Genomic DNA, 53,408 nt, shown 5'->3' on the forward strand with positions numbered 1-53,408 from the left:
ATAGAATTGGGGCGGGATTTTAACAAATCCCACCCCAACTATTGACAAAGAGCCCCAAAATGGTACCCCGGTTGCCGCTTATCAGTGCCGCAGTAGAAAAGGCAGGATTATTCTTCAGTATGAGCAGCTGTGTCCACTCCTGGACCGGGATTTTCACCGTTTATGACAGCAGAGGCGGGCTGGCCATCCCATACACCGCTGGCATCCACATAATAGCCGTCAGGAGTAGTGGTATCCGCCAGCATGACAGCCGCCATGTCAAAATAGTACCACTTTCCATCCGTGTCCTGAATCCATTGATTGGCTGCATAATATCCGTTTTTCCTCACATATTTCCAGCTTGCGCCGTCCTGGAGCCAGCCGGGTATGTAACCTGTTTTCTCGCCCTTTGCATTTACATAATAGCCGTCGGGGGTAATGGTGTCGGCCAGCATGATGCCCTGTTCGTTCATGTAGTATTGTTTGTCATCCAGTTTAAGCCATGTGTTTGAGACATAGGTATTATCTGATTTCCGGTAGCGCCATAAACCGTTTTCCTCTTCCCATCCGGCTGTGGTGGTGCCGTCATAGGCACCGGCGTCAGAACCGTCCACATTGATTAAATATTTCCGTACTTCGGCCGGCAGGTCCCTGGAATTAATATTCCGCGGCAGGCTGACTACATCAATGTATCGTTCCTTGGTGGGGAGTATGTTATTATTTGTAACAAGCGTGATGCGAAGTGTGGGCTGGCTTCCTTCCGGAAGGATGGCCCAGTTTTCAGGGATACCCCAGATACCATCTATATTAACTAACTGGGGAACCTCGCCCCATGGACGCGGAACCGTATAGTCAAAGGTATAAGGGTAATCATATCCTCTGTTTAAGATGACATCACTTTCACTTATAGTATTTCCGCCTACTAATATGGCAAAATAATGACCGTCGCCGCAGTCCACGGGCCTCCATTCAAAAAGAAAAGCCCCGCAGTTCTCCATAGTTGTGGTTGATGTCTCTGTCTGGTCTGCAAAGGCAGCAGTGGAAGAAGAGAGGCCTAACATCAGGGCCATTCCCAATATTGCAATTTTTTTAAACAAAATAGAGTCCTCCTGTTGTCATTATGAATTTGGATAATAAAAGAAAGCGTTATGACAATCAACTAAATCAGTCATAACGCTTCCCCCTTATATTACTAATTAATCTGCAGCATCAGCTTACCGCAGTTTGGATTAATCCTCTACATAGATACCGGCGATCTTACCGCTGCCGGTCAGAGCGTAGTAGTAATCGCTGCCGTCTTTATGTCTGCCCTTGCTGTCAAGTACCTTACCGGATGTATTTACCAGGAAGTAATCCTTGGTATTCAGCTCAGATGCCTTAAAGTTGCCATTTTCGTCCTTGGTACCGAAGATGTAAACCTCTCTCAGGTCTTCCAAATCCTTGTTAATGTTTGCTGCCTTCAGAATAGAATCAGCCTTACCTGAGTAAGCAGATGAATTAAGGTCGTCAATGGTTAAGATTTCAATACCTGCATCTTTAGTTACGGACAATAATTCATCAACATCATCCAGCATATTGTAAACTTCAGTGGTAGTGCTGTCTTTAGTGGTAACTACCTCAAGTTCGCTGTTTATGGTTCCATCTGTTTTCTTCACTAACTGTCTCTGGACAACAGAGTACTTATCATCACTGTCAGCCTTCAGCAGCTTGCCTGACTGATAGAATTTATCATCCTTCTCGCCTGTTAAGCCGGCACCCTTCTTGCCGCCGGATTTCTCAAAGTAGAAGTTGAAGTTTTCTCCATCAATCTCAACTGTGCTCTTATTAGTCCTCATGGCACCGTCATCGCCGTCGCCGAAGTAGTAGCAGTAGTATCCGGCAGCCTCATAGAGAGGAGCATTATCATCAAAGTCGTCCTCGGAGTCAAATCTGTAAGGATCATCGTCATCAGCCCATACAGTCAGGCTCTGGGCATCCTTGTCTTCATAGATGAACTTCAGTCCGTCAATCATACGGCCGTCATTGCGGAACGCATACTTCTTGCCTTTGATGGTCTTGAACTCACCGGCGTACAGATTGCCGCTGCCGTCTGCGTAGTACCAGTAGTCCTCATCATCATTGTATTTCTCGTCGTTCAGATATTCAGCAGGAACTACCTTGAACCAGCCCTTGCTTACGCGGGCGCCGTCGTCAACGCTGTTGAAGTATTTCCATGCCTCGCTGTACTTGGCATTAAAGGCCTTACCGGTTATGATATTGGAAGCGCTGGCTGTTCCGGCATTAACGTCGCCGGATTCTACAGCATCAGAGTAGGAGGCAAGGCTCTTGCCTGGCAGATCTTCCTCGTCCAGAGACCACTCAGCTACCATTGCGCCGTATTCGTCAAAGGCATATTTCTTGCCGTTGATGGTCTTATCCTTTGTGCGGTCTCCGTCTTCAGCATAAATTTTCTTACCATTGGACTTGAAGTAGAACCAACGTGTCTGGTCCTCATCATCATTAAACACAGGAGCGGTATACTTATAATCGTCGTTGGTGGCCTCATCATAGGTAACATCGAGCTGTAACCAGCCAACGGTCATTGCGCCGTCATCTTCGCCGCCGAAATAGTAGGTGCCTTCTTTAAAGCCGTCGCCGTCCGTATCGTCAACGCGCTCAGCGCTGTCTTCATCTACCCAGCCGAACAGCATCCTGCCTTCATCGTCAAAAGCATACTTTTTGCCGTTGACTGTTTTCAGGGAAACCTTGTCATTATCGCCCTGAGTCAATGCCTTGCCGTTGGCCTGGAAATAATACCAGTAATGATCCGGCTCATCGTCCTGTCCTGCATCCTCGTTGTCGATAGCTACCCACTGGTTAGCTGCCATAACACCGTTGATGTCTACATAATAATAGTTGTCGCCGTCTTCAATCAGCTGATCAATAGCCATTTCGCCGTCGCTATCTAACCAGTACCAGTTGTTACCGGATTTCTTCCACTGATCGGTTGCTCTCTCGCCGTCTCTGTTGTAATATACCCAAGTACCGTCTTCCTCAGCCCATCCTGTAGCTGCGAAAGAAGTCATGGATGCACCAATAGCGAGCAGTGCTGCTGTTGATAATACAGCAACTAACTTTGTCTGCTTTCTCATAATTAATGCACTCTCCTTTTTCTTTTTGAAATACTTTTTGAAATTCCTTTTTTGCATTACGAGTTGATTATACTTCGGATAAGGAAAATTATCAATAGTTTTTTTGCATTTTTTGCAAATTCTACTAAAATTATGTAATATCGACAATTCCGTTAAAAGCTAACCAGCTCCATCACACGCACTTAGTATATTATAAATTCCGGAAAAATACCATAACTTTTACCTGTGCATTTTCTTACATAATTATTACAAAGATGTTATGTCTCCTGAATATTGTATTTATATCTATGCATGATGCAGGTTTTCACGATACATGCAAAATCTACCTTCTGTAATTTGCTCATCTCTGCGGCTTAAATCAAGAACGGGCACCACCTCCATGAACTAGTCTGGATGTGATGCCCGCTTATATAACTCTAAATTATTTATTCAATCAATCCATATCTGCAATTGATTTTAATTTACATTCCTAATATAACGCCATAAGCTTCGGCCATTCCCTTACTCTGAATCAATTCATAGTATTCCTTCACCATGGGAATCATCTCACAGAGATCAGCGTGCCAATAATCCTCCCTCTTCATGATTTCTTCCACAGAAGCAGTTTTCATAAACTGCATTATTTCATCCCCATCGTTTGCTTTATCCGTACGGTAGAAGGAGATTAGTGCTGCCATAGAAAATGTAAGGGCCTTTGGATAATTCCCGAACTTTTCTTTGTACTCTAAAATAGTAGGAAGAACTCTTACCTGGAACTTGCTTACGGAATTTAATGCAATGCTTAACAGCTGGTGCTTGATAAATGGATTAGAGAATCGTTCCAGAACAGCCGCTCCAAATTTACGGTTATCTTCTGTATCTCCAATTGTAGGAATGATTTCTTCAAATATACACTTTTTAAGGAATGCGGAAACCTTCTCATCCTTCATACATTCGCCAACTGTTTCAAGTCCATACAGATACGCACCCAATACCATGGAAGTATGTCCTCCATTGAGAATACGTACCTTTCTCTTTTTATATGGATGAACGTCATCGGTCCAGACAATATTGTAGCCGGCTTTCTGGAATGGAAGTTCATCTTCATGGTGACCGCCGATAACCCACAGGTGAAAAATTTCTGCTGTGTCTATAAGCTTATCCTCATAGCCAATCTGCTTAGTCAGTTCCTCGACCTCATCCCTTGGGTAACCAGTTACAATGCGGTCTACCAGTGTGCTGCAGAAATCATTTTCATCTTCCAGCCAGGTTGTAAATCCATCCTCCAGCTCCCATAATTTTGCATACTGAAGAACACACTTTTTAAGATTGTCCCCGTTATCATCAATCAATTCGCAGGGCAGCAGAATAAGTCCCCTTAAACCAGCTTTATAGCGTTTATATAAGAACTGAGTAAGTTTAGCCGGATATGACTTGGGCGGCATATCAGTCAGATTTTCTGTTCCCAGATATTCAATTCCTGCCTCGGTAGTATTAGATACAAGAACTCTTAAGTCTGGATTCTCCGCCAATACTATATATTCTTCATACTGAGTGTATGGATTCAAAGCTCTGGATATGGAAGTTACATGTGTATGCTCATTTACCACCTGTCCATTATCAATTCCCCGGAGAAACAGATTATATTCACAGTTCTGGTCGGAGAGCATTTGACACATGCCTTTTTCAATCGGCTGAACCACTACAATCTTACCATCATATAAACCTTTTTCCTGGAGTTTGTGAAAGAAATAGTCTACAAATCCACGCAAAAATCCTCCTTCTCCAAACTGAATCACAGTTTCTTTTACACCTGTACTCATTTTTTACCTCCATAGCTATATTTTTTGTAAGTGCTTACATTTTCAGTTACAACTATTCTCTTTTATTTCTGAGACTAATATACAACATAAATTCTTAATTTGCAATAGTGTAATGACTTTTTTGTAAGTATTTACATTTAAGGTAATCTATTTTTTATTACTGCATATACTTTGGCCTCTTCTGCAATCTTATCGCATTTTTCATTTTCAAATTCTGTGTTCTGATTTATATTGCAATTTTCCCTTATATAAAACTAGTTCTTGTAATTTGTTTTGTAAATATCTTCCTAATAACATTGACTTTCTTACAAAAACATACTATTATATTAAATATAAAGTATATTTTTTCTTACAAAATTATGAACCAAAAGGAGAAATACGTATGAGAAAGCACACAAAAGCACTTGCAACAATTATGGCAGCAGCTACATTAGCAATGGCATCCGCAGTCACCAGTTTAGCTAATACCGGATGGCTTAATGTACAGAACAAATGGTATTATTATGATGAAGCCGGCAATTCAGTACGTAACCAGTGGGTAGAGAATGACAATAATCTGTTCTGGCTTAAGGATAATGGCGAAATGGCCATTCAGTCATGGGTTAAATATGACAACAGCTGGTACTGGGTTAACGCTCAGGGCGCAATGGTAACCAACAGCTGGGTTCCGATTACAAATAACTGGTATTATGTTGGACAGGACGGCAAGATGATGGCTGATACCTGGTTTGAGTATAATCATCGTACATACTATCTCACCGAGAGCGGCGCAGCAGCAAAAGGCTGGGTAGAGCTGGATGGTAAGTGGTACTATTTTGACAGAAATAACGGAGACATGAAGAGGGGCACCACAATTGACGGTTATACTCTCAATGATGAAGGGGTTTATGTTAAATAGTCTCACCAATTGAATGTATTTTTAAATACAAATAGGATATATGTTGGTTTCTGTGCCAATAGGATTTAGGGAAAAGGACAAAGAGCTATGTGTTGATTAGGAGGCACATAGCTCTTTTAACATATACGGTAAATCTTCTCCATCAAAAAACCGCCCCGCCTCAACATGTCTCACACGTCTCAGCGCAGCGGTCTTTCCATCTAAGTCATCCTCAGCTTTATCAACTGAATTCCGATGAATTCCGATTATACGATTCTATCAGCCCTGGTCTAAAATTACTTCAATGTAACCTTAGCGCCCTCAGCCTCTAATTTAGCCTTAACATCCTCAGCCTCTTCCTTGGAAGCGCCCTGCTTAACTACCTTAGGAGCTCCGTCAACTACGTCCTTAGCTTCCTTCAGGCCTAAGCCGGTAACTTCACGTACAACCTTGATAACCTTAACCTTGTTAGGACCAACCTCGGTCAGCTCTACATCAAATTCGGTCTTCTCTTCAGCTGCTGCTGCGCCAGCGCCTGCTGCTGCAACTACAACACCTGCTGCTGCGGATACGCCAAACTCTTCCTCACATGCTTTTACTAATTCGTTCAGTTCTAATACGGATAATTCCTTGATAGCTTCGATAAACTCAGCGGTTGTTAACTTTGCCATTTTATGTTCCTCCTGTTTAATATTTAATAATTGTGTTTTTCAATATTGTCCGGCCCCTGTTTGCTGCCGGGCAGATAAGCCTTTTTCTGTCAACAAAATTATGCCTCTGCGGCTCCACCCTGCTGCTCTGCGATCTGATTGAGTACGCGTGCCAGGTTGGTGATTGGTGACTGGATGCTTCCAAGCAGCTTGCCAAGAAGTTCCTCTCTGGAAGGAATGGTTGCGATAACCTGGGTTCCTGCCTGGTCATAGTAGGTTCCTTCAACTACAGATGCCTTCAGTTCCAGCTTTGGAGCTGTCTTAGCGAAATTAGCTAAGATACGTGCCGGAGCAGTAGCGTCTTCTTTGGAAACTGCTAATGCGGTAGGTCCTTCCAGCTGTGGTGCAAGTGCTGCAAAATCTGTTCCTTCTGCTGCACGCTTAATCAAAGTATTCTTGTATACCTTGTAAGCAACCCCAGCTTCCCTTAACTGCTTACGCAGCTGAGTGTCCTGCTCTACTGTCAGACCGCGGTAGTCAACAATGACTGCACCGGCAGCGCCTTCCAGCATAGCCTTGATCTCATCTACGACTGGCTGTTTTAATTCAACTTTTGCCATGAATGGTTTACCTCCTTATATATTTTCGCATTGAAAACCGTCATAGCACGGGAACGATTCATAATCCGGGACCGTAGACTACTGTATCGGGCAGGCGACGCATGTTGGGCGCACCGGACATACCGGACGTGCCGGGTATGCGGATATGCCAACAGCGGCAGATATACCAGGTACAACAGCTGCAAAGACCGGACAAAAAACCTCTCCGCCGTAAAGACAGAGAGGTTCGCAAAATCTCATCATAAATAATCAGAGTTTTGTATGTTCCTCGGCAGGCGTTTTCGCCTTACACCTTACGGTACCTGCTGTCTCAGGGCATTCAATACTGTGGTATCATATCATATTGTATGAATGATGTCAAGCCCCACTCAGAATTAAAACCTCAAGAATAAAACATTCGATTTAAAACTTCAAATCAAGGCTCTAAACCTTCTGATGAATGGGGTTTTGTGCTTATAGCACTATATTATAGCAATCAATTAGTTTACAAGCTTTGCAACGTTCAGCTTAACGCCAGGACCCATGGTAGAGGTCAGGGCAACGCTCTTAAGGTATGCGCCCTTAACGGTGCTTGGCTTAGCCTTCATGATCGCATCAATAAGCGTCTGGAAGTTGTCCGCTAACTGCTCCTCTGTAAAAGAAGCTTTTCCTACTGGCACGTGAATAATGTTTGTCTTGTCGAGTCTGTATTCAATCTTACCAGCTTTGATGTCGTTGATAGCCTTGGTAACATCCATGGTTACGGTTCCGGCCTTTGGGTTTGGCATTAAGCCCTTGGGTCCCAGTACACGGCCCAGACGGCCTACAACGCCCATCATATCAGGGGTAGCTACCACAACGTCGAAATCCAGCCAGCCGTCGTTCTGAATCCTCGGGATCAGTTCCTCTGCTCCTACGTAATCAGCACCTGCTGCCTGAGCCTCGTCGGCCTTTGGTCCCTTTGCAAATACTAAGATACGTACAGTCTTGCCTGTTCCGTGAGGAAGAACAACAGCGCCACGAATCTGCTGGTCAGCATGACGTCCGTCACATCCTGTTCTGATATGAAGCTCTACAGTCTCATCAAATTTTGCGGATGCATTCTTCTTCACTAATGTGATAGCATCAGCAATGTCATAAAGTGCAGCACGGTCTACGTTTTTCATAGCCTCTGCATATCTTTTTCCTGATTTCATTCTAAATAACCTCCTAGTGGTATTGACGGGGAATCTCCCTCCCACGTTCATATAACGGGTAAATGCCTTAGCAACCCGGAAACCTTGCTCGGGTGTCTCCGGATTCATGCACCAATTGTATTATTCCTTGGTATAATTCCCAGATATGATTCTTTGGAATTATTCCTCGATGGTAACGCCCATGCTTCTTGCAGTGCCGGCAACCATGCTCATGGCAGCCTCTAAGCTGGCAGCATTTAAGTCTGGCATCTTAGTCTCTGCAATCTTCTGAAGATCAGCCTTCTTAAGAACAGCTACCTTTGTCTTGTTAGGAACACCGGAACCGCTCTTGATGTTGCAGGCCTTCTTAATCAGAACAGCTGCAGGCGGGGTCTTGGTGATGAAGCTGAAGCTTCTGTCCGCATATACGGTAATGACAACAGGGATGATCATGTCGCCCTGATCTGCTGTCCTTGCGTTGAATTCCTTGGTAAACTGAACGATGTTGACACCGTGCTGACCAAGTGCTGGTCCAACTGGTGGTGCTGGTGTTGCTTTGCCAGCTGGAATCTGTAATTTAATATATCCTGTTACTTTCTTTGCCATCTTAGGCACCTCCTAAAATTATGTGGTATTGTCGGGAATGTCCCTCCCACCAGCCCCTGCCCTACAGAAGCTGATTCCTTGTGTTACAAACGGACGCCTACATCTTCTTGACTTCGGCAAATCCAAGTTCAACCGGTGTTTCACGGCCGAACATCTCAACGTGCATGGTAATGGTCTTTTTACTGTCGTTGATGGCCTTGATGGCCCCCACAGTATCCTTCCATGCACCGGAGATAACAACTACCATATCTCCTACTTCAAAGTCGACTAAGACATCTTCTTCTCTATGGAATCCCAGGCTGGCCATCTCTTCTTCTGTCAGAGGAACCGGTTTGGAGCCCGGACCTACAAAGCCCGTGACACCGCGGGTATTACGCACTACATACCATGTATCATCGTTCATGACCATGTTGATGAGTACATACCCCGGGAACATCTTCTTGTCCGCCTTTTTCTCCACGCCGTTTTTAAGTTCAACCACAGGGAGCATAGGAACGGACACCTCTAAGATCTGGTCCTGAAGGTTCCTGTTTTCAATTGTTTTCTCAATGTCGACCTTGACTTTGTTCTCATATCCTGAGTAGGTATGGACTACATACCAATGTGCTTCTGACATACAATCACCCTCGCCTTTGTTTCAATCCGTTTTCGTTTGCTTTTTGTCTGCTTAAATTAAAGAATAAAGCTCAAACCAAACTTCATAACGAAGTCCAGGACAGCAATCATCACGCCAATCGCAATCGACATGAAAAGCACTGCCACAGTCTGTTTTGCCACGGTTTCCTTGTCAGCAAAGACGATTTTCTTGTACTCTTTCTTCAGCCCGTGAAAAAAGCTAGGCTTTTTGTCCTTCTTAGCTGCCTTCTTCTCAACCTTGTCAGCCTTGGCCGTTTTCTCTGTGGTTTCTACAGCGTTAACTGTATTCTCTTCCATAATTTCACGTCCTTTACTGAGCAGGATTACTTTGTTTCCTTATGCATGGTATGCTTCTTGCAGAATCTGCAGTACTTCTTTGTTTCCATACGGTCCGGATGAGTTTTCTTGTCCTTAGTCATGTTGTAATTGCGTTGTTTGCATTCTGTACATGCCAGTGTAATCTTTGTGCGCACGACTTCCACCTCCACTTATATTATCGTAGTTAACATTTGCCGCTCAGGTACTTAATTTTGAGCATAAAAAAAAGACCTAAGCTCTTCCATTCGCCCGTTTACTATACCATAGAAATGTCCGTACGTCAAGGGATATATCATAAAATCATCATTGTCCATGGCCAATGAATATGGTTACAAAATATACATGCTCTGCCCCGGCCTTTCTGAGAGCCCGTGTACACGCTTCAATGGTACTGCCCGTGGTATAGATATCGTCCACCAATATAATATTTTTTATACCGGAGGGCAGGACAGATGCCGTGAAAGCCTGCTCCAGGTTCTTTAACCGGCCGCCGGAGTCCAGGGATTTCTGGGGAGCTGTCTTTCGTGTTCGTTTCAGAATAGAAGTATTTACGGGAATTCCCAGGGGACCGGAAAGGCGCCGGGCTAATTCCTCTGCCTGGTTAAATCCTCTTTCCCGGCGCCGGGACGGATGGACCGGCACAGGGATAAGGGCATCTCCGTCCATGAAGCGGATGCGTTTTCCCATTTTCCTGACCATGGCCTCGCTGTAGAAATCCAGATATTCCCTTCTATTATTATACTTAATCCGGGCCATGGAACGGCTGGCTGTGTCATCATAATTGATAAGGCTCAGTCCATAATCAAAGCTGCGCTTATGTCTGGTACAGTCATAGCAGTATTCGATAGTCTCATCCAGAACTTCCTTTCCGCACTTCTTGCAGACAGGGCGGCGTACCCATGACAGCTTTGTCATGCAGCCCGGACATATGAGGTCTCCTTTGGGCAGGACAATACCGCCGCATACAGGACAGCGGCGCGGAAACAGAATATCTGTCATAAAATCAATGCCTTGTGGAATTATCTTCATCAGCTTTTTCTCCTGTACCTTCTCAGCCAATGGAATCCGGCTGCGCATATATCTCCCCGATTCTGCTTTTAAGCCCGGAATACCGTTTCTGCTCCACACAGTTTGACGCCATGGTGTAAAATGCGTCCGGCTGTCCCACCAGACACACGCATGAGCGGGCGCGGGTCACGGCCGTGTATATGAGATTGCGTGTCATAAGCATGCGGGGACCATTGTACATGGGGATGATGACTGCCGGGTATTCGCTTCCCTGGGACTTGTGGATGGTGATGGCATAGGCCAATTCCAGCTCCTCCAGCTGCTTGAAGCTGTACTCTATCATCTTGCCCTCATCGAATTCAACGGTGAGCAGTTCCGCAAAATCATTGATCTCCCGGATGATTCCAACGTCGCCGTTAAAGATTCCTGCTCCCTTGTCCACAGGTATGCCGTACTTGTTGCGGACCTCCCACTCCATCTGGTAGTTGTTCTTTATCTGCATGACTTTATCACCTACCCGGTAAATGGTTCCGCCTGACTCTTTTTCCTTCTTGGACTTATCCGGCGGATTCAGGTAGTTCTGCATGATCTGGTTCAAACGCTCCACGCCCAGGGCGCCTTTTCGCATGGGCGTCATGACCTGGATATCAAAGGCATTGGCGTGTACATAGTCTGGCAGCTTCTTCTGGATCAGGGTGATGACCGCGCTTATGACCGCATCCGGATTGTCCCTTCGGATAAAGAGGAAATCCTGGCTGCGTTTTGCCAGGTCAACCGGCTCTCCGGCATTGATTTTGTGGGCATTGACTACTATATCGCTTTGGGCGGCCTGGCGGAAGATGTGGGTCAGCTTTACCACATTAAAGCTGCCGGACTCGATAATATCCCGCAGTACATTCCCCGGACCCACGCTGGGGAGCTGGTCCACATCCCCCACCAGGATAAGCCGGGTGCCCACGTTTACTGCCCGCAGCAGGGAATGCATAAGGCTGATGTCCACCATGGACATTTCATCTATAATGATGACATCGGCATCCAGAGGATTTTCTTCATTTCTGTCAAAATGCATTCCCATGCTCTGGGCTCCCTTTCCAGACCTTGGCGCGCCGGGGATCACAGGGGCGTCATTGCCGGGCATTCCCACCGGGACCAGTTCCAGCATGCGGTGGATGGTCCTGGCCTCATATCCTGTTGCCTCCGTCATCCGCTTGGCCGCCCGGCCCGTGGGCGCTGCCAGAAGTATTTCCATCCCCTCCATCTCAAAGTACCGGATGATTGTATTGATGGTGGTTGTCTTACCGGTACCGGGGCCTCCGGTGATAACTAACAGTCCGCTGTTTACGGCTTCGTATACTGCCTTTTCCTGCAGTTCATCCAGGTGTATGGACTCCTGCTGCTGTATCTTTAGGAGATTGGCCTTGATTTCGGCCTGTGGAATGTCTCCCTTAATGTTCAGGTCATGCAGCATACGGGCTGCATTGAGCTCCAGATAATAGTAATGGGAGGAGTAGACCAGTGGGCCCTGGGCAGACGGCTTTACCACCACCTTGCGGTCTATCTGCATATCCATCAGATGCTTCTCCATGGCAGACGGCTCTACCTTTAAAAGCTCAGATGCCTGGGCAAACAGTTCGGTCTGGGGAAGATAGGTATGGCCGTTGGCAGTAGCCTGGAGAAGGGTGTACAGAATACCGGCCTTAATGCGGTAATCGGAATCCGTAAAGATTCCCACCCGCTCGGCTATCTCGTCAGCCATCTTAAAGCCCACCCCCGGAATATCATCTGCCAGACGGTAGGGATTTTCCCGGATAATCCCGTATAACGTGGGACCGTACTCCTGGTATATCTTGGCCGCCAGGTTCATGGTAATGCCGTAATTCTGAAGGAACATCATGGCCTGGCGCATATCCTTTTTGTCCTCCACCTGCTCAGCTATGGCCATGGCCATTTTCTCACTGACACCCTTTACCTCGGACAGGCGCTCCGGCTCCTCCTCCATGATCCGGAAGGTGTCTGCCTTGAAATGGCGCACGATTCGGGCAGCCAAAGCGGCCCCGATGCCTTTGATGGCACCGGAGCCAAGATAGCGTTCCATGGACAGTTCATCCTGGGGTGTTTTCATCTCATAGCTTTCTATCTGAAGCTGCTCTCCATACACCGGGTGCTGGGTCATATGGCCGCTGGCTTCTATCATGTCGCCTTCTGCCGCATAAGCCAGATTGCCTACCATGATGACTTCTTCCCCGTCGCTCTGATCCGTGACGCTCATTACTGTATAGCCGTTTTCTTCGTTGCGGAACTTAATCCGCTCTATAAATCCTGTTATTGTCGCCATCGTTTCATCAAAAGGTTAAAAGAACCCGGTGCCAGGGCATGTCCGGAATACTCCAGTCCATCACGCTGTGCCGGGTTCTGATTTTTAGTAATCTTCTCTTCCGCCGCCTACTCCCATGGATGCCTCCATAGCCATGTTCATGCCATGGGCAAACTCTATAAACTTGCCGGTACCGATGGCCACTGCAGTCAGCGGGTCCTCTGCAATCATGGTCGTAATGCCCGTCTTTTCCTCAATCAGGGCATCCAGGCCGCTGAGCAGGGAACCTCCTCCTGTCATCACGATGCCTCTGTCAAAAATATCGGCTGCCAGCTCCGGCGGGGTGCGCTCCAATACATTGTGGACAGCATCCACAATCTGCAGAGCAGGCTCCCTGAGTGCCTCCAGCGTCTCGTCTGAGGTAACCACGATGGTCTTTGGAAGACCGGTCACCAGGTTGCGTCCTCTGACTTCCATGGTCAGGACTTCCGGCCTGCGGTATGCTGCTCCGATGTTAATCTTTATCTCCTCAGCCGTGCGCTCGCCAATCAGAAGGTTGTGCTTCTTCCTCATATAGCGCACCAGTGCCTCGTCAAAGTCATCGCCTGCAATCTTGATGGATGTGCTGACAACCGGGCCCCCCAGGGAAATGACCGCAATGTCGGCTGTACCGCCTCCGATATCCACAATCATATTACCGCAGGCCTTTCCGATATCAATACCGGCGCCGATGGCCGCAGCAACCGGCTCCTCGATAATAGCCACTTCTCTGGCGCCTGCCTGGTAGGTGGCGTCCTCCACTGCCTTTTTCTCAACCTCTGTGGCTCCGCTGGGGATACATACGCTGATTCTGGGCTTGCGCAGTGTTTTCTTGCCCACTGCCTTGCTGATGAAGTATTTAAGCATCTTCTCTGTAATGGTATAATCTGAAATAACGCCCTGGCGCAGAGGACGGACAGCAACAATATTGCCCGGGGTACGTCCAATCATAAGACGTGCTTCCTCACCGATGGCCATGATTTTGTTGGTATCGCGGTCAATGGCCACAACGGACGGTTCTTTTAACACAACGCCTTTACCCTTGATATATACAAGGATGCTGGCAGTTCCTAAGTCAATTCCAATATCATTGGACATCATCGAAAACATATAGATAGTTCCTCCTCGCTAACTGAGCCGGACCGGAAGCACACACTGGTGGCCTCCATGCTTGTCCCCTGTGGGGACCAAACGCCGGAACAGACCGCATCAATCGCTTAAAATATAAATGGTTGCATTGCATTACTTCTATGCATTGCTTCTATTATATACAATATTGTAAAGTTTTCAAAGGGTTTTTTTCTTTTTTATTTTCTTTATGTTTTTTTCATGCCAAGGACATATTTTCGTCACAATTATTGCTTATTATAATAACAAGTTCACCGAGAGGTGGACGAGGCCTTTGTTTCAAGTGATTACTTGAAATCACAAAGCTTTTTCATACTCATACCGGACGGAGTAATCCGTCCGGCCCCCCTATAACATTTTCTTTTTTTATATACCTACCATTCCCACGCAGGCGATAAGCCATGCAGAAAAAAGCAGAAAAAGAACCGGCACCGTATTTGCGGATGCCGGTTCTTTTTTGCCGTATAGGTCCATGGCCAAAGACCGTCTATACTTTTCCTTATCCGAAGTATAATCAACTCGTAATGCAAAAAAGGAATTTCAAAAAGTATTTCAAAAAGAAAAAGGAGAGTGCATTAATTATGAGAAAGCAGACAAAGTTAGTTGCTGTATTATCAACAGCAGCACTGCTCGCTATTGGTGCATCCATGACTTCTTTCGCAGCTACAGGATGGGCTGAGGAAGACGGTACTTGGGTATATTACAACAGAGACGGCGAGAGAGCAACCGATCAGTGGAAGAAATCCGGTAACAACTGGTACTGGTTAGATAGCGACGGCGAAATGGCTATTGATCAGCTGATTGAAGACGGCGACAACTATTATTATGTAGACATCAATGGTGTTATGGCAGCTAACCAGTGGGTAGCTATTGACAATGAGGATTCAGGAGAAGATGGTGAACCAGACCATTACTGGTACTATTTCCAGGCTAATGGTAAAGCTTTAACCAATGGCGACAATGATAAGGTCTCTTTAAAGACCATCAATGGCAAAAAGTATGCTTTCGATGACGAGGGCAAGATGCTATTTGGATGGGTAGATGATGACAGCGCTGAGCGTGTTGATGATGCTGATGGAGACGGCTTCAAAGAAGGCATGTATTACTTTGGTGGCGAAGATGATGGTGCTATGACCGTCGGATGGTTACAGCTTGATATCACTTATGACGAAGCAACAAACGATGACTATAAGTATACTGCAGCTGCTTTCAATGACGACGAGGATCAGACGCGTTGGTTTTATTTCAAATCTAATGGTAAGAAAATTTATGCTGAGAATGGCGACCGCACAAAAGATAAGACCATTAATGGAAAGAAGTATGCATTTGATGAGTATGGTGCAATGGTAGCTGAGTGGTCTATTGATGAAGACGATCTTCCAGGCGGAAGTGTTGCATCTTTTAGTTCTGCAATTGCTACTTCTAGCGATGTCATTGTTGGTAAAGCAGCTGACTCCAAGTACAGCCAGGCATGGAAATACTTCAATAATGTTGAGGATGGTTCCCGTGTAAGCAAGGGTTGGTTCAAGGTAGTTTCTGCTGAATACTTGAATGAAGAGAAATACAATGATGATGAGGATGCTTGGTATTATGCAGATGGCAGTGGTAACCTGTATGCAGGTGAATTCAAGACCATCAAGGGTAAAAAGTATGCTTTCCGTGATGATGGCCGTATGATTGATGGCTTGAAGTTCATCTTAGATGATGGAAATGGGCATCTCACTGTAAAGGCTGATGATGACGGAACCTATCCATTCGATAATGAGGATGATTTCCTTCAGAGTGCAGCTACTTACTATGAGCCAAACGGTTATAAGTGTTACTACTTTGGTGGTGGTGATGATGGTGCTATGAGAACCAATAAGACAACCGTCGAGATTGATGGTGATAACCATAACTTCTACTTCGAAAAATCTGGTGGCAAAAAGGGTGCAGGTGTAACCGGAGAGAAGGATGACAAGCTGTATCAGTCCGGTATGTTGCTGAAAGCTGATTCCGATGATAAGTACATTGTTGTTGAAAAAGTTACTCAGACAAATACTTCTGGTAAGACTTATACAACTTATACTAAGCTGGATGACGCTAAAGACTTCCTGTCTGCTGATGGTATTACATTTAATGATGAATTAGCTGGCAAGGCTGATAAGGATCCTGTATCTATTGGTAACAACAATACCAAGAAGGCAGAGGATTTATCTGAGGCCTACTCAATCAACTATAAGGGTGCTGTGAATGGTGTTACTTATGAATACCTTCTTGTAAATACTTCTGGTAAAGTAATTGATGGAAAGAGCAAGAGTAAGGATGGTAATGATTACTACTACGTTACCGAAAAGAAGTCTAATGGCACAAATTGCATCGTAGCTGTATATGTTGAGGACTAATAACTTTGTAAAGTTATAAATTGTTAATATGATTTAAGGGGGAAGCGTTGTGACTGATTGAATTACAGTTAGCCACAATGCTTCTCTTTTTGTCATCCTTCACAATGGCATAAGATTATTATATATTAAAGAAAGGAATCCAGTCTTATGAGTAAAAAATCAATCTTTGTTATATTGAGTCTGGCAGCATCCCTTGTAATTTCTTCCCCTTTATCTGCATTGGCAGATACCACTGAGAATACAATCACTATGGAAAATTGCGGTGCCTATCTTTTTGAGTGGCGTCCGGTTGACTGTGGAAACGGAAGAGCCTTTGCAATATTGGTAGGGGGGAATACCATTGCAGAACACAATGTGATATTGAATCGAGGCTATGACTATGCATATACATTCAACTCTTTAACCTATCCAAGGCCTTGGGGTACAGTGCCGGACTTAGTAAATATTAACGGTATATGGGGAATTCCGGAAAATGAGTCAATTCTACCAGAGGGGATTCAGCCAGCCACACGAATAACCCTTGTGACAAACAATAAAAATATGCCTACTAATGAACGTTATATTGATGTAGTTCATCTTCCTGAGGGAGTAGACAAATCCGCTCTGCCTGATGACGTGCGTAAATATCTTATCAACGTAGATGGATCAGATGCGGGTGCTTACGATGGCACCAACGTGGCTGGCTGGGTCCAGGAAGGAGACAAGTGGAAATATCAGACACCCAATGGAGCATTTGTAACAAATAGCTGGATAAGAGTGGACGAGAAATCATATTATATGAATAGTGACGGTATTATGCTTGCTGACACAATTACACCCGATGGAATTTATGTGAATCCGCACGGGGAGAAAGTCAGTTATTACCCTGGCTGGGTTCAAGATGGTAGTAAATGGCGTTATGTAATGAAGAACGGATATTATGCGGCATCTACTTGGGTCCAAGACACTGATGGAAAATGGTATTATTTTGATATTGCTGCATATATGGATACAGATTCTGTTACACCAGATGGTTTTTATGTGGATGCAAATGGTGTATGGGATGGAAATGCCTCAAGCATTGAAAATCAGGCAAACCCGGGACCAGGAGAAATATTAGATACACCTGCGGAAGGATGGGAAGCTTCTGGGGATACTTGGAGATATCGTCAAAAGGACGGGAGTTATATCACTAACGCCTGGGTCCAGGATACTGATGGAAAATGGTATTATTTTGACGAATCTTCTCTGATGGTTAGAAATCAAACTACATCAGATGGATACTATGTTGGTGAAGATGGTGTATGGACTGAAACTGAATAAAATATAATTACATACGTACCAACTACATTTTGTAGAGTAATCTAATTTGTGTTATCAAAAAAATGACTCTTAGTCAATGGTTGGCGTGAGATTTATAAAAATCTCAGTAACAGTTCAGCCTACCAGCTGAACGAAACACTCTAAATGTTATTCCATTAAACACTTAGAACAAAAAAAGTCAGTGCAAATATGATGAATTTTTTAGATTCTTGCTAATTACTTATCCACCACCACAGGCAAGCCATGAACGTTTCGGGAGATAGAATTTCCTTCCAGACAGCGGCCGGGGATAACCACTGCCCCGGCGTCTGCTTCTCAGATTTTTCCGCTCATTCATTCCCCGGATACGCCCAATCGCTCAAAGTTATCCACCGTCATTTTGACGAACACCACTCATCCCGGAATTCGCTTTTTCCCTTGTTTTCTGTTATACTTTCTATCATAGGAAGCAAGAGAAGGAGGCGCTGGTATGGGTGGTAATTATGAAAAAGGCATGTATAACCAACTCATGGAAGTGATGGCACGGCTGGATGTGGTAGAACGCGACCTCCACACCGAAAAAGACGAGCATAGAGAAGATGTAGAACACCTGAATCAAAAAATCGATGGCCTTACACAGGAAAACCAGTTGCTGCGTGATGATAACGCACGCCTTAAAAGTATTCTGAATCACGACAGTTCCATTACCTCCCTGCCACCTTCCAGCGTTCCGAAGGGAAGCCGCCCCGTCAACACCTATAACGGGCGTGAGAAAACCGGGCGTAAATCCGGCGGATAAAAGGGTCATAAAGGAACCACACTCACCAAGGCGGAGGCGGAAGAAAAGATAAAGTCAGGAAACTGCCGTCATGTGATAAAAGAAATCAGAATTCCCTCGCCGAAGGTTTTCTTACTAAATATGTTATCGATCTGGATGTGGCTCCGCTCATCACGGAACTCCATATCTACGCAAATGAAGCCAGGTGATTCCACGTTCCGCCTGAATACCGCAGTGATGTCACCTATGGCCCGAACGTAAAAGCGCTGTCGGTAGAACTGTACAGTGAAGGGGTGATGCCCAATGACCAGATCGCTGCCTTCCTGAATGCGGCCGGTCATGGGCAGCTTGGCCTTTCTGACGGAAGCGTCTACCGCTTCTGTAATGGCTTTTCGAAACGGGCGCAGGAGAGCCTTGTCCATCTGGAAGAAAGGCTGCTGAACCAGAAGGTTGTATTAACCGATGCGACGGTTGTAAGCGTAAACGGGAAGCAGAACTACATCCAGAATTTCAGTGTGGGGAACACGATCGTCTATCATGCAATGAAAGAACAATACAGTCGATGAAAAACCTGCCATTTCTCAGAGAATTCACGGGAGTCCTGGTCCATGACCGAAACGGCCCTCTACCATTTCGGGACGGGGCATACGGAGTGTAATGTCCACCTCCTCCGCTATCTAAAGAAGAACACGGAGGACACCAACCATTCATGGTCCGGGGAGATGGTAAGCCTGCTATGCAGTGCGAACCGGGAACGGAACCATCAGATTGCTCAGGGACTGGAAGCATTTTCGGCTAAAGAGAGAGCCGGATTCGAGGAGAGGTATCAGGAGTTAATCCGCAAGGGGAGAAAGCAAAACGTGGAGACGAAGCACAGTTACGCCAAAAAGGAGGAACAGACGCTTCTGAACCGAATGGAAAAGTATCGTCAAAACCATCTGATGTTTCTAAATGATTTTGGGGTACCGTTTGACAACAATACGAGCGAACGGGATCTGCGCAAAGCGAAGAACCGCCAAAAGATGGAAGGAGGATTCCGCAAATCCAGTGGGAATGAAATGTACTGCTCGATTCTAAGTATCATAGAAACGTTGAAAAGAAGAGAGATGGCGATGCTGGAAAATATAAAATATCTATTCATGGGCACACCAGCTATTTTTTAGCCGGTGCTAAACCCATCTGTTCAGCCGATAGGCTGAACTGTTACAAATCTCGCCCTGATTCTAGTATGACGGGTATGCATGTGCTCAGTGGTAAAAGTCTACATAGGTGTAGCTACCACCGAGAGAGGATAAATCGGAATCAGCAGGCGGGACTGCAACTCCTCCTCCCGTGGAAGAATCTTATCTGTAATTTTGCTGACCATCTCTGCCGATATCTCAATTCTGAAAATGTCACTCTAATATTGGGGAATCAGTTTTGTCTTAAACTCCCCATACTAGCTCTTGAGATTCTTTGGGGAATATCTGTTGCGTTTATTATCTATAATGAGATTCTCTTTCTGATTCCTTGCATATCCAAGAAAACATTCAGTTCTGCTTCTATGGGTTTCTGACGGATGCCTATAACTACCTTTGAGAAGGAAATAGACATCTGCAACATTGGAAAGTAATCGCCAAGTATTAGGGTGGCTGGCGCTTTGCTACCAAATGCTCCATAATAGTAGACAGCCAGATGCAAGCATTTTACTCTGGAATACAATATATCCCATTGTCAGATGCGAGCACTTCACTACATATTTATGGAGGCGTTGAAAAATGTCCAGTTACAATGTCAGAGTACCAGCTGACATGCAATACCAGCTGATCATGGAATGCAGGAGCAGCGGTCTCACCGATTTTCAGTGGTGTAAGGAACATGGGATTCATCCTGGAACCTTTTACAACTGGGTCAGCAGACTCAGAAAGGAAGCCTGCTGTGAGATTCCTGAATCCATTTCCAAAGTAGAACCAGCACCATCTCCGGCGCAGAATGTGGTTCGTTTCAATTTCAATCCAAAGGCAGAAAGGCCGGAATCCATGTTTCCAGTTCAGCCAGCGTTAGGCAATCCATCCAGAATCTCAGAACTATCTGCAAGGATAGAAATATCGCTTGGCGGTGCGACATTCCGTATTGCCAATGGTGCGGATCCTGCCATACTGGAACATATCCTCAGCCTTATGGGAGGCTAGGTATGCTAGGTGATATCTCCGTGGCGGACAACATTTATATCGTGTGCGGCACAACCGATATGCGTAAATCCATCGATGGTCTCTGCAGCATGATCCGGGACAAGCTTCCCATGAATCCAGACCAGTCATCCCTGTTCCTGTTCTGTGGGAAACGATGTGACCGGATCAAGGTCCTGCTCCATGAAACAGATGGATGTGTTCTCCTTTATAAAAGGCTGAGCGTTACACAGGGCCGGTACCGCTGGCCACGGAAAAGTTCCGAAGCCCAGGCAATTACCCGGCGTCAGCTGGATTGGCTGCTCAGTGGACTGGATATTGAACAGCCCAAAGCAATCCAGACCAATTAAAAAATCCATCGTGAAATTGCCGGAATTTTCCGTCGGCATTTCGGCTGAACGTGTGGATAACCGCTTTGCTTTTTCAACAGAGAGGGATAACTTCGGCGTGATAACTGTTTCATCGAATCTCATGGTATTTTGAGGTGTCTGTGGCAGTAAATATCGTGGTTTATCCTGCTTTTACCTAATATCCGGATCGTTTATCCACCGTCATTATGACGAAAGCGCAGCCAGGACTGATTCGCTTTTTTCTCCGTTTTCTGGTAAAATACCAGTAATAAAACAAAGGAGCGGACACTCATGGCATCTGGTACAAAGGATATCCAGTTCAGGGAGCTGAAGGATACGATCTCACAATTAAATATAACGATCCGTACCCAGAATGACCGGATTACATCTTTGCAGAAGCTGCTCGAAGACCGCAATGCAAAGGACGATGAAAAGGACCGGATTATTTCAAACCTGCAGGCGCAGCTTGAATACTTCAAGCAGAAGTTATTTGGCAGTTCCAGTGAACGGCGCAGTGAGCTGCCGGGCCAGCTAAGCCTTTTCTCCCAATCCGGTTTCGAGGAGGAACCATTGCCGGAGCTCATTGAAATAAAGACCAGCCAACGGGAACGTAAGCCGAAAGCGAACTATGATGAGATGTTTGCAAATCTTTCAATCCACTATGAAGAAGTAAATACGTTATCCGAAGAAGGAAAGCAGTGCCCTGAGTGTGGGGCCGGCATGGTCCCGAACGGTCATGAAGAGATACGGACAGAACTCCGTTATACCAGAGCAAAGCTGGAGCGTATTGTGTACATTGCCACCACCTATGGGTGTCCGGCATGTAAAGACACGGAGGACCCGCAGTTCATAAAAGACGAAGGGAGCCCAGCACTTATCCCTGGCGGATACGCTTCTGCCTCCCTCGTATCACATATCATGTATGAAAAATATGCAGACGCGCTTCCTCTGTACCGGCAGGAGAAGGGATTTGAACTTCTTGGAGTCAGTATCAGCAGAACGACCATGGCGAATTGGATCATCACCTGCGCCCAGAACCATCTGAAGCCCGTATATGATTACTTTCATCGGGAACTGTTAAAAAGACACTTCCTGATGGCTGACGAAACACCGATCCAGGTCCTGAAAGAACCTGACCGGCGGCCACAGAGCAAGTCTTATGTCTGGCTGATGCGTACCGGAGAGGACCGGCTCCCTCCCATCATCTTATATCATTATACAGAAACCAGAGCCGGGAGAAATGCAGCGGACTTTCTGGATGGGATCGATGAAGGTTCCTATGTTATGGTGGATGCTTACAGTGGTTATAACCGGTTGAAGAAGATACGCCGCTGCTGCTGTTACGCCCACATACGGAGATACCTGATGGAAGCCATCCCGAAGGGCCATGAGAAAGACTACAGCCATCCGGCAGTACAGGGAGTCCTTTACTGCAACAAGCTGTTTGAATACGAACGAAGCTATAAGGAAAAAGGGCTGTCCTATGCCCAAGTATACAAACGCCGCCAGAAGGATGCAAAGCCGGTTGTGGAAGGCTTCATGCGCTGGCTCGATGGCCAGTATCCAGAAAAGGGGAGCCGCATGGATCGGGCAGTAACATATATCCGAAATCGAAAGGACACTTTGATGACTTACCTCGAAGACGGACGCTGCAGCTTGAGTAACAACCCATCGGAGAATTCCCTCCGCCTGGTGACATTGGGCCGAAAGAACTGGCTGTTCAGTGACAGCCCGGAAGATGCCAACGCGAGTATGGTAGTTTATACCATGGTAGAGATGGCAAAAGCCTACGGCCTTCACCCATACAACTACCTAAAATACCTGCTCGACAGCCGCCCAGGAACGGACACCACCGATGCAGAACTCAAAGATCTTGTGCCGTGGAATGAGAAGGCGAGGATAGAATGTAACAAAAAATTAGAGTAAAACGCTCGCTACCCTGGCATCATTACGTGATGTCAGGGTGGTCGTGTTGGGATATCCTAACACTTGGCGCTTACATTGGAAATATTAGTTCCTGAAATAATCTGTCGAATTTGTTTCTTTGCCACTTTCATAAAAACGGTAAATACCTATGGATTGTTTACAAAAAATGCTCCTTTTCGATAAGAATTATCATATCTGAGTTCTTACCAAAAAGGAGCCATTTTCTTCCAAAAACACAAACTATTTTACACTACTGCTTTTCCTTAAAATGTTTTCATGTCATTGTACGACACTTCTTTCGACATTTAGCATATGACCTTTAAAATGAGGATATTCTATGTTAAGCTTAATAATGCTTCTGTGTTTTAAGTCTCATTAGATGCGTTATTGTTAACATTAGAATCATTTTCTTCATCTTTTACCTGTGCGCCAGGACCAAGCTTCATAGTATCAACAACTTGGGTAGTGGCATTTCCATCCCATACACCATCAGGTCCTACATGATATCCATCAGGCGTATCATAATCTGTTTTCATATATCCACCCATATCAAAATAATACCATTTTCCGTCTGTATCCTGAATCCATGTAGAGGCAGCAAAATAACCATTCTTCAAAACATATTTCCAACCTCTTTCATTTTGAAACCAGCCCGGCATATATTTCTGCTTTGCGCCGCTGGCATTAACATATGAGCCATCTGGAGTTATTGTATCAAATAACATATAGCCTTCACTATCCATATAATATAATTCATCTTCTACATTAAGCCAACTATTACTAACATAACTACCGTCAGGCTTTCTGTATTGATATCTTCCGTCTTCCCTTAAGACCCAGCCGGAGGTCTCTGTCCCCTCATATGCTCCAGCGTCTGTACCATCTACATTAATAAGATATTTCTTTACTTCTGGAGGTAATGTAGATTTATCTACATTGCTAGGGAGATAAACAACATCAATATAACGTTCTCTATCAGGAAGTTTTTTATTATTTGTTACTAGCACAATTTGTAGTGTTGGTTGAGTTCCCTCCGGTAAGGAAGACCAATTTTCCGGGATTGCCCAAACTCCATCAACATTGACCAAAGCAGGCGCTTCACCCCAAGACCTTGGATAAGTCATCGGATCAAAAGTATACGCAAAGTCATATCCTCGATTAAGAATGACATTCCTTTCGGCAATGGTGTTTCCTCCTACCAATATAGCAAAATAGTGACCATTACCACAGTCTACTGGGCGCCATTCAAATAAATAGGCCCCACAACTTTCCATTACAGTAGTCGAAGACTCGTTCCCCGTATCAGCAAAGGATATAACAGGAGTCACTGATATTAATGCAAGCGCCATCCATAACGCCATCCATTTCTTTTTAATCATAGAATACCTCCGCATTTATTATTAGTACAATTTTTATATATGAAAAAAGCGTTGAGACTAATCTTGTTATCAATCAGCCGCAACGCTTTCCCCCTTAATATTTAAAATCTAATTACTCTGCAATTAATTCTCCGCATAGATAGCAGCAATCTTGCCACCCTTCTTAACTACATAAATGTAGTCATTGCCTTCTTTGTTCTTTGACTTGGTATCAATTACTTTGCCAGACGTATTTACAAGGAAGTAGTCATTAGAGCTTATGGAATCATCGATGATATAAAGCTCATTTAAATCATCTGCTTTCTTATTTACGCCAAGATCCTTTAACTTAGCAAGATTTGCATCGTTTACACCAGATGCATACTTAGCACTAGTAATAGTATCAAGGAACTCCTTAACATCATCTAACTTGCTGTAGGTATATTTGCTAGCAGCAGTAGTATTGGTGGATTTATCAGTTCTCTTGACAACCTGATATTTTTCGTCTTTGCCAGCTGTAATAAGTTTACCAGACTGATAGAACTTATCATCCTTCTCTCCAGTAAGTCCAGCGCCCTTGTGTCCGCCAGACTTCTCAAAGTAGAAGCTGAACCTGTCACCATCAATATCAATAGTGGTCTTATTGGTTCTCATAGCACCGTCATCGCCGCCACCGAAGTAGTAACATCTATAGCCTAAATCGCTCCAATAAATAGAGTTCTTATTGAAGTCATCTTCTGTATCAAATGGATTAGTATCATGATCATCTGCAATCACACCAGTAATGTTATTTGCACTATCCATCTGAATGAACTTCAAACCATCAATCATACGACCATCATTTCTGAAAGCATATTTCTTACCCTTGATAGTCTTGAACTGGCCTGCATACAGATTACCGCTACCATCTGCATAGTACCATGCATCCTCATCATCATTGTATTTATCATAGTTCAGATATTCAGCAGATACTACCTTGAACCAGCCCTTGCTTACACGAGCACCATTCTCGACATCCTGGAAATATCTCCACTGCTTAGCATACTGAGCAGATACGCTATGAGTAGCAGTAGCATTGTCGCCTCTAAGCCCGCTCGTAGATGCAGTATCAACATCCAGAGACCACTCTGCTGTCATTGCACCATACTGATCAAATTCATACTTTTTACCATTAATGGTTTTGCTCTTCTGTGTATCACCATTCTCAGCTTTGACTTTCTTACCATTGGACTTGAAATAGAACCAACGGGTCTGATCCTCATCATCGTTGAATACAGGTGCAATCTCATAATCAGAAGTGGCTTCATCATATGTGATATCCATCTGTAACCAACCAACGGTCATAGCACCATCATCTTCGCCGCCGAAGTAGTAATCACCCTCTTTGAAGCCATCACCATCAGTGTTATCAATACGCTCTGCATTATCAGCAGATACCCAACCAAATAACATACGGCCTTCATCATCAAAAGCATATTTCTTACCATTAACGGTCTTTAAAGCCACCTTTGAATTATCGCCATTCTTTAAAGCCTTACCATTAGCCTGGAAATAGTACCAGTAATGATCTGGCTCATCATCCTGTCCAGCATCCTCGTTGTCGATAGCTACCCACTGGTTAGCTGCCATAACACCGTTGATGTCTACATAATAATAGTTGTCGCCGTCTTCAATCAGCTGATCAATAGCCATTTCGCCGTCGCTATCTAACCAGTACCAGTTGTTACCGGATTTCTTCCACTGATCGGTTGCTCTCTCGCCGTCTCTGTTGTAATATACCCAAGTACCGTCTTCCTCAGCCCATCCTGTAGCTGCGAAAGAAGTCATGGATGCACCAATAGCGAGCAGTGCTGCTGTTGATAATACAGCAACTAACTTTGTCTGCTTTCTCATAATTAATGCACTCTCCTTTTTCTTTTTGAAATACTTTTTGAAATTCCTTTTTTGCATTACGAGTTGATTATACTTCGGATAAGGAAAATTATTACAAGATAAGCTCTAAGGAACTATAGAGTAGGGAGAAATGCAATTATTGGTAAAACCAAAAGTTAGAAGGAGCATTAATAAAAGATTAAAGAATTTAAAGAATTTCCAGCTTTTTTATAAGTGCGTAAGTTGCTAAAATATAAAGGGAATGATATAATGTACTGAGGCTTTCGAAGAAGAAGGCAGTTGAAAATTGACTTATGCATGAATGAAGAAGGATGGATTTAGAAGGTGTTTATCTGATGAAGAATTTTGAGCAGTATAAACGTATTGTGCGCTTTACTTCTATAATTACACTTGTAGTATGTGAGATGGCGATATATTGGACAGTATGGCTAAAGCATTATAATATTGAAATGGAGATACCTTATAATAGAACAGGAAATTGGATGATAGTGGCTGTTTATTGTTTGATTCTTCTTATTTTTAGCAAAATGTATGGTGGACTTAAGATAGGCTATTTAAAGACGTTTAATATTGTGTACTCTCAGTTTTTGACAACGATATCCGCCAATGCATTGATTTATCTTCAGATTACTTTATTGATAAAGCATTTCACGTCTATAGCCCCTTTGGTTTATATGACTATATTACAGTTGCTGGTAATTGTTCCTTGGGGGATTATATTTACACGGTTGTACAGATTTCTTTATCCTGCGAGAAAAGCACTATTAGTATATGGGGAACGTACTGTTGATGTGTTTGTGGGTAAGGCCAACACAAGGAATGATCGTTTTATTATTACTAAGAAGATAGATTATAGGGAGGGATTCGATGCAGTTGCAAAGTGTGCCAAGCAATCGGAAGCAGTTATTTTATGTGACCTTCCATCAGAAATACGAAATACAATACTGAAATTTTGTTATTCTCAATCAATACGCGTTTATGTTACTCCTAAATTGTCGGATATTATTATCAGAAGTGCAGAGGATTCCCATCTTATTGACAGTCCATTATTATTATCTCGTAATAATGGGTTCACTTTTGAACAACGATTTTTTAAGCGAGCTGTAGACGTTATACTTACATTAGCGTTGCTTTTTGTGTTTTCTCCTATTATGCTTGTAACGGCTTTAGCTATAAAACTTTATGACAGAGGGCCAGTACTTTTTTTGCAGGAGCGATATACTAAAGGCGAACAGAAGTTTATGATTTACAAATTCCGCAGTATGAAGATTAATTCGGATTCTATTAAGTATGTTCCAACTATGGAGGATGACCCAAGGGTTACACCGGTGGGGAGGGTCATACGTCAGTTACGGATTGATGAAATGCCTCAGTTTTTTAATATCTTAAAGGGAGAAATGAGTCTGATAGGTCCAAGAGCGGAAAGTGTTAAACTCACAGATGCTTATGTTCGGGATATACCAGAGTTTAAATACCGTTTGAAGGTGAAAAGTGGTCTGACTGGATACGCTCAGGTACATGGTAAATATAATACAACTCCATATGATAAGTTAAAGCTTGATTTGATGTATATTCAGAATTATTCATGGTTGATGGATATGGAAATTATATTCCTTACAGTCAAGATTCTTTTTATGAAGGACAGTACAGAAGGCTTTACAGAGGAGCAGTGTGCAACACTGGATATAGAGGAAGCAAAGAATGGTACGAAAAAATAAGGCAGTTATAATTACGAGTTCGTCCACCTATGAAAGCAGGGTAAACGCTATCGAGGAGTTTCTTTTTTCGAAGGGGTATAATATCCTGGTGTTAGAACCGGAATTTGATCACCATTTGAAGAAAAAAAGATATTACAAAAAGAAGAATCACAGATATATTCCTATGCTGGCATATCAAAAGAATCTTTCTTTAAAACGGGTGTATTCTTTGTATGAATATGCAAAACGAGTATCTCAAATAGCCATCGACGAAGAACCAGAGGTGCTTTATGTATTACTCCCAGCTAATTCTTTAGCGAAGTTTACCTCTGAGGTTAAAAAAAAGTGTGAAGGAATTCTGATTTATGATATTATAGATATGTGGCCGGAGTCTCTGCCTTTCCGAGTGGGAAAGACATTCTGGCCTTTTTCTGTTTGGAGAAAAATGAGAGACAATAATATAAAAAAGGCAGACTTGGTTGTGACAGAATGTGCTGTATTTTCCGGTATGCTTAAGAAAAAATTAGGATATACTCCTCAAACTGTATATTGGCCTAAGGATATAAAAAAGCCAAATTGGATGGAGGTACCAGGTTTAGACCTTATTCATATCTGTTATTTGGGTACGGTTAATCATATTATCGATATAGAAACAATTGTAAGTATTATGGGGCGCATAAATAGGAAAAAGAAGGTAGTATGCCATATCATTGGAAAAGGCGAAAATAAAACGCAATTTATTAATACATTGATGCAAGCGGGAATTGAGGTGGTTGATGAGGGAATAGTTTATGATGAGGATGCTAAAGGCAGTATCATTCAACAATGTCACTATGGATTAAATATTATGAAATCAGAGGTGTGTGTGGGATTGACTATGAAGTCAGTTGAATATTTTGCATATGGACTTCCTATTCTTAATAACATATCAGGTGATACTTGGCGTTTAGTGGAAGAGGAGAAAGTTGGATTTAACTGCTATCCATCAATGAATGAGGAACAGATAAATAATATGATTCGATTGGCTGAAGATACTGTCAAGATGCGTGCTCATATAAGACATGTATACGAAGAGAAATTTTCCATGTCTGCTTTTTATACTCAAATGGAAAAAGCCTGGGGTCAACTGAAGATAGAGAGAGGAATTGAAAAATGAATATACTGCATATATCACCATATCTTCCTTCTCTAGAAACGAATCACGCAGGTGGTGTCTGCATGGGACGTCAAATAGAAACGCTAAGAATATGGAATGAGGTGTATGTTTTAACATTTATTGCATCGGATTTTGATCAGTTACTTGCAAATAAATTAAAAGAAGATGCACGATATCATTTTGTGAAATTGTATAAATGGAGCAAAGCATTACATGTCTTGTTTGAACCATGGTTTCCGGCATATTTTGCAGCGAGGTCTTCATTGCGATTTGCAGTACTGCTTGTTTGGTGTGTGGTGCGTTATCGTATAGATGCTATTCATGGCGAATATGCATCAATGGCGCAGTATCAGTGGATATGTCGATTATTTCCAAGATTACGTTACTATATGACAGAACATGATGTGACAACGCAATCTTACGAGCGTAGGGTAAAGCAAGAGCAGGGATTGAAAAAAAGATATCTTTCTTACCAAATGCGTAGATTATATTATTATGAAAAGATATATTGTCGCCGTGCTGATGCAGTTATGACCTTTAGTCACAAAGATAAAGTGCTATTGGAGAGACAATATGGATTATCTGGGATCTATGTGCTTAACCCATATTTTGGAATTGAAGATGGTATGATTGGAGTGCCGGAATGTCAGAAAAAAGAACGAAACACGCTGTGCTTTTTGGGACAGATGGGAAGGGAAGAAAATGTAGCAGCAGCAATACGATTGATTGGTTTAGGGGAACAACTAAAAAATTCAGGTTATCCTGTAAAAATTTTGATTGTTGGAAATAATCCGCCACCTGAGCTAAGGCGATTAGAAAGTGATACAGTTCATATTACCGGATTTGTTGAAGATGTGGATGCGTATGTGTTGAAGTCCGGTATTGCTGTATTTCCGTTAACATTAGGCGCGGGAATTAAGCTAAAGGTTTTACGTAGCATAGCTCTTGGGACACCGGTGGTGACAACAGACATAGGAGCGGAAGGAATTGATGAGGAAGGCAGTGTACTTTTGTTGGCAAAAACGGAGTCAGAGTTTGTTCGGACAATAGCGGATATTATTAATATGGGAGATAAGGATTACTTCGATTTGTGTAGGAATGGACAGGAGTATGCTAAAACGAATTTTGGATGGGAGAGAAGTAAGCAGGTTTTAAAACGATTGTATGAAAGTGAGAAGATAGGCGTATGATGATTTATGTATTTGTTTTTCTTCTTCTGCTAGTATTATCTGGATGGGAGGTATTTGGAAAGCCTGGTAGGAAGGCGCAAAGAAAATTTCTTGTTATTATTGTGCTTCTTATTACATGCATATCAGCTATACGTTGGGGAGGTCCAGGAGATTTTTTTAATTATAAAAGAATGTATGATAATATGCAATGGGGGATGGTCTTTCATGGCGGATTTGAAAAATTTGATACAGAACCATTATTTAACCTTCTTTTGATTCTGACAAATCGTGTGAGTGGAGGAAACTTTACTGTTTTTCTTTTTGTTCAGGGACTTTTGGTAAATGGGTTATTTGCATTGTTTATCTGGAAGATGGAAAGTGATAAAGAACAAGGGTGTATTTTTTTGTTTATGTTTGGAATATGGGCTATGGGGCTATGGGGAGTATTTGTAGTGCGTCAGACCATTGCGTCAGTAATCTGTCTCTTCAGTATTATATATATAAGAAAGAAAAGCTGGGTAGGATTTTTGATTTGTCTTTTTGTAGCTATAATGTTCCACAAAGCAGCACTGGCGTGGATATTGGCCTATCCGATTTATCATGTTTCGTTAAGCAGAAGATGGATTCTGGTGATGCTTGCAACATTTACAGTATTTGCAGCGTTTATGATTAAGCCAATGTTTTTAATGATAAGCCAGATGGTGGGAGGAGAATTGGGGTATCGTATTTGGGAATATCTTAATGAAGGAAATAGTGCATATGGAGCGAACTATAGCATATTATTTATGATACTAAAAAGAATGGCGAATTCGGTTCTTATTGTGGGGGTTATGTTTATCCTCTATAATAGATACAGGGGGGATGATGATTTTTTGGGATGCCTTAATTTGTATTCATTTGGTTTTGCAATAACAATAGGAGCTTTGTTTACCAGTAATGTCTATGCCAGATTTGCAACTCCGTACTGTATGGTGAGTCTGTACCAATTTGGATATCTGTTTAGAAATAATAGTGGTAACTGGAAATCTAAGGTTATATTTGGGATATATGGAATCTACGCTTTGTCTAGGCTGATGGTTTATGTGGGCAGTTATGATGCGTATGTGCCATTTTCTACAATATTTGGAATGATAGGATAAAAAGTACAGTTTTACATGGTATTAAGCATAGCTGCTTGGTTGCAAAAGATATAGTAAGATGTTATACTGATTTAGATTTAATTGGCTGGAGGAAAAAGAATGGGCAAGATGATGGCTCGCCTTAACGGTTTTTATTGTTACAGACATTTGTTAAAGCAGTTGGTGCAAAAAGATATAAAGCTGAAATATAGGAGAAGTTTTTTGGGGTATTTGTGGAGTGTTTTAAATCCACTTTTGACTATGGCTATTATGGTTGCCGTTTTTTCAAATATTTTTAGGGGCGATATTCAGAATTTTCCTGTATATTTAATTGTGGGACAGACCCTATTTAACTTTATGGTAGAGGCTACAAATATGGCTCTGGGTTCGATTACTGAGAATGCAGCATTACTTAAGAAGACATACGTTCCAAAATATATATTTACCATGGCTCGAGTTACAAGTTCATTGGTAAACATGATATTTTCATTGGGAGCTATGCTTGTTGTGTTTATTGTCTGCGGAGTAAACTGGAATATTTTTATGCTGTTTATACCAGTGATTATACTTCAGGTATACCTGTTTAGCCTGGGATTGGGGCTTTTTTTAGCACAGAGCACTGTTTTTTTTCGGGATATTCGACACCTTTACAGCGCTTTTACGATGGCGTGGATGTATCTTACTCCTATTTTCTATCCTATAACTATGCTTCCGGATTGGCTGAGAACTTGTGTAATAATGTTTAATCCTATGTATGGATACATTCAGCAGTTCCGTATGATTGTATTGGATGGGCAGATGCCGGGGGGACGAATGGTTTTAATAGGTTTTGCAGTGGGGGGATTTTGGATGCTGTTGGGCACTTGGTCGTTCTTAAAAACACAAAATAAGTTTATATTATATATATAATTGGGGATATAACATGGAAAATAATGAGTATATAATAGAAGTTACGGATGCAACTGTTAGATTTAATATGTCAACGGAGCGATTGGATAATTTAAAGGAATACTTTATCAAGCTTATGAATGGACAGCTTATGTTTCAGGAGTTTTTGGCTTTGAAACAGGTTGATTTAAAGGTAAAAAAGGGGGAGGCGTGGGGCATTATCGGGACGAATGGTTCTGGGAAGTCAACACTCCTAAAGCTTATATGCGGGATACTTAAACCTTATAAGGGAAATGTGGCGATTAGAGGTACCATTGCACCTCTGATTGAGTTAGGCGCTGGATTTGACAGTGAGCTTACTGCCCGGGAAAATATATTTCTGAATGGGGCTGTATTGGGGCATAGCGAACGATTCATGAAAGAAAAGTTTGATGAGGTTGTAGACTTTGCAGAGTTAAGAGACTTTTTGGATATGCCTATAAAAAATTATTCTTCTGGAATGGCGGCCAGATTGGGGTTTTCCATTGCAACTGTGGTGCAGCCGGACATATTGATTGTAGATGAGGTATTATCGGTAGGCGATTATGCATTTCAGCAGAAATGTGAAGCACGCATGCATGGGATGTTAGAAAACGGAACAACCTTGCTATATGTATCGCATTCAATCGAGTCAGTTAGAAGTCTATGTAATAAAGCATTGTGGCTCGATAAAGGAAATGTGAGAATGAATGGTGATGTAATGGAAGTAAGTCAAAGATACATGGAAAGCTTTTAGAGGAAGGAGAGTATAGAAATGCTTGATTTGACACGAAAACGAATATTGGTTACTGGAGGAAATGGTTTTTTAGGGAGCCACATAATAAAAGAACTCAGGAATGTTGGGGTTAGTGAGATTATATCACCCTCTAGTAAAGTGTGCGATTTAAGAAAAGAAGAGAATATTATAAGTCTTTTGAAGGATGAACAACCTAATGTTGTCATTCATTGTGCAGCAGCCGTTGGAGGTATTGGTGCTAATAGGGATAATCCGGGTAGTTTTTTTTATGAAAACTTAATTATGGGAACACAATTGATGGAACAATCAAGGCTTAGTAACGTTGAAAAATTTGTCGCTATAGGTACGATATGTTGTTATCCGAAAATAACTCCTGTACCGTTTAAAGAAGAGGAATTATGGTCTGGATATCCGGATGAAACCACAGGTTACTATGGGTTGGCAAAAAAGATGTTGTTGGTGCAGTCTAAAGCTTATAGAAAGCAATACGGCTTTAATTCAATTTTCTTGATGCCAGTAAATATATACGGACCTGGCGATAATTTTATTGGCGAACATGCTCATGTTATACCAGCATTAGTAAAAAAATTTGTTGATGCAAAAGTAAATAAAAGTGAAGAAGTTATTTGTTGGGGAACGGGAATGGCTACGCGAGAATTTATATATGCCGATGATTGTGCGAAGGCAATTGTAATGGCAACTGAAAGATATAATTCAAGTGAACCTGTAAATATTGGAACAGGCCAAGAAATGCCTATAAAGAATTTGGCGGAGAAGATTGCGGAATGCATAGGGTATTCTGGTAAAATTGTGTGGGATAGAACAAAACCGGATGGCCAGCCAAGAAGATGCTTGGATGTAACACGGGCAAAAGAGCAATTTGGATTTGAAGCTACAACAAGCTTTGATGATGGAATAAAGAGAACGGTTGACTGGTATATTAATAATAATTTATAATCGAGGAAAAACAATGCATGTAGTTCTTTTATCTGGAGGTTCTGGGAAAAGGCTTTGGCCATTATCCAATGAACTTAGGTCAAAACAGTATGTAAAATGTATTAGAGAAGAAAAAGGTAACAGTATATGCTCAATGGTTCAGCGAGTTTGGAAGCAAATTGATGCGGCACATTTGGGAGAAAAATCAATAATAACAGCTAGTACAGGGCAAGTAGAAATTATTAGAAGTCAATTAGGAAATGTAAATATAGCCGTAGAGCCAGAGAGAAGAGATACGTTTCCGGCAGTGGTTTTGTCATGTGCATATATCAAGGATGTTTTAGGTGCTGAGGATGATGAAAGGGTTTGCTTTATTCCTGTTGATCCATATACGGATAATACATATTTTGAAACCTTAAAACATCTTGAGAAAATATCAGTTTCAGAGAATGCAGATGTGGTTTTGATGGGAGTTATTCCAAATGAGGTATCTACAAAATATGGTTATATAATACCTAAATTGTGTGGTAAGGGATATTACTATGAAGTGGAAAAGTTTAAAGAAAAACCCACAATTTACGAGGCTGAGTCATTAGTACGCAATAATGCGTTATGGAATTGCGGGGTTTTTTGTGTTTCTATAAAGAAAATTCTTTCTATTGCATCAGATTTTCTACAGGATGTGACATATCGGAACTTGTATAGTAATTATTCTCTATTGCCAAATATAAGTTTTGATTATCAGGTAGTAGAAAAAGCAGAAAAAGTGTTTGTAGTTCCGTTTAATGGATGCTGGAAGGATTTGGGAACATGGAATTCTCTGTCAGAACAAATGGAAACAGATGGTTTGGGGAATTGTATTTTGGAAGATAATGAAAATACTAACGTTATAAATGAATTGGATATACCAACAGTTGTATTAGGAACCAAAAATGTAATGGTAGTAGCATCATTTGATGGAATTCTGGTTGCAGATAAGGAGCATTGTGAAAATTTAAAGGATATTATTAATCCTCTGAAACTTCAACCCAAATATGAAGAGAGAAGATGGGGAACCTTAAAAACGTTGGACTTTTCAATTAATGAAGATGGTTTTATGATGTTACGTAAGATTAAGATTTTTGCGGATATGTCTTCTAGCTATCATTACCATAAAGAAAGACAGGAACTTATTGCTGTAATAAGAGGCAGAGGAGAAATTATTATTGAAGGTGTAACCATATCCTTGTATCAAGGCGTTTCAATCACGATACCGAGAGGGAAAAAACATGCAATTAGGGCTTATGATGATTTGGAATATATGGAGACACATGTAGGTAGAAAAATTGGTGATGAAGATATAAATCGAATCACATTTAATTGGAACGAAATTATGAGATTAGAAAATGGAGATATGTAATATGAAAAGAGCATTGATTACAGGCATTACTGGACAGGATGGTTCATACTTATCAGAGTTACTATTGGAAAAGGGGTACAAAGTTTACGGACTGATGAGAAGAAAAAGTGTAGTGGACTATGGGAATGTGGACTTTATTAAAGACAAAATACAATTTATTTATGCAGACATGACAGACATTGTATCTTTAATTAATGCAATGCGAATTTCTAAAGCAGATGAAGTGTATAATCTAGCTGCGCAGTCCTTTGTTGCAACTAGTTGGGAACAGCCAATTGCAACTGCGGATATAGATGCCATTGGGGTTACCAATATGCTTGAGGCTATTCGGACTGTTAATCCGCAAGCTCGTTTTTATCAGGCATCTACAAGTGAAATGTTTGGTTTGGTTCAGGAGATTCCTCAGACTGAAAAAACGCCGTTTTATCCCAGAAGTCCATATGGAGTTGCAAAAGTGTATGGGCACTGGATAACAAAGAATTATCGAGAGAGTTATGGTATGTTTGCATGTAGTGGAATTTTATTCAATCATGAAAGTGAAAGAAGAGGAAAGGAATTCGTCACTAGAAAAATTACAGACGCTGTGGCAAGAATTAAATTAGGTGTAAAAGACTATTTAGAACTTGGAAATATGGATGCTAAAAGAGACTGGGGGCATTCTAAAGATTATGTGAAGGCTATGTGGTTGATGTTACAGCAGGATACACCTGACGATTTTGTTATAGCAACAAATGAAACTAGGACTGTCAGAGAGTTTGTGGAAACTGCTTTTAAAGTAGCGGGCATACAGATACGCTGGGAAGGGGAAGGCATTAGTGAAGTTGGTATAAATGAAGAAAATGGAAAAACAGTGGTTCGAGTGAATCCGCAGTTTTTTAGACCAGCAGAAGTTGAAATTTTAATTGGAAACCCAGAAAAGGCAGATACTACTTTGGGGTGGATTAGGGAAATTTCTTTTTTAGAGCTTGTTACCCGTATGGTTTGTAATGATTTAGAATTGGTTCGAAAAGAAATTTCATTAGTATAATTTGACTTGCTGGAAATAACATGGAGTGTGTATGCTGAACCTATTAAAGAATACAATAGTAGTTTTAATACGTAATATATATATTTCATTAATAAGGGTCCCTATATCAATTTTATATATTATATATAATTTTAGAAATAAATATACGCATTATGTGGTTGTATGCAATCATATTGGTGATACATTATTAACTTTGGGGTATCTTCAGACATACAAACGAAAAAATAACATTGAGCATATGACATTCGTTACAACAAAAGGAATGGCGCCACTTGCGGAATGCTATAAACAGATTCTGGATGATGTAATGATTAAACGCGAAAAGAGTATGGGGCTGATTTTAGATTCAGGAAAGACTAATTTGGGTAGCCATGTGATAAAAAGGATTAAAAATATCACTATCATTAATCCAGAAAATGCATTTGTCGATGAGTTCTTTTTATATCCGGCGCGTTTTCCTATGCTATCTTTGAAAGATTGTATTAAATATGGAGAATTAGAATTAGGAGAAAATGCGGTATTCAATGTTCCGATTTGTAAAGACGCTGACAGTTCAGAGGTGTTAAGGGACATTAAGGTGAAGAAAGGATGCACTATCATTTTAGCACCATATGCTTCTGTAACAAAACAAATTCCTTTTTCTTTTTTTGATATGCTTTCACGTTTTTTTTCAAATAATGGATATGAGGTGTTGACTAATATAACAAATCCAAATCAACGAATAGCTGAATATAGTTTACCATTATGTTGCGATATAAGTGATATAGCAGTGGTTGCAGAATATTGTGGATGGGTGATAGGAATTCGAAGCGGTTTAATGGATTTATTATGTTATGCAAAGTGCCATATTATTGTATTGTATCCCACCGATAATCCTTATATGAATTTTTTTGGTTTGACAGCATTAGAGGATATATGTGCTGATGTTCTAGAATATCGTTTTAAAAATGAAGAGAATGATTTTACTTATATAATAAATCATGTGGAGCAAAGGAGAAAGGTATAATGGTTGAATATATAATTATTCAAGCTGGAGGAAAAGGAACGAGACTGAAGAAATTAACTCAGAATAAGCCAAAGGGGATTGTGCCAGTTAATAATCTTCCTATAATTTTTCATCTATTTAATAAATATCCACAGAAAAAATTTATTATTATAGGTGACTATAAGCATGAGGTTCTTGAAGCATATTTGGAGTCTTTTTGTAAAGTAAAGTATATGACTGTTAAAGCACAGGGGATTGGGACATGTGCTGGTATAAATGACGCTTTGGAATATATTCCAGAGGGATGTCGGTTTATGCTAATATGGTCGGATTTAATTCTGGGTCCAGATATAGATATAGATATATTGGAGAAAGATAATTACATAGGAATATCAAAGGAATTCGAATGTAGATGGTCATATAAGGAAAAGGAGTTTGTTGAACAGCCGTCTTATGAATATGGTGTAGCTGGTATGTTTGTTTTTAAAAGTAAGGAAGAATTAGAAGGCGTGCCACAAGAGGGTGAATTGGTTCGCTGGATGAGGGAAAGAAATAAAACTTTTAATGAGATTGGCCTTTATGGTACCAGGGAAGTGGGGACTTTAATAGCTCTGCAGGAAACAGAAAACGATGAGTATCGATGCCGCCCTTTTAACAGTATGGAGGTTACAGGGAATATCATAATTAAAAGGCCGGTTGATGAACAGGGCCATAAGCTGGCTATACGTGAAGTGAACTGGTATCGTGAAGTACAGAAGTACAAATTTGAACAAATTCCACAGATATTCGAATTTGAACCATTAAAAATGGAAAAAATAAATGGTGAGAATATATTTAAGACAAATTTAACATTAGAACAGAAGAAAATGGTTATTGATAATCTTGTGTCATCGCTTGAACGTTTGCATGATTTAAAGAGTACTCCAGCAGATTTATTTAGTATAATGGAGGCTTACTATCATAAGACAGTGAAAAGGCTGGAAAGTGTGCGTGATCTTATACCTTTTGCTGATCAACGTTATATTCGTATTAATGGAAGGAATTGCAGAAATCCATTCTTTTATAAAAAGGATTTTAGGGAAAAGGTTAAGGATTTGCTCTGTGATACAAGCGAGTTTGCTTTAATTCATGGGGATTGTACATTTTCTAATACTATGGTTGATTCGAACTTAAATATAATATTTTTAGATCCTAGAGGATACTTTGGTTTTCAAGAACTATGTGGTGATGAATATTACGATTGGGCTAAAGTATATTACTCCATTTATGGGGATTATGATCAATTTAATAATAAAAATTTTGCACTCCAAATAAAGGAAAGAGAGATATTTTTAGATATAAAGACTAATGGTTGGAAAGAGGTAGGGGACTATTTCTTGAGCCGAATCAAAAATTGTAATCCAACAAAGATTAAATTTCTGCATGCGATTATCTGGCTGTCTTTAACAACCTATGCGTGGGAAGATTATGATTCTATTTGTGGAGCATTTTATAACGGGACGTATTTGCTTGAAGAGGTTTTATAATTTATCAAAGGAGAAAATGAAGAAAGATGATTACATATTTTAATGAAATTATGGACACTGTTAAAGCGTCACTAAATTCTTTGGATGAGAATCAATTTAAACGTTTAGTAAATCATTGTACGAGGTGCATCAACAATGGTGGAAAGATTGTGGCGAGTGGTTTGGGAAAGAATGTTCCTATTTGTGAAAAATTTGTTGGAACAATGAATTCTCTGGGAATGGATGCTAGATTTTTGCATACTAATACAGCCGTACATGGAGATTTGGGAATGGTTAGTAAAGGTGATATTGTACTGTTATTATCAAAAAGTGGAAATACTGAGGAATCAATTATGCTTGCCCACTACTTGCAAGAGAGAGGGACAGAAACATGGCTTTTGAGTTTCAGTGAAGAGTCTAAGCTAATATCTGTTCTGAAAGAACATATTATTTTGAAACTTGAAAATGAGGGGGATGAGTGGGACATTGTTCCGAATAATTCAACTACAGTGTATTTGATTTTATTGCAGGGATTGGCAATGCAGATATGTAAGCAAAGAGGAGTTACATTAGATGATTTTAAAGTAAATCATCCGGGGGGAGGGATTGGTGCTAAATTGAGAGGTGAAACGTTATGAATCTAACGTTATCCGCATTGCCGCATACATGGATTTTAGATTTAGATGGGACACTTGTAGAGCATAATGGCTATAAAATCTATGGTAAGGATAGACTTTTAAAGGGGGTTTGGGATTTTTATAGGTCTATTCCAGAACAAGATTATATATTAATTCTTACTGCTAGGACAGAAAAGCATCGGGAGCAAACAGAATCATTCTTAAAAGCAAACGGAATACGATATAACCAAATTATTTATAATATTCCTATGGGAGAAAGAATTGTAATAAATGATAGAAAACCATCTGGATTAGATATGGCATATGCTATAAATGTTGACAGAAACCAAAATCCATGCGATATATTATGTAATATAGATAGCGCTTTATAGTGTTATATATTTAGGGAAGAGAAGGAAAGGGATTACCGTAAAATGGGAGACTTTATTAAGGCTATAAAAGGAAGAATATTATGGCATCATATTTTAAAAAAGCATGGAAAAACAGTTGCCTATGTTATGGGTGAATTTGTGTCTATAGAGTATTTGCAGCAATTGCTAAAGCATATGCCAGAATTTGTAACAAAGAATCAATATGATTATTGGATTATATTATATACGGCAGATAATCCATATGTTAATCTCTTAGCTAGCCTTGGCGACAGAGCAATTTGTATATCACAACGAAGTTATTGCTATCTCGAGAAATATTTTTTGCTAACAAATCGGGATAAAAGATTTATTTATTGCAGTTTTTTATTGAAGGATAAGGGCATATTAGATATGATGAATAGTCAAATTTTATCAATGGAAGAGTATATAATCAATGGGGTGTTACAATTATGATTAGTGGGGTTGATATAAAAAAAATTAGAGATACTGTTCTTCATTTAATAAAAAGTAAAAGCTTGGAGAAGAGAAAAATTTATTTATACGGAACCAATGAATATGCTGAATATACTATAGACTTATTGCAGGAGGAAGGAATTGAACTGACAGCTGTATTAGAAGAAAAAGAGAATTTGAAAGGTCGAACATTTAAGGGATATCTCATTAGTTCAATTTTAAATGAATTAGTTCCGTTTAATGAAAATGCAGTTATATTTGTGGCAGATGTGAGTAATCAGTGGGTAAATTCAAAATTAGATTACTTAGGTTACTTTAGCAATGAAAAAAGATATGGGCTATTTGAAACCAAGAAACAGAATTTAATATCTAATGGATTAGGAATAATAAAGAATTGGTTATATAGACAGTTGCTTATAGATTATAGATTGTTAATTAGAGGTAAAAAGGAATTAAAAAAAATTAAACAAAAAACAAAAGTTTACGTGTTCCCATATAATAGTATAGGTGACATATATTTACTAGGTGTTTTTTTGCAGAATGGAGCAGAAATTTTTAGCAAGGATTATGTAATGGTGGTTCCGGGAGCAGCGAGTTATAAAATAGCGAAAATAATGGGGTTTAATTATATTATAAAATCCACACAAGATAAAGTTGATGCAATGTGTAAGTACAAGGAGTTTTATGGTCAAAAAATTGAAGACTTGGAAATTTTACACTATAATTATGGTAAGATAACTAGAAATGAAAATATCTTTTTTAAAAAAGAAATCCCCTTTTTGAGAGTTTATGAATATTGTGTATTAGGAGAACGATTGCAATATAATCAGCTAGAAATGAAAATTAGGAAATATAAAAATGTAGAAGGAATAGAGGCTAATCATTGTGTCATTTTATCACCCTATTGTAAATCAATTGTACAAATAAATCTTTCTTTTTGGGAGATGCTTGCAGATGAAATAAAAAGGTTAGGATTGTCAGTTTATACAAATTGTAATGGTCAGTCAGAAAAACCAATTTATGGAACTAAAGCCATATGCGTTCCTTTTGAAGAAGTACAAAATTTTGTTGATTTTGCAGGATATTTTGTAGGAATACGTAGTGGACTTTGTGATTTTATATGTTCTGGAAACGCAAGAAAAGTAGTTTTATATCCTGATATTAAAGGGATAGATATATATAAATTCTTTACTTTGAATTCCATACCATTTGCAAATAACTATTATGAGCTAGTATGTGATATTGATGGTACTAGAGGGAATGTAAATGATATTATAAAAGCATTAAGAATTGAGGTAAATAATTAATGTATATTTTAAAAAAAATAGGAAAGTTATCTAAAATGTCTTTTTATTGTTGGAGAACAATCTTAAAAGGATATGCAAGATTTGGATTTAGACCTTATTATTTAAAATCGTTATTAGAGTGTACTGAAATTGTGTATAATCCAAATCATTTATTTCATATGTCATTTGGTTCGTTAAATAAAGGAAAAACAATAGCCATAATACGTTTAGATAGGAAATGGGTACCAACTGCAGGTTTTTTTGCACTATTATTAAAAACATTGTGCGGATTATATTATGCATCGAATAATGGATTTGAGCCTGTGATTTTTGCTTGGGAAGGCTCAACTTATCAAGAAAAGGAAATGATTAATGGAACTCAAAATGTTTTTGAGTATTATTTTAAACCTGTTTCTGAAATAAAGATTGAAGACGCATTGAATAGTTACAGTGTTATTGATATAAGTGAATATAATGAGAATATTGCATTTTTAGAAAATGAGTCACAGTGGTTTGATATGAAAGACGAGTTTATCGAGTTAATGGGTAGAATATATCGTAAATATATTCTACTAAATGATTACATAAGTAATGGAATGAATGAACAAATAAGAGATTTACTTAGTGGTAAAAAGAGTTTGGGAATACATTTTAGAGGCTCCGATTATAAGCTCAATACAAACGGACATCCTGTATCTTTGGAGGTTGAAGACTATTATGAATATATAGATGAAGCAATTGATAAATATCAATTTTCTCAAATATTTATTGCAACCGATGATAGGAGGGCGTTGAATAAATTTGCAGAAAGATATAAAAATGTTGTGTTTTATAGTGATGTAGAGAGAACTGATGGTGATGTTTCGGTAGCCTTTCTTGAAAATAAACGTGAGAAACATCATTTTCTTTTGGGATATGAAGTACTTAGAGATGCATATACTTTAGCATCTTGTTCAGGTTTTATTGGAGGTCAGTCTCAAGTGAGTGTTAACGTAAGGATTCATAAGGCTAGTAAAGAGGAGAAGTTTGACTACTGTAAAATATTAAAAAAGGGAATAAATCGTAACAGCTTAGATTGGATGAAATATTATTACACAAATCTTTCAAAATGTGATGAGAGTTAAAAATATCCTTTTATTTAATAAACTTGAGAGTAAAAAGTTTGTATCATTAAGAAGCTGAATTCCTGTAGATTTCTGACTCTTTCTGCCGTTCTTGAGTTATTCGCATTATACGCAATTCGGGCCTTTGTGCCATAAGGTGGAAAAATGTTTCCGAAAATAATGTATGAGGGCATCTTTCCATATACGTTCCCTTAAAGGCGTTAACTGGTAACGGATTAGCGTAAAATTAATTTCGGGAAATAGAAGATTCTGCAAACCAAAAAAGTAAGAAAAAGAAAGCCCCTCATTGTGTTAGAATAGATCTGCAAAAACACAACCAAGAAAGGGACTTTCAATGATTAACAGTATACAGTGAATATTACGGTGCGGCGGAGCCGCCAGTCCGGACTAACGGAGCCACCTGTTTTTATTACTTAGATTGTGCCGGTTCCAGATCATATACTTCCCTCATCGAGAGATCTTTGGTCGGCTCAATGCTTTCAATATCGATTTTGTATGAATCGTAGGAGATACGATTCATGATGGCATCTGCAAGGGTGCATTCACCACCACAGATCTGCTGATACCACTCACTTTCATGGAACTGAGAGCAAAAAATCGTAGAGGATTTTTTCCGTCTCTTATGGATTAGTTCAAACAGGTTTCTGGTTTCCGCTTCTGTGAGTTTCAGCAATAGCCATTCGCCGATAATCAGCAGTACTGGCTTGGTGTATTTTTAGAGTGGTAGCAAATGCGCCATTATCTCTGGCTGCCTGTAAGTCCAGTAATAAATCAGGAAGGCGTACATACTTTACCGAATAATAATGCTTACAGGCTTCCATACCAAAGGCACAGGCCATGTAGGTTTTACCGCTCCCGGTTGCTCCGGTAATAAAGATGTTGCGGTATTCGGTGATGTACTTACAGGTTGCCAGTCTGCTGATCAGTGTTTTATTCAGTTTGCGGCCGGACTGGTAATCAATCGCTGCTATACTTGCATCGGGCTGTTCCAGTTCTGCTGAGCGAATCAGCCTTTTCAGCCGGTTATTCTTGCGGTTGCTGTATTCAACATAGACCAGCATACCAAAATGGTCCTCAAACGGAACTTCCTTCATGCTGCTGTCATCCATCTGGATACGGAATGCGTCTGCAATGGAAGTAAGACGCATTTCACTAAGTTTATCTAGTGTACTTTGATTTGTCATGATTTTTTACCTCCATAGTATCTGGTACCTCTTGTAATGCCATGTGGTTTTGTTTCCGCCTTAGAAGGAACGGTATCATCTGATGAGGAATCAGATTCATCCTTCATGGCAGCGAGCAGATTATTGATACTTTTGTAGCTGGGTTTACCTGAATAGGTGAGTGCCTTTGTGCATGCCTGTTATAATTTTGCTGGTGAATGCTTTTCTACCAGCCTCAACAGTCCTATACAGCTTCTGTAGGACCGCTATTCAACCCTGCCGGAGGTAAGGATTCCATCGACAACCTTACTTGTGTTAATTCCAATCGAATCTGCTCATCTGCGGAAACGGTCGCCGTTCCATTCCAGATATTTCTGGTGATCTTGCGGCATATGTTCCGTAACAGTGGAATACTGACCGCTTCGGCCATAGAGCCTGCGGCGGCAGGCGATTCGTTTGTGATTATAAAAAATTTCAATCGTTGTATCTGTTATACGCACATCAACCTTATTTATGATATACTGATAAGGCACGGAATAGAATATCTTCTCTACTGCGATGTGATAGTTGAACTGCACAGTGGCTTGTTTCTACTCGGCAAGTTCAAAGGGTGTGGCAGGCAGCGGAGCCAGTAATGGTATTTCTTCCCCAAGAAATAAACTCAGCCTGATGTATTCCTTTTTCTGGAATTTACGAGCGTTATTGGCATTCAGCTTTTCTCTGATAGCTGCATTTAACTCTGACAAAGAGAAAAACTGCTCGTTTCGAAGGGCTGCTGAGATCCATATGGATATTTTTCCAACAGATCCTTCAACATTCGGTTTATCCTTGGGCTTCCGGACTCTTGCCGGAACGATGGCTAGATTATAATGCTCTGCCATCTCATGATATGTGGTATTCAAAGCAGTGGTATATCAGTCGCTCTTTGCATGATTTACTGCAGTTGTGTAGTTATCGGAGACCATCATTGGTGTAACACCGCCGAAAAACTCAAACATATGGATGTGTGCCTTGAGCCAGTTAGTTGTCTTTTCATCCATGTATGCCTTTACAAATGCATACTGGCTGTAGGTCAAAACTCCTACAAAACCCCATGCATCTGTTATCTCGTCGGTATCCGGATCCATGATGTGGGCAGGCTCTTCCGCCCAGTCAACTTCGATCTGTTCACCGGGTTTCTGTTGGATATGCATGGTTGCTCTGCGCTTTTCCTCATCCTTTTGGATGCAATAGCAGAACTGGGAATACATGAGTGGTTTTTCTCTGTTCATGCGGCATTCCTCACAGTATTTCACCCAGAGGAGTTTTTTGTTGACTCCGTTCCGTAACAGTTCTTTACGGATGTAATCAAAGTCAGGCATCCGTCGCTTGGTGGCTGACTTATCTTTAGGAAACAAAAGTTCCTCAAGGGCACTGTCGGTCATGTCAAAATCCAATGACCAGGGAAGATTTATTTCCGACGCCTTTTTGTTGACTTTAACGACAGTATTTCGGGACACTCCGCAACCGTGTGCGATGTTCTGCTCACTGAATCCCAGGCATTTTAAGCGAAGGATTTCACGATATTGGGTCATAGTGGTGACCTCCTTTATCTATATCCACACAAAAGTGGGTGTCTACAGTATAAAGGAAACTATATGTAATAGAGCCAAAAGTAGCTCGGAATTACCGGAATCTGTGGCTCCCATTCTCCGGAACGGTGGTTCTCAAAGTCCGGACAAGTGGCTCAAAGAGCCCCGGAATAATCATATAGAACTTTACCGAAAAAGAAACCTATGAAATTAAAAAAACATGAGGGAATTTGTGGAAAGAACGATAGATCTTGATACATATATGGAAGGGAGCTGCATGGTAAGAGCCTGAATCTGGTACGCAGTATTCTGGTTGAGACCCTGGAGATGATGGATCAGACCATCCGGAACAGTGCAAGACGCCAGGAAGCCTATGTGGTGGATCGCAGCGGCCAGGAGAAGGAGTTGCTGATGCTCTTTGGAAGTATCCGGTGCCTGCATATAGACGCGGATGAGGATCATGTGGCAGCCCAGTTTTATGAAAAGAAAGGGGACTTAGAGCATGACCGGAGTGGAAGGAAAATAAATACGCTGATGCGCAAGCTGGTGTGTGTATATGAGGATATAAAAGAAGAAAGCGGTGAGAAAGCGAAAAACAAACGGTACCGCCTGACAGGAAAATATTATTTCTGTAGACTGTATCCAGGAAAGGAGAATGAACGTCCATTGGAAGAAGTAAGGGATTATATCTATGTATCCTATGATGCGAATTATCTGGAACGTGTATACATAGCAGGGGACGGAGCACTGTGGCTCAAGGTGGGGTGTGAAGTGCTGGAGAAAGCCCATTACGTGTTAGATAGGTTCCATATGGAGAAGTGTATCCACCAGTCGGTGGTCCATCTATTTGACAGTGCGCAGGAGGTTAAGGATGAAATATACAGAGCGATCTACGGGAAGAACCGCAGTGAGTTAAAAGAAATCTATGGAAGGCTCCTTGGAGTGACGAATACGGAAGGTAAGATAAAGGGAACTGTTAGGACTTACTACTCATGTGATTTCTTACTACATGACGGAGCAGGAACAGGTCATGGAATTCGGCGAAAACGGATGGAAGCAGCTTCCGGATGTAGTGATAAAACGCTATCAGTTTGTAACGGCTAAGGCAGAAGTGGAGGAGCACCATATCAGTGTGTATACCAGCAAAAGGGATGGTCATATGAAAAAAGCGGCTCATCCAAACGCATTGCATCATGGAAGTCTTGTTTCTGCGTCACTGGCAGCTGCGGTCGTGAACAGTAAATATGTGAATGCAGTTCCGCTCTATCGTCTGAAAAAAGAATTCGAGCGGTATGGTCCTGGCCATTACCCGTCAGACCATGGCAAACTGGATGATACGCCTTGGTGAAGAGTATCTGGGAGTTCTCCATGATTATCTTCAAAATCTCCTCTATGGTTACCATGTTATTCAGGCAGATGAGACTCCTGTTCTTGTAAACCGTGATGGGCGCCCGGCCGGAAGCAGGAGCTATATGTGGGTGTACCGTTCCGGCTTTATGAATCCAGACAGGCAGAGTGTGCTGTATGAATACCAGAAAACGAGAAATGTATCCCATCCAAGAGCCTTAAAAAAGGGGTATACCGGTATCTGTGTAACAGACGGCTGCCAGGTATACCACACCCTGGAAAAGGAAATCGAGGAGCTTACCATAGCAAGCTGCGGGGGTCATGCGAGCTGTCGGTTTGACGAAGTCATGAAAACAATTCTGGAATCAGGACGTAAGAAGTCCATATCCTACCTGTTCATGAAACAGATCCAGGCAATCTATCGTGAAGAAGGAAAGCTAAAAGAACTTTCTTCGGAAGAACGGCTTAAGCAGCGATAGGTAATTATCAAACCACGGGTTGATGTCTAGTTTGCGTATCTCAAACTGCATGACCATGATATGCCGGCAAACGGAAAACTCCGGGAAGGCTTTACCTATGCCTTAAATTAAGAGCGGTATCTGAACGTGTTCCTGACAGAAGGAGACGTTCCAATTGACAATAATGCCAGCGAAAGAGCTATCCGTGGATTCTGTGTAGGGAAGAAAAAACTAGCAGGTGATCGACACCTTGAACGGAGCAGCCAGCTCTGCGATTATATACAGTATTGCCGAGACAGCGAAGGCAAACAATCTTAAGCCATGTGATTATTTTGAGTATCTTCTGACCGAGCTTCCAACGCACGCAGTTGACAATGACAGAAATTTTCTGGAAGATCTGCTTCAATGGTCAGAGAAACTACCGGAGCACATACGAAAACCCAAAAAGTAGGATTCAACGGGCTACGTATAACTGCGGCCCCATAATTGTCAAGGTGCTGACTATTGAGCGTTTACGAAAGGGATTCTTAGAGAATATGTTTATTTTATTCGTTTGTTAACAGTTTTTTGAGTGGTGGGGGGGGGGGGGGGGGGGGGTTAAACAATAATGGTTTCCCATATTATATAATGACGAACATAAATCCTCATATTGAACAGAGTCAGAATTTAATACCAATATTTTAAGGATAATACTAAGAAACTGTAAGAAAAAGTGTGTTTAAATAATTCTACAGTATATATTTATGTATTTTATGGAGTAATGGGAAATGGGATTTCTTGTGTAATAAGAGATATTGTTAATGATTTTGCTCAGGAAACAAAAGGTGCTTTTATTTATTATTATCAGTATAAAAACAGTATTTTCTATATAGAAAATGGTGTTAGCGCTGGGCATCCTTCAATGGAGGTGCATGGGATAATTGCACAGGAAACATTGGATATGATAGGTTTATTTTGAGGTGTATATGGAAAAAATAGTTGCAATAACGGTAACCTATAATCGGACAGGTACATTATTTAGATGTTTAGTGTCATTACTAGAGCAATCAGAACCTGTTTATAAAATACTGGTCATAGATAATAATAGTAGAATTAGAGAGAAAGAAATCCTCAAACAATTTGCAGACAAGTATAATTGCATCGATGTTCTTTGGCTTTCAGAAAATACTGGTGGAGCAGGCGGGTTTGAGGCTGGAATGAAAGCCGCCAGGGAACGTTATGATGCAGATTGGTATTGGATTATGGATGATGATGCATATCCGCGTCCCGACTGTTTGGCACAGTTACTTGATTTTCAGCAACAGCTTCCAAATGTGGGAGGAATGTGCCCTCTTATCTACGGGATTGATTTGAGAGAGTATCAGTTTTACCATCATAAAAGATTAGAGGGATGGATGCTGTCTGAAAGGCAAATTGTACATAAGTATGAAGAGCTAGGGGATGTTGTTCAGGTAGATGCCAATGCATTTGTAGGCCCGTTGTTTTCACGGAAGGCAGTGGAGACGGTAGGTATTGCTGACGGCAGTTTGTTTATTTATGGAGATGATACTGAATATACATATCGTGTTTCCAGAAAGTTTGGAATGTATGTGGTTAAGAGCGCGATAATAGAACATCAAGATCCGCCTCTAAGTAATAATTATATGTCTCCGGATGTATGGTGGAAGGAGTATTATTCTATACGTAACAAGTATTTTCTAATTCGTGAATTTAAAAACAATGTAATAATCAGGACGATGGCATATACAATTATTACGTTAAAGATATTAAAACTTATGATTGCTGCGGCGATTAAACCAAAGTATAAAGGATATCATAAAGTACGGCTGAAGATTTTAAAGATGGCTGTTATGGATGGTTTGAAAAATCATCGAGGAAAGACGCTGGATCCAGTACGATATAGAGAGTGGATTAGTAAAAAAGGGGGTGTCCTGAAAACGTAAATCAGAGATAACCTATAAACAAACATTCTAAATAAGCTCGCCTTTTGGCGGGCTTATTCCTTTACCCGTGATAAAATTTGAGAGGATTTATTTCGGCTGAATGATTACATCTACCCCTAACTTTTCTAATGAACGTATACGGTAAATCACTAGTACCGTGCTAGTTTTATCTATCCATGAGATAATAACTCCAGAAAACTACAAGTTTTATAAAGGAGTTGTCCCTATGGATAAGATTACACATTAGGTCCGTGCAGAGCACTGGACCAAAATCATGAATGAATGCATAAACAGCGGGATGCCTAAAACTGCCTGGTGCAGAGCTAATGGGGTTTCAGAAAAGCAGTTCTTCTATTGGCAGAGGATCCTGCGAAAGGAAGCTTTCGAGAATTCCCAGAATGCATCATTGCTGGGAATTGTCGGACCTGATCTGGCGCTAGTGCCGGCAACTCAGAGGACGGTCTCTTTTACCGAGATCAAGCTTCCATCATCTCCTCAGAACACAGCTCCGGTTTTCCATCCGGATCTCGTAATCCGAAAAGGAGATATCGTCCTGGAAATATCGAATTCCGTTTCAGACGCGCTCCTTTCACGGATTGGAGGCATCCTGGATGCTGAATAATGCAACCGGATTTCGAAAGATTTATATTGCTGCAGGATACACAGATTTACGTCGCGGAATCGATGGACTGGCATCCATTGTTAAGTTCAACTTTCAGCTGGATCCATATGAAAAGGATATTCTTTTTCTCTTCTGCGGCAGACGCAGTGACCGTATCAAGGGGCTTGTATGGGAAGGTGACGGATTTCTTCTCCTTTACAAAAGGCTGGAGCTTGGCGGTTTCAGCTGGCCCCGTACAAAAGAAGAGGCACTGGAGATCACACCGGAACAATATCAGGCATTGATGCAGGGGCTGGAGATTGTCTCAAGACATCCGATTCAGGAAGTACATCCCAAGGATCTCCTGTAAGGCATTGTGCAAAACGGAGAAAATCAAAAATCTTTTCACCTTCACCGCCTAGGGAAGATTGGAAGTTATCCACAACTGGGCCTTATTGCATTCATTCAATCATGGAGTACTTACCAGCAGCAAGCTGCCGTGTGGATAAGTACTCTGAAAAACAGAAAAAACTAATAGTTTTTCGGCTTTTCAGAGTGTTTATCTAATAGTGAGAATGACGAAAGATATTTTTGTGTGGTTCGCTTTTTCTTTTGTTTTGCGGTACAATAGTTCCAGCAAAACAAAGGAGCACCAAACATGTCAAAGCTCTACTCACCAGAAGAACTGAATAGCTTCAGCAGGGAAACACTCATGGCAGTGATCCTGTCCATGCAGGATCAATTGAGCCAGCTGAATGCAAACATGGAGCGACTGATCGAGCAGATCGCTGACACAAACAATAAACGCTATGGGCGTTCTACTGAAAGGCTGGATGTCATCGCAGGCCAGTTAGAACTGGAACTCATCTTTAACGAAGCAGAAGCTCTGACAGAAACACTTTATGTCGTTGAGCCTGCCGAAGAAGATGTGATCCAGGTCAGCCGTCGAAAAAAGAAAGGGAAACGTGAGGAAGATTTAAAGGATCTTCCAGTTGAAGTGATTCCTCATACTCTTTCGGACGAAAAACTACAGGAACTCTTTGGGGAGGACAGATGGAAGCGGCTTCCAGATGAAGTCTACAAAAGAGTCCGTGTTCAACCCGCTGTGTATACAGTTGAAGAGCATCATGTAGCTGTCTATGCCGGCAGGGACAATCAGACGATCGTTAAGGCAGACCGTCCTAAAGATCTGCTCCGAAACAGCATCCTGACTTCCTCTTTGGCGGCAAGTATCATGAATGCCAAGTATGTAAACGGGCTTCCTTTGTACCGGATCAGCCAGGAATTCCTGCGGAATGACATCCACATTTCCAAGCAGGTGATGGCGAACTGGATGATCCAATGTGCGGACCGGTATCTGGGTATTCTTTATGATTATTTCCATGAAGAGTTATATCATTTCCATGTGCTGCAGGCGGACGAGACCCCGGTCATGGTATCGAAAGACGGACGCCCCGCAAACAGCAAGAGCTATATGTGGGTCTACCGCACCGGTAAGCTCTACACAGACACGCCGATCATCCTGTACGAATATCAGCGTACCCGAAAAGCAGACCACCCAAGAGAATTTTTGAAGGGCTTCGCAGGCGTGGTTGTCTGCGACGGCTATTCCGCTTACAGGAAGCTGGATCGGGAAAATCCGGATATTATTTTTGCCGGATGCTGGACACATACAAGACGGTATTTCTCGGATGCTTTAAAAGCCCTTCCGAAAGCGGCACAAAAAACCGCAAAAGATACTGTTGCGTATGAGGCACTAAAGCGGATTGGAGCCATCTATCATTTGGACAATCAATTATCTGATCTGAAACCGGATGATCGGAAGAAACAGCGGCAGATCACAGTCCAACCTCTGGTGGAGGCTTTCTTTGCGTGGACAAAAGAGGTTCAATCCTCTGGTCGTCTTTCCAAAGGGAAAACACTGGAAGGAATCAATTACTGTATCAATCAGGAAGAGACCCTGAGAGAGTTCCTGAATGATGGTGAAGTCCCTCTTGACAACAACGTAACAGAAGGAGCGCTCCGCAGCTTCTGTCTGCATAAACATGCGTGGAAGCTGATCGACAGTATCGATGGCGCGAAATCCAGCGCGATCATCTATAGCATAACGGAAACAGCAAAGGCGAATAACCTGAATCCGTTCCGTTATCTGGCCCATGTCCTGACAGTTTTGAAAGACCATCAGGATGACACGGATTACAGCTTTATAGAAGAACTACTTCCCTGGTCAGATCAGTTACTTGAGATCTGCCGGAGCAAGTCTAAATCAACCAATGTGTAGACCTGGCCGCCGGAAACGGCGGTCGAAAAAAAGCCAGTACTCATGGTTTACCGTATACTAATGAACGTAGATTCCTTTTTATTAATTTATCATGTTGAATATTCGTATAGTAATCTGCCCCTAAATCGCAATAAGGAACTTTTTCTTTTAGCATATGATAAATGGCTGTTAACATTGTATGGGCAATCGCTATTAACGCTCGCTTCCCTCCTCTTCTTGCTGCTATTCGTTGGTATCGCGAATATAAGTAGCTCTGTTTATTTCGTATGGCTGCACGGGCACATACCACTAAAGTTGCTTTCAAATATTTATTCCCTTTTCGGATTCGGCTGCTCATTTTTTTTGCCGGCACTTTCTTTGCATTCCGGTACAAGACCTGCCCATGAACTAAAACGGGATTCATTTTGAAAATGTTCCATTTCTACTCCTGTCTCTGCAAGAATTCGTTCTGCACTTTGTCTCCCAATTCCCGGAATTGCATCCAAATCCTCAATCGCCCAATTTATGGAATCTGTTTTTTTTTAATATCTTCATCTAAATCCATGATTAAAGAGGTAAGACTTTCTATATGCAAAAGTTGATGTTTTAACATTAGTTGTTGATGTTCTAAAACCCGGCCATGCAGAGCCCTGCGTATTTCTTCAAGCTTATCTCTGGCCCGCCCTTTTGCCAAATCACTTAAAACAACGGGATCTGTTTCTCCAGATATAATTGCCTTTAAAATGGCCATCCCGCTTTTTCCGCTAATATCAGTAATAACACTGCCTAATTTAATGTTACAGCCTTCCAGCACAGCTTGGATTCGGTTTAATTCACGGGCACGTTCTTCTATCATTTCCTGACGGTAACGGGTTATTTCCCGCAATTCTCTCTGTTCCCGATTTGGTATATAACTTGCTTTTACTAATCCATGACGTACCAAATCAGCAATCCATTCTGCATCCTTTACATCTGTCTTGCGTCCAGGAACACCTTTGATATGCTGTGCATTAACAACCATAATCGGGATATGCTCCTCTTCAAATATGTTATAAAGTGGTTTCCAGTAGGAACCCGTACTTTAAATTCCCTCTGCTGCTGACGATACGCTTCCATCTGGCAGATATCATAAAACCAC

48 protein-coding genes, 5 pseudogenes and 1 other annotated feature are annotated in these 53,408 nt (G+C 41.3%); of the genes and pseudogenes, 32 read left to right on the plus strand and 21 right to left on the minus strand.

Annotation, left to right across the window (positions count from 1 at the left end; genetic code table 11):
* Positions 1-107: 107 nt before the first annotated feature.
* From LI015_RS24235 to LI015_RS24245, 3 genes are all read right to left on the minus strand, one after another.
* Positions 108-1,076: a hypothetical protein gene (locus LI015_RS24235; protein WP_002566644.1), complete on the minus strand. Its 969-nt coding sequence runs from the start codon at positions 1,074-1,076 to the stop codon at positions 108-110.
* Positions 1,077-1,208: 132 nt separating this feature from the next.
* On the minus strand, positions 1,209-3,110 hold the full coding sequence (locus tag LI015_RS24240; RefSeq protein WP_002566643.1) for a cell wall-binding repeat protein: 1,902 nt from the start codon (positions 3,108-3,110) through the stop codon (positions 1,209-1,211).
* A gap of 461 nt (positions 3,111-3,571) precedes the next feature.
* Positions 3,572-4,912 (minus strand): tagaturonate reductase, encoded by a 1,341-nt coding sequence (locus LI015_RS24245; protein ID WP_227126525.1) that lies wholly within the window; start codon positions 4,910-4,912, stop codon positions 3,572-3,574.
* A gap of 382 nt (positions 4,913-5,294) precedes the next feature.
* On the opposite strand from LI015_RS24245, the gene LI015_RS24250 reads away from it, so the two are divergent.
* Complete coding sequence (locus LI015_RS24250; RefSeq protein WP_227126526.1) at positions 5,295-5,810, plus strand: hypothetical protein; 516 nt, start codon at positions 5,295-5,297, stop codon at positions 5,808-5,810.
* Between the two features lie 275 nt (positions 5,811-6,085).
* Here LI015_RS24250 and rplL read toward each other — a convergent pair whose 3' ends face one another.
* From rplL to LI015_RS24300, 10 genes are all read right to left on the minus strand, one after another.
* Positions 6,086-6,460 carry a 50S ribosomal protein L7/L12 gene (rplL, locus tag LI015_RS24255; RefSeq protein WP_002566640.1) on the minus strand — a complete coding sequence of 125 codons (375 nt, stop codon included), beginning with the start codon at positions 6,458-6,460 and terminating at the stop codon, positions 6,086-6,088.
* A 98-nt stretch (positions 6,461-6,558) separates the two neighbouring features.
* Positions 6,559-7,059, minus strand: coding sequence for a 50S ribosomal protein L10 (gene rplJ, locus LI015_RS24260; protein WP_002566639.1), 501 nt, complete (start codon positions 7,057-7,059; stop codon positions 6,559-6,561).
* Positions 7,060-7,244: 185 nt separating this feature from the next.
* Positions 7,245-7,392 (minus strand) — a sequence feature (ribosomal protein L10 leader region).
* A 146-nt stretch (positions 7,393-7,538) separates the two neighbouring features.
* Positions 7,539-8,234, minus strand: a complete 696-nt coding sequence (gene rplA / locus LI015_RS24265; RefSeq protein WP_002566638.1) for a 50S ribosomal protein L1 — start codon at positions 8,232-8,234, stop codon at positions 7,539-7,541.
* A 159-nt stretch (positions 8,235-8,393) separates the two neighbouring features.
* The gene (rplK, locus tag LI015_RS24270; protein ID WP_002566637.1) at positions 8,394-8,819 is read right to left on the minus strand and encodes a 50S ribosomal protein L11; all 426 of its coding nucleotides are present in this window, start codon (positions 8,817-8,819) and stop codon (positions 8,394-8,396) included.
* A gap of 97 nt (positions 8,820-8,916) precedes the next feature.
* The gene (gene nusG, locus LI015_RS24275) at positions 8,917-9,435 is read right to left on the minus strand and encodes a transcription termination/antitermination protein NusG (protein WP_002566636.1); all 519 of its coding nucleotides are present in this window, start codon (positions 9,433-9,435) and stop codon (positions 8,917-8,919) included.
* 56 nt (positions 9,436-9,491) lie between these two features.
* The gene (secE, locus tag LI015_RS24280; protein WP_002566635.1) at positions 9,492-9,752 is read right to left on the minus strand and encodes a preprotein translocase subunit SecE; all 261 of its coding nucleotides are present in this window, start codon (positions 9,750-9,752) and stop codon (positions 9,492-9,494) included.
* A 26-nt stretch (positions 9,753-9,778) separates the two neighbouring features.
* Positions 9,779-9,928, minus strand: coding sequence for a 50S ribosomal protein L33 (rpmG, locus tag LI015_RS24285; protein ID WP_007038517.1), 150 nt, complete (start codon positions 9,926-9,928; stop codon positions 9,779-9,781).
* Between the two features lie 148 nt (positions 9,929-10,076).
* Positions 10,077-10,850: a ComF family protein gene (locus tag LI015_RS24290; protein ID WP_002572800.1), complete on the minus strand. Its 774-nt coding sequence runs from the start codon at positions 10,848-10,850 to the stop codon at positions 10,077-10,079.
* Positions 10,825-13,116 carry an SF1B family DNA helicase RecD2 gene (gene recD2, locus LI015_RS24295; RefSeq protein WP_227126527.1) on the minus strand — a complete coding sequence of 764 codons (2,292 nt, stop codon included), beginning with the start codon at positions 13,114-13,116 and terminating at the stop codon, positions 10,825-10,827. The genes LI015_RS24290 and recD2 overlap by 26 nt, the downstream gene beginning before the upstream one ends.
* Positions 13,117-13,200: 84 nt before the next feature.
* A complete protein-coding gene (locus tag LI015_RS24300) occupies positions 13,201-14,244 on the minus strand; it encodes a rod shape-determining protein (protein ID WP_002566632.1) in 1,044 nt (347 codons plus the stop codon).
* Between the two features lie 599 nt (positions 14,245-14,843).
* Between LI015_RS24300 and LI015_RS24305 the strand changes: the two genes are divergently transcribed.
* From LI015_RS24305 to tnpC (LI015_RS24345), 8 genes are all read left to right on the plus strand, one after another.
* Complete coding sequence (locus LI015_RS24305; RefSeq protein ID WP_227126561.1) at positions 14,844-16,646, plus strand: hypothetical protein; 1,803 nt, start codon at positions 14,844-14,846, stop codon at positions 16,644-16,646.
* A gap of 147 nt (positions 16,647-16,793) precedes the next feature.
* Positions 16,794-17,948: a choline-binding protein gene (locus tag LI015_RS24310; RefSeq protein WP_227126528.1), complete on the plus strand. Its 1,155-nt coding sequence runs from the start codon at positions 16,794-16,796 to the stop codon at positions 17,946-17,948.
* Positions 17,949-18,417: 469 nt separating this feature from the next.
* Positions 18,418-18,726, plus strand: a complete 309-nt coding sequence (locus LI015_RS24315; protein WP_227126529.1) for a hypothetical protein — start codon at positions 18,418-18,420, stop codon at positions 18,724-18,726.
* Positions 18,727-19,001: 275 nt separating this feature from the next.
* Positions 19,002-19,271: a hypothetical protein gene (locus LI015_RS24320; RefSeq protein ID WP_227126530.1), complete on the plus strand. Its 270-nt coding sequence runs from the start codon at positions 19,002-19,004 to the stop codon at positions 19,269-19,271.
* Between the two features lie 42 nt (positions 19,272-19,313).
* Positions 19,314-19,868: an IS66 family transposase gene (locus tag LI015_RS24325; RefSeq protein ID WP_227126531.1), complete on the plus strand. Its 555-nt coding sequence runs from the start codon at positions 19,314-19,316 to the stop codon at positions 19,866-19,868.
* Between the two features lie 594 nt (positions 19,869-20,462).
* Positions 20,463-20,876, plus strand: a complete 414-nt coding sequence (gene tnpA, locus LI015_RS24335; protein WP_227126532.1) for an IS66 family insertion sequence element accessory protein TnpA — start codon at positions 20,463-20,465, stop codon at positions 20,874-20,876.
* Between the two features lie 2 nt (positions 20,877-20,878).
* A complete protein-coding gene (gene tnpB, locus LI015_RS24340) occupies positions 20,879-21,223 on the plus strand; it encodes an IS66 family insertion sequence element accessory protein TnpB (RefSeq protein WP_227126533.1) in 345 nt (114 codons plus the stop codon).
* Positions 21,224-21,514: 291 nt separating this feature from the next.
* Complete coding sequence (gene tnpC, locus LI015_RS24345; RefSeq protein ID WP_227126534.1) at positions 21,515-23,149, plus strand: IS66 family transposase; 1,635 nt, start codon at positions 21,515-21,517, stop codon at positions 23,147-23,149.
* Positions 23,150-23,514: 365 nt separating this feature from the next.
* On the opposite strand, the gene LI015_RS24350 is transcribed toward tnpC (LI015_RS24345), so the two are convergent.
* Both LI015_RS24350 and LI015_RS24355 read right to left on the minus strand, forming a co-directional pair.
* Complete coding sequence (locus tag LI015_RS24350; protein WP_227126535.1) at positions 23,515-24,528, minus strand: choline-binding protein; 1,014 nt, start codon at positions 24,526-24,528, stop codon at positions 23,515-23,517.
* A gap of 123 nt (positions 24,529-24,651) precedes the next feature.
* Positions 24,652-26,400: an argininosuccinate lyase gene (locus LI015_RS24355; RefSeq protein WP_227126536.1), complete on the minus strand. Its 1,749-nt coding sequence runs from the start codon at positions 26,398-26,400 to the stop codon at positions 24,652-24,654.
* 311 nt (positions 26,401-26,711) lie between these two features.
* Here LI015_RS24355 and LI015_RS24360 point away from each other — a divergent pair, with 311 nt between their 5' ends.
* The 16 genes from LI015_RS24360 (at position 26,712) to LI015_RS24435 (ending at position 42,927) form a co-directional block, all read left to right on the plus strand.
* On the plus strand, positions 26,712-28,118 hold the full coding sequence (locus tag LI015_RS24360) for an exopolysaccharide biosynthesis polyprenyl glycosylphosphotransferase (protein ID WP_227126537.1): 1,407 nt from the start codon (positions 26,712-26,714) through the stop codon (positions 28,116-28,118).
* Complete coding sequence (locus LI015_RS24365) at positions 28,102-29,253, plus strand: hypothetical protein (protein ID WP_227126538.1); 1,152 nt, start codon at positions 28,102-28,104, stop codon at positions 29,251-29,253. Before LI015_RS24360 ends, LI015_RS24365 begins: the two co-directional genes overlap by 17 nt.
* A gap of 62 nt (positions 29,254-29,315) precedes the next feature.
* Complete coding sequence (locus LI015_RS24370) at positions 29,316-30,443, plus strand: glycosyltransferase family 4 protein (RefSeq protein ID WP_227126539.1); 1,128 nt, start codon at positions 29,316-29,318, stop codon at positions 30,441-30,443.
* Positions 30,440-31,561: an EpsG family protein gene (locus LI015_RS24375; protein ID WP_227126540.1), complete on the plus strand. Its 1,122-nt coding sequence runs from the start codon at positions 30,440-30,442 to the stop codon at positions 31,559-31,561. The genes LI015_RS24370 and LI015_RS24375 overlap by 4 nt, the downstream gene beginning before the upstream one ends.
* A 99-nt stretch (positions 31,562-31,660) precedes the next feature.
* A complete protein-coding gene (locus tag LI015_RS24380) occupies positions 31,661-32,449 on the plus strand; it encodes an ABC transporter permease (RefSeq protein WP_227126541.1) in 789 nt (262 codons plus the stop codon).
* A 13-nt stretch (positions 32,450-32,462) separates the two neighbouring features.
* Positions 32,463-33,203: an ABC transporter ATP-binding protein gene (locus LI015_RS24385; protein ID WP_227126542.1), complete on the plus strand. Its 741-nt coding sequence runs from the start codon at positions 32,463-32,465 to the stop codon at positions 33,201-33,203.
* An 18-nt stretch (positions 33,204-33,221) separates the two neighbouring features.
* On the plus strand, positions 33,222-34,160 hold the full coding sequence (locus tag LI015_RS24390) for a GDP-L-fucose synthase family protein (protein WP_227126543.1): 939 nt from the start codon (positions 33,222-33,224) through the stop codon (positions 34,158-34,160).
* A complete protein-coding gene (locus LI015_RS24395) occupies positions 34,132-35,538 on the plus strand; it encodes a sugar phosphate nucleotidyltransferase (RefSeq protein ID WP_227126544.1) in 1,407 nt (468 codons plus the stop codon). Before LI015_RS24390 ends, LI015_RS24395 begins: the two co-directional genes overlap by 29 nt.
* 1 nt (position 35,539) lies before the next feature.
* Positions 35,540-36,565, plus strand: coding sequence for a GDP-mannose 4,6-dehydratase (gmd, locus tag LI015_RS24400; RefSeq protein WP_227126545.1), 1,026 nt, complete (start codon positions 35,540-35,542; stop codon positions 36,563-36,565).
* 307 nt (positions 36,566-36,872) lie between these two features.
* Positions 36,873-37,571, plus strand: a complete 699-nt coding sequence (locus LI015_RS24405; protein WP_227126546.1) for a hypothetical protein — start codon at positions 36,873-36,875, stop codon at positions 37,569-37,571.
* Complete coding sequence (locus LI015_RS24410; protein ID WP_227126547.1) at positions 37,571-39,076, plus strand: sugar phosphate nucleotidyltransferase; 1,506 nt, start codon at positions 37,571-37,573, stop codon at positions 39,074-39,076. Before LI015_RS24405 ends, LI015_RS24410 begins: the two co-directional genes overlap by 1 nt.
* A 26-nt stretch (positions 39,077-39,102) precedes the next feature.
* Complete coding sequence (locus LI015_RS24415) at positions 39,103-39,693, plus strand: SIS domain-containing protein (protein WP_227126548.1); 591 nt, start codon at positions 39,103-39,105, stop codon at positions 39,691-39,693.
* A complete protein-coding gene (locus tag LI015_RS24420; RefSeq protein WP_227126549.1) occupies positions 39,690-40,064 on the plus strand; it encodes a hypothetical protein in 375 nt (124 codons plus the stop codon). Before LI015_RS24415 ends, LI015_RS24420 begins: the two co-directional genes overlap by 4 nt.
* A 42-nt stretch (positions 40,065-40,106) precedes the next feature.
* Positions 40,107-40,517, plus strand: a complete 411-nt coding sequence (locus tag LI015_RS24425) for a hypothetical protein (RefSeq protein ID WP_227126550.1) — start codon at positions 40,107-40,109, stop codon at positions 40,515-40,517.
* Positions 40,514-41,824, plus strand: coding sequence for a hypothetical protein (locus LI015_RS24430; RefSeq protein WP_227126551.1), 1,311 nt, complete (start codon positions 40,514-40,516; stop codon positions 41,822-41,824). The genes LI015_RS24425 and LI015_RS24430 overlap by 4 nt, the downstream gene beginning before the upstream one ends.
* On the plus strand, positions 41,824-42,927 hold the full coding sequence (locus LI015_RS24435) for an O-fucosyltransferase family protein (RefSeq protein WP_227126552.1): 1,104 nt from the start codon (positions 41,824-41,826) through the stop codon (positions 42,925-42,927). The genes LI015_RS24430 and LI015_RS24435 overlap by 1 nt, the downstream gene beginning before the upstream one ends.
* A gap of 409 nt (positions 42,928-43,336) precedes the next feature.
* On the opposite strand, the pseudogene LI015_RS24440 reads toward LI015_RS24435, so the two are convergent.
* From LI015_RS24440 to LI015_RS29095, 4 genes and pseudogenes are all read right to left on the minus strand, one after another.
* A pseudogene (locus LI015_RS24440) lies at positions 43,337-44,111 on the minus strand (ATP-binding protein).
* A 314-nt stretch (positions 44,112-44,425) separates the two neighbouring features.
* Positions 44,426-44,668 carry a Mu transposase domain-containing protein gene (locus tag LI015_RS29085; protein ID WP_431834258.1) on the minus strand — a complete coding sequence of 81 codons (243 nt, stop codon included), beginning with the start codon at positions 44,666-44,668 and terminating at the stop codon, positions 44,426-44,428.
* A gap of 12 nt (positions 44,669-44,680) precedes the next feature.
* Positions 44,681-44,971, minus strand: a complete 291-nt coding sequence (locus tag LI015_RS29090; protein WP_227126553.1) for a hypothetical protein — start codon at positions 44,969-44,971, stop codon at positions 44,681-44,683.
* A 33-nt stretch (positions 44,972-45,004) separates the two neighbouring features.
* Positions 45,005-45,664 (minus strand): transposase, encoded by a 660-nt coding sequence (locus LI015_RS29095; RefSeq protein WP_227126554.1) that lies wholly within the window; start codon positions 45,662-45,664, stop codon positions 45,005-45,007.
* 408 nt (positions 45,665-46,072) lie between these two features.
* Between LI015_RS29095 and LI015_RS28425 the strand changes: the two are divergent.
* The 7 genes and pseudogenes from LI015_RS28425 to tnpC (LI015_RS24485) all read left to right on the plus strand — a co-directional run.
* A pseudogene (locus LI015_RS28425) lies at positions 46,073-46,612 on the plus strand (UPF0236 family transposase-like protein); the annotation flags it as partial.
* A gap of 19 nt (positions 46,613-46,631) precedes the next feature.
* Positions 46,632-47,917, plus strand: a pseudogene (tnpC, locus tag LI015_RS29100) (IS66 family transposase); the annotation flags it as partial.
* Between the two features lie 309 nt (positions 47,918-48,226).
* Positions 48,227-48,424, plus strand: coding sequence for a hypothetical protein (locus LI015_RS24465; RefSeq protein WP_227126555.1), 198 nt, complete (start codon positions 48,227-48,229; stop codon positions 48,422-48,424).
* A gap of 7 nt (positions 48,425-48,431) precedes the next feature.
* Positions 48,432-49,409, plus strand: a complete 978-nt coding sequence (locus LI015_RS24470; RefSeq protein WP_227126556.1) for a glycosyltransferase — start codon at positions 48,432-48,434, stop codon at positions 49,407-49,409.
* Between the two features lie 262 nt (positions 49,410-49,671).
* A pseudogene (gene tnpA / locus LI015_RS24475) lies at positions 49,672-50,031 on the plus strand (IS66 family insertion sequence element accessory protein TnpA); the annotation flags it as partial.
* A complete protein-coding gene (gene tnpB, locus LI015_RS24480) occupies positions 50,021-50,380 on the plus strand; it encodes an IS66 family insertion sequence element accessory protein TnpB (RefSeq protein WP_227126558.1) in 360 nt (119 codons plus the stop codon). The pseudogene tnpA (LI015_RS24475) and the gene tnpB (LI015_RS24480), both read left to right, overlap by 11 nt.
* A gap of 288 nt (positions 50,381-50,668) precedes the next feature.
* Positions 50,669-52,291 (plus strand): IS66 family transposase, encoded by a 1,623-nt coding sequence (tnpC, locus tag LI015_RS24485; protein WP_227126559.1) that lies wholly within the window; start codon positions 50,669-50,671, stop codon positions 52,289-52,291.
* 308 nt (positions 52,292-52,599) lie between these two features.
* Here tnpC (LI015_RS24485) and LI015_RS29105 read toward each other — a convergent pair whose 3' ends face one another.
* Together LI015_RS29105 and LI015_RS24495 are read right to left on the minus strand one after the other, a co-directional pair.
* A complete protein-coding gene (locus LI015_RS29105; protein WP_227126560.1) occupies positions 52,600-52,776 on the minus strand; it encodes an IS110 family transposase in 177 nt (58 codons plus the stop codon).
* A gap of 17 nt (positions 52,777-52,793) precedes the next feature.
* A pseudogene (locus tag LI015_RS24495) lies at positions 52,794-53,339 on the minus strand (IS110 family transposase); the annotation flags it as partial.
* Positions 53,340-53,408 lie beyond the last annotated feature (69 nt).

Origin of the sequence: Enterocloster sp. 210928-DFI.2.20 (assembly GCF_020554465.1) — a bacterium.
In the GTDB taxonomy this organism is placed as follows: Bacteria; Bacillota; Clostridia; order Lachnospirales; family Lachnospiraceae; genus Enterocloster; species Enterocloster bolteae.

What these genes read in the sequence shown, in the direction of transcription:
- LI015_RS24240 (WP_002566643.1), bottom strand. Translation starts at nt 3,110, where the DNA reads ATGAGAAAGCAGACAAAGTTAGTTGCTGTATTATCAACAGCAGCACTG.
- LI015_RS24245 (WP_227126525.1), bottom strand. Translation starts at nt 4,912, where the DNA reads ATGAGTACAGGTGTAAAAGAAACTGTGATTCAGTTTGGAGAAGGAGGA.
- LI015_RS24250 (WP_227126526.1), top strand. Translation starts at nt 5,295, where the DNA reads ATGAGAAAGCACACAAAAGCACTTGCAACAATTATGGCAGCAGCTACA.
- rplL (WP_002566640.1), bottom strand. Translation starts at nt 6,460, where the DNA reads ATGGCAAAGTTAACAACCGCTGAGTTTATCGAAGCTATCAAGGAATTA.
- rplJ (WP_002566639.1), bottom strand. Translation starts at nt 7,059, where the DNA reads ATGGCAAAAGTTGAATTAAAACAGCCAGTCGTAGATGAGATCAAGGCT.
- rplA (WP_002566638.1), bottom strand. Translation starts at nt 8,234, where the DNA reads ATGAAATCAGGAAAAAGATATGCAGAGGCTATGAAAAACGTAGACCGT.
- rplK (WP_002566637.1), bottom strand. Translation starts at nt 8,819, where the DNA reads ATGGCAAAGAAAGTAACAGGATATATTAAATTACAGATTCCAGCTGGC.
- nusG (WP_002566636.1), bottom strand. Translation starts at nt 9,435, where the DNA reads ATGTCAGAAGCACATTGGTATGTAGTCCATACCTACTCAGGATATGAG.
- secE (WP_002566635.1), bottom strand. Translation starts at nt 9,752, where the DNA reads ATGGAAGAGAATACAGTTAACGCTGTAGAAACCACAGAGAAAACGGCC.
- LI015_RS24290 (WP_002572800.1), bottom strand. Translation starts at nt 10,850, where the DNA reads ATGCGCAGCCGGATTCCATTGGCTGAGAAGGTACAGGAGAAAAAGCTG.
- recD2 (WP_227126527.1), bottom strand. Translation starts at nt 13,116, where the DNA reads ATGGCGACAATAACAGGATTTATAGAGCGGATTAAGTTCCGCAACGAA.
- LI015_RS24300 (WP_002566632.1), bottom strand. Translation starts at nt 14,244, where the DNA reads ATGTTTTCGATGATGTCCAATGATATTGGAATTGACTTAGGAACTGCC.
- LI015_RS24305 (WP_227126561.1), top strand. Translation starts at nt 14,844, where the DNA reads ATGAGAAAGCAGACAAAGTTAGTTGCTGTATTATCAACAGCAGCACTG.
- LI015_RS24310 (WP_227126528.1), top strand. Translation starts at nt 16,794, where the DNA reads ATGAGTAAAAAATCAATCTTTGTTATATTGAGTCTGGCAGCATCCCTT.
- LI015_RS24315 (WP_227126529.1), top strand. Translation starts at nt 18,418, where the DNA reads ATGGGTGGTAATTATGAAAAAGGCATGTATAACCAACTCATGGAAGTG.
- LI015_RS24320 (WP_227126530.1), top strand. Translation starts at nt 19,002, where the DNA reads ATGCCCAATGACCAGATCGCTGCCTTCCTGAATGCGGCCGGTCATGGG.
- LI015_RS24325 (WP_227126531.1), top strand. Translation starts at nt 19,314, where the DNA reads ATGACCGAAACGGCCCTCTACCATTTCGGGACGGGGCATACGGAGTGT.
- tnpA (WP_227126532.1), top strand. Translation starts at nt 20,463, where the DNA reads ATGTCCAGTTACAATGTCAGAGTACCAGCTGACATGCAATACCAGCTG.
- tnpB (WP_227126533.1), top strand. Translation starts at nt 20,879, where the DNA reads ATGCTAGGTGATATCTCCGTGGCGGACAACATTTATATCGTGTGCGGC.
- tnpC (WP_227126534.1), top strand. Translation starts at nt 21,515, where the DNA reads ATGGCATCTGGTACAAAGGATATCCAGTTCAGGGAGCTGAAGGATACG.
- LI015_RS24350 (WP_227126535.1), bottom strand. Translation starts at nt 24,528, where the DNA reads ATGATTAAAAAGAAATGGATGGCGTTATGGATGGCGCTTGCATTAATA.
- LI015_RS24355 (WP_227126536.1), bottom strand. Translation starts at nt 26,400, where the DNA reads ATGAGAAAGCAGACAAAGTTAGTTGCTGTATTATCAACAGCAGCACTG.
- LI015_RS24360 (WP_227126537.1), top strand. Translation starts at nt 26,712, where the DNA reads ATGGATTTAGAAGGTGTTTATCTGATGAAGAATTTTGAGCAGTATAAA.
- LI015_RS24365 (WP_227126538.1), top strand. Translation starts at nt 28,102, where the DNA reads ATGGTACGAAAAAATAAGGCAGTTATAATTACGAGTTCGTCCACCTAT.
- LI015_RS24370 (WP_227126539.1), top strand. Translation starts at nt 29,316, where the DNA reads ATGGGACGTCAAATAGAAACGCTAAGAATATGGAATGAGGTGTATGTT.
- LI015_RS24375 (WP_227126540.1), top strand. Translation starts at nt 30,440, where the DNA reads ATGATGATTTATGTATTTGTTTTTCTTCTTCTGCTAGTATTATCTGGA.
- LI015_RS24380 (WP_227126541.1), top strand. Translation starts at nt 31,661, where the DNA reads ATGGGCAAGATGATGGCTCGCCTTAACGGTTTTTATTGTTACAGACAT.
- LI015_RS24385 (WP_227126542.1), top strand. Translation starts at nt 32,463, where the DNA reads ATGGAAAATAATGAGTATATAATAGAAGTTACGGATGCAACTGTTAGA.
- LI015_RS24390 (WP_227126543.1), top strand. Translation starts at nt 33,222, where the DNA reads ATGCTTGATTTGACACGAAAACGAATATTGGTTACTGGAGGAAATGGT.
- gmd (WP_227126545.1), top strand. Translation starts at nt 35,540, where the DNA reads ATGAAAAGAGCATTGATTACAGGCATTACTGGACAGGATGGTTCATAC.
- LI015_RS24405 (WP_227126546.1), top strand. Translation starts at nt 36,873, where the DNA reads ATGATTAAACGCGAAAAGAGTATGGGGCTGATTTTAGATTCAGGAAAG.
- LI015_RS24410 (WP_227126547.1), top strand. Translation starts at nt 37,571, where the DNA reads ATGGTTGAATATATAATTATTCAAGCTGGAGGAAAAGGAACGAGACTG.
- LI015_RS24415 (WP_227126548.1), top strand. Translation starts at nt 39,103, where the DNA reads ATGATTACATATTTTAATGAAATTATGGACACTGTTAAAGCGTCACTA.
- LI015_RS24420 (WP_227126549.1), top strand. Translation starts at nt 39,690, where the DNA reads ATGAATCTAACGTTATCCGCATTGCCGCATACATGGATTTTAGATTTA.
- LI015_RS24425 (WP_227126550.1), top strand. Translation starts at nt 40,107, where the DNA reads ATGGGAGACTTTATTAAGGCTATAAAAGGAAGAATATTATGGCATCAT.
- LI015_RS24430 (WP_227126551.1), top strand. Translation starts at nt 40,514, where the DNA reads ATGATTAGTGGGGTTGATATAAAAAAAATTAGAGATACTGTTCTTCAT.
- LI015_RS24435 (WP_227126552.1), top strand. Translation starts at nt 41,824, where the DNA reads ATGTATATTTTAAAAAAAATAGGAAAGTTATCTAAAATGTCTTTTTAT.
- LI015_RS29090 (WP_227126553.1), bottom strand. Translation starts at nt 44,971, where the DNA reads ATGGCAGAGCATTATAATCTAGCCATCGTTCCGGCAAGAGTCCGGAAG.
- LI015_RS29095 (WP_227126554.1), bottom strand. Translation starts at nt 45,664, where the DNA reads ATGACCCAATATCGTGAAATCCTTCGCTTAAAATGCCTGGGATTCAGT.
- LI015_RS24465 (WP_227126555.1), top strand. Translation starts at nt 48,227, where the DNA reads ATGGGAAATGGGATTTCTTGTGTAATAAGAGATATTGTTAATGATTTT.
- LI015_RS24470 (WP_227126556.1), top strand. Translation starts at nt 48,432, where the DNA reads ATGGAAAAAATAGTTGCAATAACGGTAACCTATAATCGGACAGGTACA.
- tnpB (WP_227126558.1), top strand. Translation starts at nt 50,021, where the DNA reads ATGCTGAATAATGCAACCGGATTTCGAAAGATTTATATTGCTGCAGGA.
- tnpC (WP_227126559.1), top strand. Translation starts at nt 50,669, where the DNA reads ATGTCAAAGCTCTACTCACCAGAAGAACTGAATAGCTTCAGCAGGGAA.